This window comes from Streptomyces sp. LHD-70 (assembly GCF_031157275.1).
Taxonomy (GTDB): Bacteria; Actinomycetota; Actinomycetes; order Streptomycetales; family Streptomycetaceae; genus Streptomyces.
This window is the reverse complement of the sequence record NZ_JAVIFW010000031.1, coordinates 1-55,977: the sequence shown is the minus strand read 5'-3', so window position 1 is coordinate 55,977 and position 55,977 is coordinate 1. Positions and strand designations below refer to the sequence as shown.

Genomic DNA, 55,977 nt, shown 5'->3' with positions numbered 1-55,977 from the left:
GCATACGACGAGCGGCGGGCGCGCATTCGACCTGGCTGCGTTCCCGGAAGTCGTTCGCGTGTACCCCACTCAGGCGGCAGCTTCCGCTGACATCCGGCAGCTTGCCGTGTCCGCACATGAGTTGGACGTTCTCGCTGTGCGAGGTCTCGGGCTGATCGGGTTGAAGGACTCCCTCCTTCGTTCGTCACTCAGCCGGCCCGAAGGAGAGAACGTCCCGCGGGTTCGTGTCCTGCTCCTCGATCCTGATTCGCCTGCCCTGGCGGTGCGCGCGGCAGAGATCGGGGAATCGGCCGAGTCACTCGCCGGCGGGGTTCAGCTGGCCGAGGCCCGACTGCGCGAACTGTCGGACGCATGTGACCTGCAGGTCTACCGCTACACGATGCACCCGACGTGGCGCATCATCAGGCTGGACGGCACCATGTTCGTCTCGGCCTTCGACGCCGGCTGGGAAGGGCACGAATCGGCTGCCTACAAAGTCATGGAGACGCCAAGTGGCCCTCTCTATCGAGGGTTTCAGCGGATGTTCGCGTCGATGATCGACACCGGGCGCCGCACCGTCTGAGCGGAGGATCGCGAGTGATTGAGGCGGAACTGAAGGCGCGGGTCCGCGACCCCGAGTACGTGATGGAGCGCCTCGACCGGATGGCGGAGGGGCGGGCCGAGGTGTACCAGGACACCTACTACGACGACCCCTCCCGCAGTCTTGAAGCGAAGGACCAGGAGCTGAGGGTCCGCACGATCCATGGTCCCGATTCGACACGGTCCGTGCTCACTTACAAGGGTGCCCGAGTCGACTCGATGTCCGGGTCGAAGCCTGAGCACGAAACGATCGTGGACGATCCGGAAGCTGTTCACGCCATGCTGCGCGGGCTGGGGTACGTCCCCGCCATCGCCTTCCAGAAGCGCTGCCGGAACTACGAGTTCAGGGCGAGCGAGCGTGACTTGCTGGCGACCTTGGTCCAAGTCCCTGAAATCGACGGCACGTTCCTTGAAGTCGAGACCATGGTTCAGGACCCGAAGGAACTTGCATCGGCACTTGATGACATCCGGTCCGTGATGAGCGAACTACGCATCGACGCCGATGACTTCACCACCGAGCTCTACACGGATGCAGTTGCCGCCCGACGTACTCCTCGGTGAGGAGTCAGCGCCTCCGTGGCCGGAGGCAAGGCCGGTGCTTCGTAGCGCGGCTCCCGGCACCGCGACAGGGGCGGCGCATGCTCTGCGCCGCCCCTGCACCTATTCCAGCCTCACACCCATACGCTTAGAGGCTTTTTCAGTGTCCTTTGTGTGCCACCACTCGAAAAGATGAGTTCGAGCGAGGAGAGCAAGATATTCGACCGTCTCGTCGGCGAGGTCGCCGCTGACGAGGCTCGCCTCCTGCCCCGTATATTTCAGGGAGACACGCCAGACCTCTCCTGAAGCCCTTACATCGACATCAAGGAGCAGGGAAGGAGAGACTTCGGCTACCTGCACCTTCAGGACCTCGATGGGAATTCCGGGTCCTTCTCGCTGAACCCCTCGGAGTTTCACTCCGAGCTTTTCCTGAACTTGCTCTGCGGTGGCCATCGGTCACCTTTCTAGCATGCCGTCTTCGCGCTTCGCGGCGTGTACTCGACGGTGGCCGTGATGATCCCCTGAGGCGTCAGCCCGCCGGGCTTTCCACCGAGCGGCCCCGTGTTGTACACCACCTTGAAGTTCTTCACTGGCCTCGGCGAACACCCGGTGCCGGGCTTGTACCGGTAGATCACCCCGGGCCTCACCTGGTGGCCCTTCCAGAGGGTGTCATTGATCTTGTTCTTGAAGGACGTGCTCCACCTGCCATGGTTGACGACGTGCTTGTACCCCCAAGTCTTGGTGCCGCAACGCAGCGGAATCTTAGAGGGTCCGCGGTGGAACGTGTAGGCGACGTTCGAGTACTTCTGACGCTTACACTTGTCCGCCGCGGCGTCGACGGATTGCGAAAGGTGGCCCGAATCCTGGACCTGCGCGCTGGCCGTCGGCGAGAGCGAAAGACCCGCTACTCCTACTGCGGCCGCGAAGAGCACTGCTAACTTACGGCTGAAACTCACTTGACTTCCCCCTAATTCAGTCAGGTGTTTACGATCTTCCTTCACTCAAGCAGCGGCGGGCAAGCAGTTTAGAAGTGACCGTGATCACGAGGCGCAGTGGAACCGGCACGCTTGGTGACGCATCTTGTAGGAAATGAGTTGGCAATTTCCGCAGGCATTGCAACGGCGGCTTCGAGCAGAACCACGTGGCTGGTGATCCTCACGGTCTCGCAACAGGCAACTACACAAGGATGGTTCGAGGATTCTCGCCCGGCCACCTGCGCCCGTGTGGACGCGATGACTGTTCGCTTAGGCTCCGCCGATGACGACACCGCAGCGTTTCCAAGTGGCCGTAAAAGACGGGGTTTGCAATCTGGCGATCGACGGGCACGACATCACCGACGCCGTCGCCTCCTTCGAGGTCCGAGGTGAACCTGGGGCCCCGCCGTGCGTGGTGCTGCACCTCGTTCCGGGCGATCACCTCCCGGCCGTGCTCGACACCGCGGCCCACGTCGTGGTCGGTGAACAGACCCCGCCGGGACTGACCTCCGCCGAGTTCATCGACGCGTTGGACCCCGTTGAGGTCGAGCGCGCGGCGCTTGCGCGCAGCGACTTGGACAACACCCCAGCCGGAGGCACCGCCGCTGTCCTTCGTCAGCTCTCGGAGTGGGCTCGTGGGGCTTGATCTCTCGTGCGTCCAACGTGTCGTCGAAGGGATGCTGGACGATCGCGTGGAGTTGTGGCGTGACCTGCACGGCGAGGCAGACGACGCGCTGGACGAGTCCACCGGCAAGTTGGTCCCTCAAGCTGGCACCCCGCAACGCTGCTGGGAAGGACTCGCCGCGATCGTTCTCTCCGGTCAGCTAGCGAACACCCGGGCGCTGGACGGCATGCTTGCCGAGGCGCCATCGAGCACGTCGTACACGGGCCTACTTCCCCTGACGGCCCCGAGAACCCGCCCCGGCGATGTCCTGGTGGTGGTCTCCTCCGCGCGGGACTCACATCTCTCCGGGTTCCGCTTCCGGGTCGGGGAGGCCAGCATGGCAAGCAACACAGTGGTGCGTCGGGTCCGACTCCAGATCCTCGGATGACGTGCCCCTTCCTGTGCCATCACGGAGTAGCTGCAAGAAAGTCCAGGCAGGCCCCCGAGCGCGGCTGGAAGCCGGGAGGGACGCGAGAGGGGGCACGTAGGCGCCGCTGTAGAGCTCGCCGGTAACGGTAGACTCAAGGTCTCGGCAGTGACGTGTCCCACGATGACTCACTTGACAGTTCTGGGAAGTCTCACAGCCCCGACTCATTCGTGGACGCCGCTCACCTGCGGTTTCTCTTGCCAGTTTGGCGAACTCTCTTGGTGACCAAGAGGGATTGTTGCAGCCCAGCTTCTGGACATGCGCGCAACAATGCCTGTGGCGCTGACGCTGCGAGCGCGCTGAGTATGAGGCAACGGGGCCGCTCAAGGCGTGCGGCTTCAGCGCAGCTCGCAAGTCAACGAGCTACGGGAGAAGGGAAGATGCCCATGCCAGGGAACAGGATCGTGGAAGCCGAGTGCGTCACCCACGGAACTCCGGAAGCATCCGCGTTCGCACGGACCCATGTGGTCATCGTCGTAGTCGTGGCGATGGTTATCGCTGCTGCTCTTACGGCCCTCGGGCATCCGGTGGCGGACGTACTGCAGGTCATCGGTGGAACCACGGCTATCGCAGCGCTGCTCCCTTTCCAAGGGACGGCCCTTGTTGTCCACCTTGGCCGGGCGTGATTTTACGTGGGTCGAAAGCCCAAGGATCTGCCCGGAGAGTCCAACCCTATTGTGGAGCTGGCTGCTTGGCTGCGTGAACAGCGTGCTCGAACAGGCATGACTTATGCGCAACTTGGCGAGCGTCTCGAATGCAACAAGTCCACTCTGAGCCGGGCTACCAACGGTATCGAGCTTCCATCGCTCGAGCTGGTCGAGAGATTCGCCATGGCCTGTGGTGCCGATGTGAGTGTCGGTCAACGTTTGCATCGCAAGGCCCTAAGGGAGCTCAGAATCCGGCAGTTGCTCGGCAAGGAGGTGCCGATGCGGCCGGACATGGTGGTGACGCCTACCGACCTCTGGAATGCTCTGGTGTCGGTGTACGCACTATCGGGGCTCACCTACCGAAGGGCTGAAGCCAAGGCGAAGCGGCTTGCCGAGCAGGGTGTACTTGAACGTCCGATCAGCCGTGCAACCTTCCACAACTTCGTCACCCGGCGAACCCCTCTGACGCGAAGGATCATGCTTGCCGTTCTAGCCGTAAGCGATGTCCCTCAGGAGGAATGGATGCACTGGGAGTCGGCTTGGCGTTGCGCTCGCATGGATTTCGTTCGCGAGGCAGCACGTGAAGGCTCGCCGGCTGCGCGAGATTACCTGACGCACCAGCGCGAGCACCTTCCGAGACTTTGGGGGGTCTCTTGGAGCAGGGGAGTTCCCTGGAGCGATTGATCTCGCTGCAGTGATGTGGTCCGGCCCGAGCGATCCGATCGCTCGGGCCGGACCATCGTGAGCGTGCCTCGACCTTGGCTGACGCTGCCCCACTCGGCGGCGTGCTGCCATTGGGCGCGGCGGCACAAACTCAATAGGCTCCGCCGGTGACGACCCCGGTGAATCCGCATCCCAACGCCCATCCGGACGCGACCGCGTTCCGGGACCCCGTCGCACTGGCCGCGTCGCTCGCCCGCATGGGGCCGGCCGTACGGTCTCGTACGCGCGCGATCACGCGGCATCACGCGATGCTCTTGCGGGCCCGGATTCAGCGGCACGCTTCCGGACGGCCCGGCCCCAACGTGATCACTGGGCGGTACCGGGCCTCGTGGGACGTGAAGGTTACGGTCAGCGGCGGGCGGGTGACTGCGGTCGTGTTTACGGAGGCACCGCAGTCGCGCCGCTTGGAGTACGGGTTCGTGGGCGTGGACAGCATCGGGCGGTACTACCGTCAGCCGCCGTATCCGCACATCGAGCCGGCGTTTCGGCAGACCGAGCCCGGCTACGTAGGCGCGTTGGAGAGCGGGGTGCTGGGGTGAGCCTGCCGCGGCTGCCGCTCACGCGGGCGCTGCGCAGCTTGCTGGCCGAGGTCACTGGGCGGCCCTGCGGCCTGGGTGTGTTGCCGAGGGCTCCGAACAGTGGGGTGGCTGACTTCCCGTACGTGATTCTCGACAGTCTGCCCGGTGAGTTCTCCGGCCCTGGTTTTGCCGACTGGCACGCCGACGCCTCGTGGACCTACCAGGTGACGAGCGTGGGCGAGCGCGTTGATCAGGTGGAGTGGCTTGCCGACCGCGTCCGGTCAGCGCTCGTGGACCGTGTCGACGGGCGGTGGAAGCATGTCTTGACCCTCCCGGAAATGGCTGTCATAGACCGGGAGTTGAGCATGGACGGCAGCGGTGATCCGGTTGACGGGGCAGCGGGCGATGCCGTTACCTACGTACAGCGGTTCACGATCACCGTGAGCCCTGCCTGAGCTTCAGAGCTGCTTCTTATTCCTCACCGCGGAGGTTCGCGCGGACACCTGGCCGATGAACGGCCTCGTAGTCCCTTGATGCGGATCTCAAGGGGCGGTGACCGCCGGCTCGCCGGGGGCGCCGTCCCGGAAGCGGGAGAACACCCTCCATGTCCCAGCAGCGCTTTATGCGGCGCGGTATCACGAAGATTTTCTGGCTGAAGGAAGTCCGCGCCGCCTCCAAGGCCCCGACGCGCGAAGAGCTCTGCTCACCCAACGCCACCGAACTGACCGAGGCCATCTCCGACGTAGAGGGCTGGGCCCTGACTAACGAGGCCATCGAGACGCCGGACATGTCGTCCACGTTCACCAGTTCAATCCCGGGGGAGGACAAGGCCGAGGACTCGTCGTTCACGTTCTACGAGGATAAAGTCAGCGACGCCGTCGAGCAGCTGCTCCCCAAGGGCGCGAAGGGGTGGGTCGTCTTCTTGCGCAAGGGCGATGTCCCCGGCTCGAAGTCCGTCGACGTCTTCCCCGTGCAGGTGGCCTCACGTTCGGCGCAGTACAACACCGGCAACGAGGCCGCGAAGTTCGAGGTCTCGTACACGATTACCGAGCCGCCGGCGCTCGACGTCGCTGTGCCCCCGGCCGGGCCGAAGCCGCTGCCGATTCCGGCGCACGGTGGCGACGGGAACGACGACGACTCCGTAGAGGTGACCGTCGTCGCGGCCGCGGCCTCGGTGACCACGGGCGACGAGGACTGAGATGTCCGCGCGCGAAGCCCGTGATCACCGTGACGACCGTGAACACCAGGACGCGCAGTGGGCGGCGAAGATGCGGCGCCTGCGCGGTCGGCCACGGCCCGAGCATGTCCTGCGTATCTGTGACGACGAGCAGATCCGCCAGGAAGTCACCCTTGCCGAAGACGTAGCCGACCGGGCCCGGCGCCTCGCCGACTCGGCGCTCGGGGACACGGAGCTCGCCCGGAAAGCCGCTGTGCTCTCCAAGGCCCACGAGTCTGCCCAGCAGAAGCTCAAGGACGTGTCCATCGAGCTGACCTTCCGTGCACTGCCGCGGCCCGCCCTGGAAGAGCTGATCACCCGGCACCCTGCGACCGAGGAGCAGGCAGCCGAGGGGGCGGCCTTCAACCCGGACACCTTCCCCGCCGCTCTGGTCTCCGCCGCCTCCGTGGACGGCATGAGCGAGGCGGAGGCACAGGAGCTGCTCGGCTCGTGGTCCGCTCCCGATGCGAACAGCCTGTGGGAGGCGGCCTGGCAGGTGCAGCAGGTCAGCCGTACCGACGTGGACACGGTGAGCGTGGGAAAAGACTGAGCGCGGATCCCCAACTGCGCATCGAGCTGGAGCTGTGCGATCGCTGGGGCATCCCGCACAGCCAGTTCCTCGGCGGGACCGGGCGATGGACGGATCTTGACCGCGCGAAGGCCCTCGCCTGGCAGGTGTGGCAGCGCAGCATCTGCCCGGACTGCCGGACCCGGCTTGCCGAGTGGGACGCCACGCAAGGAGGCGATCCGCACGCGTACGTCCCCGATACGGTCCGCTGCCCCGGCTGCGAGGTGATCGAGCAGGAGCGCGACCAGGTCCCCGATGGACGTCCCGGATATGGCGTGAAGATCCAGCTGCTGCCGCGCGCCGAATACAGGCGCCTGCACGCCAGCGAATGAGCCGCCGACCGCCTTGGGCCGCAGCGGCTCTCCGGCCAGCTTGGCCGACGAACGACATGACGTAGGGAGGTGAGCCAGCAGCGGTGGCCGGCTACACCATGACGGTCCAGATGCGAGCCGAGGCCAACAGCCTCATCCGCGGACTGCGGGCTGCCTCACGGGAGGCGCGGACGCTCGCGGACCGGACCGCTGCCGCCAACCGCGCCCTGGCACAACTCGCCACGACCGGCACCCGCACATCCCGCCAGTTCACCGCCCTGGGGACCGGGGCACGGCGGGCCGCCGCCGGTCTGAACGCCATCTCCACCAGGGCGACTTCAGTACGCGGACACCTGCGTGCCGCAAGCCGTGACGGCCTCACCTCGATCCGGCAACTCGACCGAGCCATGGCCACCCTGGGGCGAGGTTCCTCCGGCCTGACCGGCACCGCCGCCATGACCGGTCTCGTGCTCGGTGTCGGGCAGGCGGCCGAGGACGGCAATCGCTACCAGCGGCAGATGAACGTCTTCCGGGCCGTCACCGGCGCCACTGCCGCTCAGATGCAACGAGCCTCGTACACGGCGCAGCAGCTCGGCAACGACTTGCAGTTGCCGGGGTCGACGGCCGCTGACGCCGCCGAGGGCATGGTCGAGCTGGCGAAGGCAGGGTTCCGTACGGACCAGGCGGTAGACGCCGCCCGCGCCTCGCTGCAATTGTCGGCGGCAGCCGGCACGAACGCCGCCGACTCGGCGAAGTATCTCGGCGACATCATGGACCAGTTCGGTCTCGGCGCCGACCAGGCCGGACGCTCCGCCGACATCCTCGCCGCCACCGCGAACAACGCCTCCGGCGGCATCATCGACATCTACTACGCGATGCGGTACGCGGGGCCGGTCGCAGCTGGTCTCGGCGTCTCCATGGAGGATGCGGCGAGCGCGGTCGGCATGCTCGGCAAGGCGGGCATCCTCGGCCAGACCGCTGGTACGTCGCTGCGCGGCATGATGGCGAACCTGGCCGCCCCTACCCCGCAGATGATCGCCGCGCTCAAGCGCCTGGGCATCGAGGCGTGGGACGCGCAGGGCAACTTCCGCGGCCTTCGGGTCGTGATCGACGGGCTCTCCAAGGCCCAACATGACATGTCTCAGCAGGACTTCACAGGCGCCGTGAAGGAGGCGTTTGGCAAGCCCGCCATGTCGGGTGCGATCGCGCTCGCCCACCAGGGCACGGAGTCCTTCGACGCGCTCTCGCTCGCCGTACGGCAGACCGGCGCCGCCGCTGACATCACCTCGGCCCGCGGCCAGGGCCTCTCCGGCGCCATGGTGCAGCTGAACACTCAGGCCCGGCAGACCGGCATCGCACTGTACGAGGGCATGGCTCCGGGGCTGGAGTACGTCGTACGGCTGCTCACGAGCGGGCTCGCCGGGGCGACGCCGCATCTGTCCGCGGCTCTGGAGTACGGCAATGACCTCGCGACGCTCTTCGGGCCCGACCTGAAGGAGATGGCGGCAGGCGGCATCGGCGCGCTGGTCGAGGAGGCTCGCGAGCTAGCGGGCCCGCTCCGGGAGATCGGCGAGGACGCCCTGGCCACCGGATTGAGCCTGCTGGTCAACTCCGCCGAGGCGTTGGGCGACGTGCTGTCGAACGCCGCTGATGGGGCCGAGCCGCTGTTCGACGCGCTCGGCGGACTCGGGGAAGGCGGGGGAGCTGCCGCCGGCACGCTCGACATCATCGCCACCGTCGCGAGCGCGGCCATGGACGCGGTCTCGGGCCTGTCCCTTGTGCTCGTGCCCATCGGCCAGGTCGTGGGTGGGCTCGTCAGCGCCTTCGGCGCGCTGCCTGCGCCGATCCAGTCGGCGGCCTTGGCGATGCTCCTGTTCCGCCGAGTCCAGCCGGGCTTGACCAACCTGGCGAACACGGTCACCGGTCCGGTACGCAGTGGCTTCCAGAACTTCGCACAGCAAATGCGAATCCAGCAGGTCCTTGCGGCCAGCGCCGGAGTATCGCTGTCCCGGTACGGCGCCGCATGGGCCGCCGTGCAGGCCCGCGTTGGATTCCTGGGCAGCATGACGGCAGCGTTCCGTTCGGCCAACGGAGCCGGAGTGACGTTCATGGGCACGCTTAACGGCGTAGGCCGAGCTGCGGGTTCGGGGCTGCGCTCGGCTATGTCCGGCATCACGGGTGCACTCGGCGGTCCGTTCGGTCTCGCCATGGCCGGGGTGTCCGTCGGGCTGGGGCTGCTCGCCTCCCATCAGCAGAAGGCGGCGCAGGCAGCGGCCGAGCATCAGCAGCGGATCTCGTCGTTGACCTCGGCGCTCCGCGAGTCCGGCGGGCAGATCAACAGCAACGTGCGTACCCAGGCTGCGCAGTTGCTGCTGGACACCAAGACGGAGCAGGGCCAGCTGACCAAGGTCATGGAGGAGGCGGGCGTCCCGCTCACCTCCCTGACAGACGCCTACCTCGGGCAAGGCACTTCGCTGGAGAGACTTCAACAGCGCCTCAACAACGCCGCGAACGCCCACCGCGAGTACAAGACCGTCGGCAAGTCCACCGTCCTCGACTACACCGACGAGGGCCAGCAGCACAAGGACGCCGCCGACGCACTCGGCTCGGTCAAGGGCGAGATGGCCGGGGCGGTGAAGAACGCCAAGGATCTGGCCGAAGTCAGCAAGGGAGCGAGGAACGGCACCACCGCGTACGACCGGCTCAAGGCCGCCGTCGGCGGTCTTGCGGACGAGACCGCCGACGCCGACCAGCGCACCCGCGCCCTCAAGAGCGCCCTCGACTTGCTCTCCGGTGGGCAGATCTCTCTGCAAGCCGCGAAGGCGAAGGTCAACTCCGCCGCCCTCGACCTGAAGGAGGGCGGCAGGAACGTCAACCGCGAGCAGGGATACGGCGGTGGGCAGCTCGTCAACGAGGACAAGACGCTCAACACCACCACGCGCAACGGCCAGCAGCTCTACAACCAGCTCACCGCCCTGTCCGATGCAGCGGCCGACGCCTCCCTGGCGACCTACGACCTGGCTAAACGCAACGGAGAGTCGCTGCCGGTCGCACTGTCCCGGGCCCGCGGCGAGATGAGCCGGGCCCGCGCCGAGGCAGTCAGGGCCGCGCGCAGCTACGGACTGACCAAGGCCCAGGCCGAAGCCGTTGCCGACAGCCTGGGCCTGCTGCCGTCCAAGGTGTCTCTGCTGCTCCAGACCAAAGGCATGGACAGCACGATCGCCAACCTCATCGCCGTGCAGGCTGAGTTCCGCCGCGTACCGAACGCGAAGACGATCAAGGTGGACTCGCTGAGCGAGGGCGCGCAGAAGAAGCTGCGCGCTCTCGGCTTCACGGTGAAGACGGTGCCGGGCACCCGGCAGATCAAGGTCACCGCGCCGACCGCGGGCGCGCGGAAGAACCTGGACATCCTGATCGGCAAACTCAGCCAGACCCCGAACTCGAAGAACGTCCGCGTCTCCGCGCCGACCGCAGCCGCCATCAGGAGCCTGGAGGCTGTCCAGGCCAAGCTCAGAGCAACCCCGGGCGCGAAATCGGTGGTCGTGCGCGCACCCACGGCCGAGGCCCGCAAGCAGCTCCAGGAATTGGGCTTCCGGATCGAGAAGGTCCCTGGATCGAAGAACGTCCGCGTCACCGTCCCGACGGGCGGCCCCCGCAAGGCCGCGGACTCCATCCAGCAGCGCATCAACGCGCTGCGCGGCAAGTCGGTGACCGTCACGACCCGCCATGTGACGATCTTCGACGTTCTCCGCAACCAGGCTGGCGATACGGCCGACGCCGTACGTCGACAGGCCGAGAACATCCGCAAGCAGGCCAATAAGCAGGCCGACGGTGGTGTCGTCGACTACTTCGCCGACGGTGGGGTCACGGGCCTGGGCCCGCGTCCCCGCGAGCGGCATGTGGCGCAGATCGCCCCCGCCGGTAGTTGGCGGATCTGGGCAGAGCCCGAGACACAGGGCGAGGCGTACATCCCGCTGGCCCCCTCAAAGCGCGACCGGAGCAAGGCCGTTGTCGAGGAGGTCACCCGTCGCTTCGGCGGGAACGTCGAGTGGTTCGCCGACGGCGGTGTTACCCGACGCGCCTCCACAAGCCCCGGTGCCCGGCTTACCGCCGCTGCGCGCGGTGCCGCAGCGACCCGAACCCTCGCCGATGTCGTACGCCGCTTCGAAGTCCGCCCCGCCACGGACGCTCGAGGAGCCGCAACCCGCGTCGACGCGCGCGGTGGACGCTCAGTGCGGGTCGTCGTCGTACGGGAGCAGCAGCCGCTGATCGGCACCATGCCGGTCACCGTCCAGGACAGCAGTGCCAGCCCTCAGCAGATCGGCACGGAGATGATGCGCCGCCTGCGCAATGCCCAACGCGGCGGGAGAATCCGATGAACCCGAAAGCCCCTGCCTCACCCCTGACTTCAACCGAGACCGAGACCGAGCTCAGCGAGTGGCAGATCGAGATCGGCGCCGCAGTCCTTCTCGGCCCCGGGACATCGATCCTCATCGGGGAGATCGAAGGACTCGGAGCACCCGAAGTCCGTCCACAGGATGTGGACAACCCCGTCGGGGACGGCGCTCTCCCCGGAGCCGATCACTACGGCCCCCGAATCGTGCGCATCGAGGCCGGCATCAAGACACCAGGCGACCCGGCAGCGGCGACCAAGATCCTCGCACGACTGCAGCAAGCGGCCCGCGCAGAGGGCGTACGCACCAGCACCGGCAAGATGAGTGTCCTGCGGGCGCGTTGGCCGGGTAGCGAGACGCGTCGCCTCTACGGCCGCATCCGCCGCATGGAGGCCACCAGCATCGCCAGCTCGGTGCACGGCTGGATCCCCCTGGACATCGAGTTCGTCGCGATGGACCCGCTCTTCCACGCCGACACCCCCACGCACCTGACATTGAGCCTGGACCAGGCCGCCCGCCCCGGCCGGATCACCAACACCGGGGACGCCCCGGCCTGGCCGACACTGCGGATCACCGGACCCATCTCACAACCGAAGGTCTGGAATGCGGTCACCGGCCAAACTCTCGAACTCGACATGTCCCTGCGCGCCGGCGAGTACGTCGACCTCGCGACCCGCCCCGGCACCCGCTGGGCCCTGCGTAACGGCACCATCAACGCCGCCGGTTCCCTGTCTCCGCGCTCCCGCCTCGATCACTTCACCGTGCCGCCCGGCTCCTCGGAGATCGCATGGAGCGGCGACGACTCTACGGCCACCAGCAGCCTCACCGTGTCGTGGCGCTCGGCCCACACCACCTTGTGAACCGTGACATGCATGAACTCCTCAAGAAGGAGCGGGAATTGACCCTCGTCCAGCCCCCGTTCATCACCCACGGCGCCCGCCACCAGGCCCGAGCGACTCGCCTGCTGCTACGCGGCCTGGTCCACGGTGGACAGGGAATCGCCGAGGCCACCGACCTGAAGGTCTCGCCCCTGCAGAGCCCGGCCTGCGGAGTACGCGTAGCCGACGGATCGGCCATCGTGCATGGCGCCCGCCCCTGGCAGGGCGCCTACGGGCAGATCAACATCGGTGACGCCCTGGTCGACATCGAACCGACCGGCCCGTTCGCGCGCACCGACCTGCTGGTGCTGCGCGTCGAGGATCCCGAGTACGAAGGCGACCGCGACCCCGCCTGTGGCGACATCGGCTACTTCCATGTCATCCAGGGCGTGGCCCCGGAGACCGTCGAGGTTCCGGAGGGGATGTCGGCGATCCCCCTCGCCCGTATCTCCCTGCCTCGCGACACCGCCACCGTCACCGCGGGCATGATCACGGATCTACGGCGGCTCGCGAACGCCCGATACCAGCACCGCGTCCTCACCGCCTGGCCCACCACGAGGCAACGACTCCCCGGCGAGCTGGGCCGGTGGACCGCCTGGCCCACCGAGGCGGCCTGGGACGTGGAGGTCCCGGCCTGGGCGAGCCAGGCGACCATCACGGTGACGATCTCCGGCCTGAGTGTCGAGGACGGCAGCCTGCGCGCCAGAATGCGCACCACCCTGGGGGAGGCGAAGGGCAAGAGTGCGTTGATCGACAGCGAGCAGGGCCCGGCTTCCCACTTGTTCACCGCACTCGCCCACACCTACGTCCTCCCGCCAGGCCAGCGCGGAAGGACCCAACGCCTGGCCGTACAGACGAACCAGCACGCAGACAGCGGCCAGGGCGGCTTGTACGTAGACCGCTACGCGGCAATCGTCGCCACCATCGACTTCGCGGAAAGCCCCGAGTGACGCCGATGCCCGACTACCGATACATCGCCGCCCACGCTCTGACCGGCGACATCCTGCACGGCTACCTCCCGCTGACCGGTGTCGAGTGCGGCCCCGAGCTCAACGGCCCCGGCAGCCTCTCCGCAACCCTTGAGCCCGGCCTCATGCGCCCCGTCACCGAGTTCCTGGATCCCGGAAACACGCTGCTCTACGTCGAGCGGGACGGAAAGCTCGCGTGGGGCGGAATCATCTGGCGGGCCGAGCCCCAAGGGGCCTCCTTCCCGATCGAGGCCGCCGGCTTCGGCTCGTACCTGCACCGCCGCTACGACCTCCACGGCAACCTGGACGGTCGCGGACCGTACATCGAGGCCGACCCCTGCCAGGTCATCCGCGACGTATGGGCGTACGCGCAGGAACAGCCCGACGGCGACCTGAACGTCGCCGTGGACGACACGAAGGCGAAGGCCACCACCGGAACGTCCAAGTCGCCCTACTCCCTGCCCAAGACCGAGGCGCAGAACCTCGGCGAGGTCATCGACGAAATGGCCGAGATTGAGGACGGCCTGGAGTGGAGCGAAAGCGTCAACTGGTCAGGTCGCCTGGGTCGCTTCAGTCGCTGGGCCACGCATCGCATTCATCTCGGCGCTCCCCGACTGGGCCGCCGCCGCGAGGACATCTCCTTCACCTCGGGCATCAACATCGCCTCCACCCCGCAGGTGGTCCGGGATGCCGACGAGTACGCGCAGATCGTCGTCGCCCTCGGCGCCGGGCAGGGGCGCAAACGCCCGCATGCTGTCGACACGGTCCGGGACGGTCGTCTCCGCCTGGAGCACCGGCTGGAGACGAACGAGAAGAACGTCGCCCAGCTCCGAGATCGTGCACACCAACAGCGCCTCCGCCGACAGGTCTTGACCGACATCACCGAACTCGACGTGCTGGACCACCCTGCCGCCCCATTCGGCGCGTGGAACATCGGCGACGACGTCCTGGTACGGCTGCGGGAGCAGCACACCTCGTACGAGGGCTGGCATCGCATCACGGGCTGGACCCTGCGGCCTCCGAGCGGCGAGGAGGCCGAGCGCATCACCCTCAGTCTGGAGCGGACGGCGAAGCCCGAAGACGCCGAGGACTCAGAGGAGACGTAGAGAACATGCCGGACACCATCGCCACGCTCGCGAAACGGCTGGCACAACTGGACCGCCGCGTCCGGACCTTGGAGCGCGTCCGACGCCCTCAACCGCCCGTCTGGCGTGACCTGCCGCTGACCGGGAACACCGCAGTCGTTGAGGACGCACCGGTGCCGCAGATGCGAATTACCGAGCAGGACATGCTGGAGCTCAGCGGCCAGATCAGCATCCCTGGCGGCAGGGTCCGCGACGAGGCGGTGGTGGCCCTGCTGCCGGAGGACTATCAGCCGGCTGCCCCTCGCCACCTTCCCATCGCCTCCGATGTGGAACGCCGCCCTCTGCATATCGAGATCCGCCCCGACGGACAGGTTCTCCTGCGTCTGCCGGCCACCGGCACGGTCAGGGTTGGTGTGCTGAGCCTCGACGGTTGCGCGTGCCGCCTCGACGGCGCCGAACTGTCCTGAACTCGCCGACTCTTCATAGACTTTCCATCGCGGCACGCGACCCTCCGCCTACCGCGAGCTCACTTCTTTACCGAGGGACCGGCCCGGTCACGCCACGGGACGGCCAACCGCCCCGAGGGCACTCTGGTGAAGGTGAAGCGAGGATGGCCAGCCCCCTGTCCGCGGACAAGTTCCTGTCCGTACTGAAGAACGCCCATCTCGGCGTCGTCGAGCACGGCACGTGGCGGACTCACAACCGCAACCAGCACGGCAACTGGGGTCCCGTGAACGGGGTGATGATCCACCACACCGGCGGTTACTCCTCCGAGGAGGACATGGTCGACCTGTGCCGCCGGGGCTACAACGACCTCCCCGGGCCGCTCTGTCACGGCGTGATCGACCGGTCCGGCACCGTGCACCTCGTCGGATACGGCCGGACTAATCACGCCGGCATGGGCGATACGGACGTCCTGCTCTCCGTCATGGCCGAGGAGGACAAGCTGCCGGAAGGCAACGAGCCCGACACCGACGGCAACCGGCACTTCTACGGCTTCGAGTGCATCAACACGGGCCGCGGCCAGAGTTGGCCGGCGGCACAGTTCGACGCGATGGCTCGCGCCGCAGCCGCCGTATGCGCAGCACACGGCTGGAACGAGCACAGCGTCCTCGGCCACAAGGAGTGGAAGCCCGGCAAGTCCGACCCGTACGGCATCGACATGGACGACTTCCGGGCCCGGGTCGCCAAGGAGCTCAACGCAGGGGCAGGGGAGCCACGCGACCCGGACAAGCCAGACCCGAAGCCGAAGCCGAAGCCGAGCAAGCCGAAGCTGAAGCCGGAACGCGAGAAGCCGAAGGAACCGGCCGACGGCGCGGAGCCCAAGTACGCGCCCTTCCCCGAAGCCAGCTACTTCCGCAACGGCCGCCCCTCGGAGCTCATCACAGCCGCGGGCAAGCGCCTGGTCGCCGAGGGCTGCGACACCTTCCCGCACGGCCCCGGCTCGACATGGAGTGACGATCACCGCCGGGCGTACGCCGCCTGGCAACTCAAGTGCGGCCACCGCGGTTCCGGTGCCGACGGCCTTCCCGAGGAGCGCAGTTGGGCCAAGCTCCGCGTCCCTAACCCCAAGCACCGCTCCGCCTCGAACTCCGGTTCAAGTACACGGAAGGACCAGCCCGACACCATGCCCCAGACCCTCGCGGACGTCGCGGAGCGAACCCTCGCCACCTACGTGGAGGCGTTCATCGGCCTGATCGCCGCCTCTCACACCACCGACCTTGTGCACCTGTCCACCTGGCAGTCGGCCGCAGTCGCCGCCATGCCGGCTGCCCTTGCCGCCTTCAAGTCGTCACTCGGAACCGTGCTCGGCCGCTGGGGTACTGGCTCCTGGTTGTCCAAGAAGGCCGACCCGGCGAGCGCCGCGGAGTAGTTGTCGGCAACTGGAAGGAGACGCTGTGCCGGACGGAGAGGTCGCTCTGGCCCTGGCCGAGTTGCGTCGGTCCCTGGAGCTCGGACTGACCCGTATCGACGGGCAGCTCGCACTTCTTGTGCAGCGCTCGGATCAGACTGACGAGAAGCTGGCAGACCTCGAGCGCCGGGTGGCCTCCCTGGAGAAGAACCGTTGGCCGCTGCCGACGATCGCCGCCCTGGCCGCGGTTGCCTCGGTGGTCATCGCCTTGGCGCGAGGCATTGGGGCGTAGGCCCGAGCAACGAAAACCGGCGGGGCTGACGCGCACCGATCTGGATTCAAACCGAGTGCGAGCGCCCCGCACCGGGGGCGCCTCTGCGGCTGATCGATCACATCAGCCTTCGAGCTCGCGCGGTGCGGGGCGTCCGGCATGCCCCGCTGGCAGGAAGCTCGAGCCCTGCTAAGCCGTACTCGTCACCATCCAGTGCCAAGCCCTGCCATTCACCGCGGAACCGAACTCCCCGGCTACTGACCAGTTGGCCATCCATCGTCCTCCACCATGGTGTTTCGCCTGGCAGGAACACGTACACAACGGCCCTCGGGCGTTCTTGCAGCTCGCCGTGCACTTCTCGCGGGGGTTGTACTCACGCCCTACCAGGATCATCTTGTGGGTCCGCATCAGTGACTTCGCGACGGCCAGGAAGTGTTGGTTATTGACCGTCCAGCACTCCATGCGCGCGTCCCAGGCTGACGTCACGTTGCGCTGCGTCAGGTTCTGCACTCGGATTGCCTGCGTCGGGCTCGAGAGGCCGGGAATCCACACACCGAGCCATCCAGAGGCGGGGAGTACCACCGACGCCAGGCTTCCACCCTTCCACTTCGGCAGCCATGTCGGTGCCGGCATAGCGTCGGGATCGGCAGTAGGACGGCGCGGCGGACCGCCAGACGCGGCGGCCCGCCGCGGTGCCAACGGCCGCATGCGGTCCTGACTCACAGGGTGAGCCCTTAGAGCACTAGCGGCCACGATGTCCGCCACGCGGCCGCTCAGCAGACCGGAAGACTCGCAAGAACGTTCACCATAGGGGTCACTGCTGTGGGTCTCGACGCTTCCGTCCTTCGCGATCCTGACGATCTGACAACAGTCCTGGCAAACGGGTATCTCGGCCATGCGAGCCGCCCTTCAACTAATCGCCCTGGAGGCTACATCCGGGGTAATCGGCTTCGGTACGTATTTCGCCAGTTGAGCCCCTGTCAGAGGAGCGGGCCGAGTGCCCCACAGGCGGACCCTTCGCTGTGACGCCCCGCGCGTGGCTTGGCGGCCTGCGGCCGGGGTATCAGGGTGAGCAGGTCTGCCCCATCTTGAGCACAGGCAGGGGAAATTCAGAGAACGTCGTCAGAGCGCGGCCATGGAGTCCTCGCGTATCGCCACACAGCGTCGGGGAGCAAGCCGTGACATGACGACGCCCCGGGTCAGAGTGCGAGTCAGAATCCCGGGGCGCCGCTTCCACAAAGGAAAGAGGAGGCCAGAGTAGAAGAGCGCTGCGGGATTCATCAACCGACCGGACGGCCGCGCCTGCGGAGCCGCGGCGTTCCACCTCAGCGCCGCCGGCCCACGGGCAGCCAATTAGACTTGACGCGTCAAGCATTCTGTATACGCAGTGTCTGGAGACGACGCTATGACGGCGGGAACGTTCCCCTACCTTCTCGGGCACGCGGAGATCGCGTTTCTCTATGGCGTGGAGCGGCAGACCTCCCAGCTGTGGAGGACTCGCGAGATCCTGCCCGAGCCCGACTTCGTCGTTTCCGGCAACCCCTACTGGTTTCTGCCTACGGTCCTCGGGCTGGCCGAACCGCACGTACGGGAGGCCAACAAGGAACGCCTCAAGACGTTCAAGGCCGAGCGGCGCGGCTGGTACGTCGTGGACAAGCCCGAGGACCTGCCCTCCGTCATCGGGTTGAAGGAGATCCCCTGGCTCTTCGGGAAGAAGTACGGCGACATCTATCAGTGGCGGACCCGCAACAGCTTCGTCAAGGAGGACGCCGTTGTCTCCGGTTCTCCGCTGTGGCTGCTCGACACGGTCCTGGCTGATGCCGTGGATCGTGGCCGCACCGTACTGCCGGAGGCCATCAAGCGGATCCAGGCCGGTGAGCGCGAAGGGCTGAAGCCGCGCGGTCGTAAGAAGAGCACCGAGTCGAAGCCGAAGCCGCCGGAGCTGCCGCCCACCCGGACTTACAAGCCGGGCGAAGCGGACCTGGACGAGGTCACCGCCTTCATCAAGGAGATCTGGGCGGCCGGCCTGACCGTCTCGGTCCGCGCGAAGCGCTAAGTCCAAGCGCGGGGTTGGTACAAGATCCGCAACGCTGTCGGCCACCTGACTGCGTGGATCTACCGCTGACGGCCGTCCACGGGGGGGGCCTGCCCAGCACAGGCCCCCCTTTCGCATGTCCTGAACACGCCGCCCTTCAGTGGCAGGCCCGCGTCGTCCGAGGAGGCGGCGCTCTATCTCCGACGTACGGGGAGCACTTGAGCGAACGCTCGTAAGACTGCAGGGCGTTCTTCCGGTGCGGTGCCCCGTACGACGATGGCGAGGGCGAGCAGAAACGTGATGGCGAGCACGATGACGACTGCGAGCAGGGTCTGAGGCAGGGCGGTGGCGAACCGCACAAAGGTGATGGTCATGGTGGTCCTCCGATGACGAGCCAGATGTGCCAGGACAACGTCCGAGAGGCCGAAGCCAGAGCCGGGTTGCCAACGGAGATGGGCGGCCGTCGTCCGGTCGATCAGAAGACGGAGAGGTCGGAGCTCGGGCTGAGCCCGCTACCGCGTTCCGCACAGGGTGAGTCCGTGGCTGTCCCCGGCTAGCCTCGGCTAGTTGTCGGGGGAGCAGGCGCTCATGTGCTGTCGATACGCAGCCATGTTCACCACCCCTGGAGTCGGGTTCCCATCACGGACCACTGCGGCACTTGATGGTGCCGCGCGCTTCCACCATGCCCCGGCGTCGCCCTGGGTCGCTAGTAGTAACTGAGCCGCAAAGCAGGGAAGTTGAGCCACCGTGCTGTTCAGCTGGCAGATCCACCGCGCCGGCATCCGGGCGGGCCCCGCCCTGGCCGCGTCTATGATCACGACTTACAGTGTGAGCCCGTCATACGTAGAGACAGTTCTATGTGCAGGGGGTAGGCGTGCGCCGCCAAGAGGAGCTCCCGCTCGACATGTCCACCGCTGGCGTCCCGCCGCCGACGCCGCGAAACCGCCCGTCGATCGATGAACGATTCGAAGCCTTCCATGCATCACACCCCTGGGTCCTCGAGGTCCTGGAGGAACTCGTCGGAGAGTGGGTCGAGCGCGGCGGCGGCCGCATCAGCGTCAAAGCGCTGTTCGAGCAGCTTCGCTGGTCGCATTTCCGGCGAGACATCCCGCAGATCCGCCTGAATAACGTCTTCACCTCGCGCTACGCGCGCCTCCTCTGTCGGGAGCATCCCGAGTGGGCGGACGCCTTCGAGCTGCGCCGTCTTCGCGCCGAGCGGGTCGGAGATAGAGACTCATTGACGGTAAAAGTTGTCGTGAAATAGAATAATGTCAATGCCATTTGCTCTGCTCATGCGTGGAGACAGTGGCGGGCTGATTGGGGAAATCGTTGATAGGAGGGGATGTGGCCGACGCTCCGGTCACCTGGCTCGCGATCCGCGAGGACCAGAAGGCGTTCGAGGAACAGCAGCTGCGCGCACTGCGCTCGGCGTTCCCGGACCTGGCGGAAGCAGCTCCCGCGCAGTTGGGGATCTTCTTCCACTACTGCAAGGCGTCTGGACTCGATCCGTTCGGGCGCCAGATCTACATGATCAAGCGGCGGTCCCGCGGGGAGGTGCGGTGGACGATCCAGACCGGTATCGACGGCTACCGGCTCATCGCCCGCCGCGCCGCCGACAGAGCCGGACAGCCACTCGCCTACGAGGACTTCGTCTGGTACGACGCCGAAGGCGGTGAACACACCGTGTGGCTGCGGGACGAACCGCCAGCCGCGTGCAGGGCGGTGCTGTGGCGCGGCGAGTCCCGGTTCCCTGCCGTCGCGCACTGGCGGGAGTACGCGCCCAAGGTGTGGGACTACGAGTCGCAGGACTACAAGCTCGGTGGTCTTTGGCCACAGATGCCGGCGAGCCAACTGGGGAAGGTCGCCGAGGCCCTGGCGCTGCGACGCGCTTGCCCCGCAGACCTGTCCGGGCTCCAGGTGGACGAGGAGATGCACGCGGCGGACGCTGTCGAATCGCGGGAGCGCGTCGAGGCTGCGGCTTCCCGGCTGCGCCGCTCCACTGCTTCGGCGCCTGCTGACCCCTCGCGGCACTCCACCGAGGAGGCCTCGACCGAGCGCGAGTCACAAGAGGCCGACGTGGTCGACGCGGAAGTTGTCGATCAATCTGGCGCGCCTGCGGCTCAGAAGGAAGCGAGTGAAGAGCCGAACGGCGTCACCAGCAGGCCCGCCACAACTGATGTGGCGGACGGGCGCACGGCGGACCCGTTGCTCCTGGCGCGACAAGAGGTCGAGCGCACCGCCGACTTCCTGGAGGTCACGTTCGGCGAGGTCAACGACATCTGCTTCGAGCTCAACGACGTGTCCTACCAAGACGCCGATGCAGAGCAGTTGAACGATCTCGCCCGCCTGCTGGCCGGCTCCGATGAACACCTCGGCACGCCTCGAATGACCGCCCGCATCGCGGCCTTCCGCAAGCAGCGGGAGGAGTCGAAGGAGGGCGACGCGGGCCGGAAGACCGCCAGGCGGACGGCGGCGAAGACCTCGGCCTCCAAGACCACCGCCACGAAGACGTCATCCCGTCCAGCCTCGGCGGCCGCTTCCAAGGGGGCCGGTCGTCGGAGTGCGGCGAAGAAGACCGCCGCGCGCAAGAAGCCGTAACCATCACCCGTCCCGCCGACCGGCGGGGCACCCTCACCAGCCAGCAGAGTGCGAGGACCCTGCATGCCCAGCGACACCCTTACCAACACCGTTCCCATCCCCGACCTGTGGAAGGCAGCACACCGCGACGACCGCGCACGACCACGCGCCCGCCAGCAGCTCCTGGGCCCCTCCTCTATCGGTCTGTGCAGGCGACGGGCCGCTTACGAGGTGCACGGCACCTGGCCCACCGATCTCGCCGACAACATGCACGCCGCGATTCTCGGCACCTGGCTCCACGAAGGCATCCTGCGCGTTCTGCAGCAGCAGTACGGAGCGTTCACGGAGCTCGAACTCACCAACGGCACGCTCCTCGGGCACGCGGACGCCTACTGGGCGCCCGCGGAACTGACCGGACACACGAGCCCGTACGACGGCGAGGCCGGTGTGGTGGAGGACCTCAAGACGAAGTCCACTCGCGCCTTGGACATGGTGGTGCGCCAAGGCCCGGGGCGACACGAATGGTTCCAAGTCCACCTGTACGCCCACCTGTTGCGTACGGGCGGCTTGGCCTCGCATCCGGATCTCCCTTCCGGTGAACCGCTCCCCGTCGATGTCGTACGACTCAGGTACGTAGGCCGCGAGTACGGCCAGGTCGTCGTCCATCAACGCCCCTACGACCAGGAGGTCGCGGATCAGGCTCTCGCCTGGGCGGAGGACGTGCTCGACAGCCCAGAACCAGAAGCCATGCCCCGGGATCTCGACGGCCCCGGCCTGTCGATCATCTGCGACAACTGCCCTTTCAAGACCGCCTGTTGGAACCTCGACGCCCTGACCGGGGACCGGGCTCCTCAGACCATTCTGATCGAGGACAGCGAGGACATCACCGCAGCCCTGGGCGCCTACGCGGAGTCTGCCGAGATCGAGAGCGCCGCGAAGAAGCGCAAGGCAAAGGCCCGAAAGGTGCTCGACGCGGCGGATGCCGGCACCTACGGCGCTTTCAAGCTCTCTTGGTCCGGGGGTAGCCCGCGGCCGCCGGTGCCGGACCCCGAGGCGATGATCCGAATCCTCGAAGACCTCGCCCTTGACGTGCCGCTGAAATCGGGCGGCCGTTCCTCGCGCACCATCAACGTCTCCCGCGTCCCCGACGCCTCCTGACCACCAAACCGCTGGTCACCGGGGCCCGAGTCTCGCGGCCCCGGTGACTGGCCTGCCCCGACACCCACGCCAACCACCGGAAGGTCTTCCATGGACACCACGGTCTTCAGCGAGCCCGTCAGGGTCTCGCACCTCGATACACCCGAGGCCCGAATCGACGCCGCACTGGAACTGCTCACCCTCCAGCAGGGCGACGGCACCGACGACCTCGCTCCCGCGCTCCTCGCCATCCTCGGCCCGTTGACTGACGCGCTGGGCACCGACGCCATGCCCGTCAGCCCTCCGCCCGCGGTACTGCAGGAGCGCATCGCGGACCAACTCGCCTCCTCCTGGCCTCGCTTCGGGTACGCAGACTTCTCGACCGAACTGGCCAGTGACGCAATGAAGGTCGTCGCTCCGGTCGTCGACCAGCTACAGCGTGCGGCCCGTTCGTGGCGCCGGCGAGCCGTCGCGGGCGTCATCGAACGGGACCAGGCCCGCGACATCGCGGTCGCCCTGGAGCAGGCCAACGCCGAAGCGGTCCGCCTGCTCCGATCTGGCCAGTACGAGGGTGCCATCGCCGTCCTCGAAGGCGACTGCAGGGCACCCGAAGCTCGGGCCGGCCTGGCGGCGCCAACGGTCGAGCATGAGGGTGCGCGCGACGACGTGCACGACTCAGCCCATGACCGGGCCCTCGACGACGCACGGTGAGGTGACCATGCCCACCACCTACGTTTCGCGGCCGCGCAACCCCGGCTCCTCGTATGCCGTGGAGGCTACCGCCCCCTCCCGCCAGGCCCGTCACATCCACGTCAGCACCACGAACACCGGAACGCACGGCATTGACTTCCTGGCTGTCGAACGGGCTGTCAATGACGACCTGCCGAAGCCCGAGCTCAACCCCGCCGAGCAGCACCTAGCCGCACGCCTCATGACGAACGAGGGATACACCATCGCTGTCATCGCCGACCGCCTCGGTACTGAGCAGCGCACGGTCTCGCGCTGGCGCGCTGCCTGGAAAAGGGAGCAGAGGGAGGGCACTTGAGCATCGAGGCAATGGCGTGGGCCTTCCGCCAGAAGATCACCAACCCTGGCGCCAAGCTCGTCCTGCTGGCGCTGTGCGACTTCGCCGATGAGTCCTGGTCGTGCTTTCCCGGACAAGAGACTCTCGCGGCCAAGACCAGTCAGGGCGAGCGCACGGTCCGCCGACACCTCGAGTGGCTGGAACGAGAGGGCTTCATCGTCTCCAGAGCCCGGTTCGCTCACGGCCGTCGCACCAGTAACCGCTACACCATCCGTAACCCTCGACCGAGCGCGCCTCCCCCCGTCACGCGCAGCGCTTGGCCCAGATTGCCGTCACCGAAACCAGATGATGAAGGGGCGAAACAGGCGGCCAGATTGACCGGAGGCCAGATTGACCAGCGGACAGATCATGCAGAGCAACCGGCCAATCTGGCCGGGGAACCGTCAGAGAACCACCAGCAGAAGAACCCCCTCCCCCAGCCCGAGGACGATCAAGCGGATCCGGGCCGGCGAAACCGCTGCGCCGCACACCCAGAGGCCCCAGGCTTGAACTGCCGTGGCTGCGGCACGAATCCGCGGGCGCAGCGCGAGACGGCCGACATCGCCGCTCGCCAAGAGGTCGCGGAGCACGAGCGCCTGAGTACCCAACGGTGGTTGCAGGGGCTACGCGCACGCCGAGGGCAGGTTGCCCAGCAGGAGCGCGACGGCACGCTCGCCGAAGCCCGTCGAGCGGCTCGCGACGCGGTGCAGCGCCACAGAGACGGCCGCGCCCCTGACCCCGGCAGCGATAGAGAGATCTTGACGGAGAGTGATCAAGATTGATAAAGTTATATCAGTTCAATCAATCAACACCCCATCGCCCAACGGAGGTTGCAGCCAGTGTTCCACCCCGTCACCCCACAAATGCAGCAAGCGCTCGAAGCGAGCCTCACCCGCCAAGGCGTCACCTCGGAGCAGTTCACGCAGGCGCAGCAACTGGCCAAGAAGGCGGGTGAACGGATGGCGGCCGTGTATGGCGAGACGGTCGGCCGCGAGGTCGCCCCGAGCGAGTTCGCTCGCGACGTCATCGGCGTCGAAGGTTCCGGACGCCTGTTGGTCGCCGTCTTGCGAGAGGTCAGCGGGCGTGCCGACCTCTACCGGGACCTGGTCTGACCGGCAGGCGCATTCCTGTGACTTCTTCATCCGTGGAGACAGTTAATAGCTAGCTCTGACCCGTGCTGGGTCGGGCACCACCAGAGTGCGAGGAACCTCGATGAACATCACCAACATCGCCGCGATAGTCCTTGCGGCCCGCACCGTCGGCACCCCCACCAAGCGCCATGTGGACGGCGTCACCGTCCACCAGCTGTCCCTGCACGGCCAGAGCCCGGGACAAACGGTCGACTTCACCCTCCGTGAGGGCCACCGCCGGTGGTGTCTGGCTGCCGTCACCGACGACCAGGGCACGGCCCTTCCAGCGCGCACCCTCGGCAGGCGCCTCTCGGCCCGCCTCACCGATCTCCACGCCCAGGCCGTAGACCGCCCCACATCGCTGTGACCTCGCCGCTCCCGCAGACGGCGGGAGCGGCTCACCGAAGCAAAGGAGAGAGACCGTGGACCAGTTCACACGCGAGCAGTTGCTGTACGCGGAAGCCGCCAAGCACGGTGTCGGCCCGGCTCAGATCCACGAGGCCGTCCGCCTCGTCGCTCACGCCGTGCAGCACGACGTCGCAGTTCACGAGCAGGCCATCGGGCGAGCACTGACTCCCGACGAGTGGCTGGACCGGCACTCACCGGAGGTCTTCCGCACGATGTGCCGCCGAGCCGCACACCAGGTCGGACTCGGGGCAGAGCAGGAGGACCTCGTCTACACCATCGTCGAGGCCGTCGCCCCGTTCGAGGCAGAACCCCGGGACGACGAGAGGCCCTGGCAGTTCCAGGCTCGCCCGCTCACCCATCCCTCTGAGGCCAACTTCCCGGCATACGCGGTCACGTACCAGGAGCCGTGCGCCTTGCCCGGCTCCCGTCCGCGCTCCGTGATCCGCTCGGGCGGTCGCGTGCGCGTCGCGCTCGTCCGCGCCCTCCGGGCCGAACTCGGGGCGGCCAGCCTGGAGGAGATCACCGGGGTGGTGTGCTTCACCTACGGCGGGCTGCCCGGCGTCTTCGTCGCGACGCCGGTCCCCGATCCCGGCTACCCGAAGTGCTCGGGATGCGGCCAGTGGGGCAGCGAGCACGGACAGCCGGACGGCGACGCCTGCGGACTGTTCCAGAGCTCCGTCACGGACGCCGCTCAGGCAGCCGTGCCGGTCTAGCCACCAATGATCACCGTCCGGGGCCATGCCGGTGCGAGCGGCCGGCCCCGGACGGCTCACCCCCTCCGGCGTGCCATCAGCGCGCCGCGCATCACCCCCACAAAAGAGAGAGCAGGAGCTCACCCATGCCCAGCCACCAGTGGCTGACCGGCTCTGCCCAGAGCAAGGGCCGCAGAGAGATCCAAGCTGACGCGTACGCGATCAACCGTGACGACGCCACAGGCCGTATCGCCGCCGCCGTCACGGACGGGATCGGAGACACCGACGACGCCGCCACCGTCGCCCAGCTCGCCGCCGCGGCGGCGTCGAAAGCCACGCTCGTTCACGACCCCGGCCATGGCTGCCAGGCAGCGCGCGCCCGCCGCGCCGCCCACTACGGGCCCACCGAGCACTACAGCGTCGCCGACCAGGCGGACGCCTCCATCGTCACCGCACTGCTCGCCAGCGACCACAGCCGACTGCTGATCTCGTGGGCCGGACTCTGCCGCGCATACGTGCTGTACGAGTCGGGAGCACTGGAACGCGCCACCTTCGACCACTGCCTTGGCACGCCAATCCGCGAGGCAACTCAGCGCGGCGGATCCACCGCTGCGTACCGGCGAGAAGTCACCCGCACCGTCGGCCGCAACGAGTTCGTCACCGCCCATCTGCCCGTACGGCACGTCAGCCGCCTGCTGCTGTGCAGCGACGGCGTGCACCGACACCTGTCCGACCGAGCTATCGCCACGGTCCTGTGCGACCCCAGTAACGACGCCACCGAGGCGGCCAACATCCTCGCCCGCGCCGGTGGACTCACCGGCTCCGACAACGCCACCGCCGTCGTCATCCAGCGCGTCAACTGACAAGGACCCGGAACAGCCATGAACGAACAGTCACGCGACACCGAGGGGCCGCTCGTGCGGCTCTCCCTCGACTACGTACGAGCCGGACGCGCCCTCAACCTCGCTCTGCTCGACGACATCGCCGCCCGAGTCCGCTCCGCCGGTCACCGGGACGCCCGGTACCTCGAAGTCACGATCGACCCGGAGACCGACGACGTCACACTGCACAGCATCTGGAGCGAGCAGACGAGCGCATCCCGCAGCCGGCGCCTGCTGCGCGACCTGGACACCAGCTCCGAGCGCTGGTCCGACGACCCCCTGGCCCTGCACCAACTCGTGCAGGATCGCGAAGACGCCCTGGTGACGGGATACCTCCAGCTGTGGGGACTGGTCCTGCCTTGCCCGAACTACGCCTATCGCAACCGTAGTTGGGTTGAGCTCCCGTCGGCATGCCGCGTCGAAGCGGTCGCCGACTTGGTGCGTGAGTACGTACCGGACGCCGAAGGGCTCGTCTGCAGCTTCCGATGGAAGGGACACCAGGTCGGTGTCTGCCTGATCGCAGTCATCCACAAAGGCGGCGAGACCACCAGCATCCCGTGCGCCAGGTGCGCCCAGTTCGAGGTGCAGGACACCACAGACCCGTGGCCTCTCCGGGTCAGTCACACGCTCGCCCATCTGCTCGCCCAGATCCACGCACTTCCTCACCTGCGCGAGAAGCACCTGCGCCAGTTCGGGGAACCGGGCTGCGACGACGCGGTAGCGCCGCAGCTCCTGCCCCTGTCCTCCGCCACCCCCACCGTCGGCGCGGAGGAAAAGCTGTCATGAGCCTGACCATCCAGCGCACCGCGGCGCCAGTGGTTCCCGCCCAGCACGCGCAGGCCCTCGCATCCACCGTGCTCAGCACCTGGCCGACCGCGATCGGCCTCACCATCGAACACGTCGCGCACCACGAGCAGGGCCCCTATGGCTCCGTCACCCTGGCCGTCGTACGCACAACGGCACCCACCCCCAGCGAGTCCCTCATCCGGTGCGACGGCTACGGCCACGTCACCCGCGGCTGCGAACACATCCACCCCGACGGCGCCTTGTGCTGGAGACCGTCCGCCTCACACCTCTCGCTCCGGGACCCGGGGCTGTGCGACCGGCATCTGCCCCCGCTCTCCCGAGGCAACTGGGTTCGCCACCCCGAACAGCCCGCGTACGGGCGCGTCACCTCCGTCGACGCCGAACAGGGCACCGTCACAGCCGACTTCAGCCAGGGAGAGGTCGTCCTGGTCGCCGTCCGCGTACCCCGAGTCCCTCCCCACATCGCGGACGAACTCGACCACGGCCCTCTCAGCGCCCCCGTCACCGTCCTCGACGAGTAGCCCTCAGGCAGGCACAGGCAAGGAAAGAGAATCCATGACCACCAGCGGAAACGCACTGATCACCATCAGTTTCGACCGCCCTGTCGAAGCCAGGGAGCTGCGCCCCGGCGACGTGTTCAGCCTCGACACGGCACCCAAGACACCTCTTGTCGTGCGCTGGATCGAAGACCTCGAGGTCGCCCCCGACGTACATCTCGTGGACATCGCGCTCCCCGGCGCCGGACCCCGTCTCCACCTGCCCCGGCAGACGAACGTACGGATGCACCGCATGGTCCGCACCATCACCATGAACTGCCTGCTGTGCGGCGCCCCGGAGAGCGTCGACATCGATCTGCCCGAGGACGGCGAGCCGATCACTCTCGTCTGCGAGCGCCACGTCCCGCCCGAGCTCACCAACGGCGCTGAGGTGGGTGAAGCGTGACCCTCACCTACCTCAGCGCCGTCCAACTCCTGCGCCGGGCCGACGAAGACAGGGCGCGCTCCCTCTACGCGGACGTGATCGCGGCCCTCGAAGAACACTGCACGGACGTCGGCGTGGACTGGTGCGGCAACGAACTGAACATCACGGTCCAACTCACCAGCGACGCAGAGCAGTACGTCGCCATCGCAGGCCGCCACTCCCTTCCCTGGCACGAGGACCGGTCGCAGCTCGGCGGCTGGAGCGCCGTCCACATCGACAACACCTACGGCACGTCGAAGGTCATCTACGACACGACCACGCCTGAAGGCGACCCGCCAGGCGACCTCGCCGTGACACCGCTCGCCGAAGAGGTCAGCGCCTACGTGACCAGCTGGAAGACCGAGCACGCGTAACGACCCCCTGACTCCCCGGGGCCGCGCCAGTGCGAGCGGCTCGGCCCCGGGGCTCCCACCCATGCCACAAAGCAGAAAGAGACCCCTCATGCTCACCTTCACCGTCGGCTCGGGACCGGCTCTCGAAGTCGCCGAGTTCGCCGACTTCACCACCGGCTGCGCCCTCTACCGCGTCGACCGCGTCGGCACCTTCACCCTCGACTGGGACTCCGGCCACCACAACGACCCCGAAGACCCTGACGCTGTCGAACTCCTCCGAGTCACCTACGGCGCCGGCACCGACTTCCGCTGGCACCCGCCGATGCCCGACGCCCCCGTGCTCTTCGGCATCACCCTCGCCGGACAGGAGCCCTTCACCCGCGGCGCACTCGGACGAAACCCCATGAACCTGCGCCCGCACCGCATGATCTCCACCGCACCCGCATACGCACCCGTCGGCGTCCGCCGCCGTACCAACGCGATCGTCCACACCCTCGTCGACCACTGGCTCGACCAGCCCTGGACCCCCGACCTGCGCCGCGCCCACGCACACCACCACGCACCGCACACCCTGGCCACCTACAGCACGCGCCTGGCCAACACCGAACAGCGCTTCCAAGACCTCGAACGCGAGCAAGCCTTCTGCCGCGACGTCATCGACCGCGCCTCCACCATCCTCAAGAACGGCCCCGTCCCCGCCCCGGACAACGCCCCACCCTCACCCGACACCACCGCGGCCACCACGAGCACCGCGACGAACGGCCGGTGACGGCCGTGACGCAGTACGACCTCTTCGGCGAGGTGGAACAGAAGCTCGAGGAACGTGCGCAGCAGCGCGCGACCCAAGCGGCCCAACCGAAGCCCAACAGACCTCGCCCCAGCTACCGAAGTCCCTTCATCGCCGGCGACCCCAACCGCTTCGCCCACGAAATCGCAGACAACGTCATCGCCGCCTGGTACAGCCACCACGGCGGCAGCCGCATGGAGATCCCGATCGGCACGCTCGCGGCACTCTCCTTCTTCCGGGAACCCCTCATCAGCGACTGGCTCCTGACCCTGGAACCGAAGCAACTCCCGGCGCTCCTCCGGGAGATCTGGGGCGTCCAATGGCTACACCGGCCGGACCTCATCGAGGTCGCCCGACCGCTCCACGACTGGGTAGAGGAAGAGCCCGACGAACAGCAACTCCGCGCCGTACAAGCGGTGATCCACACCTCGATCTACAACGGGTTGTTCGACCTCACCGCCCAGGAGGACGCATCAGCCCGATCCGCAGCCGACGTACTCGGACCCCTGCTCACAGGACTCCGCCACAAGACCGACAAGAAGTGGAACGGCGAATACCACACACCGGCCTGCGTCTCCGACCTGATGGCACGCATCGTCCTCGACAAGCAGAACTGCAGACCGGACATGGTGATCTGGGAGCCGGCCATCGGCAGCGGCGGCATGTTCCGCTCAGCAGTCGAGCACCTTCGCGAACTCGGCCTGAACCCACACGACTTCCGCTGGTACGGCAACGACATCGACCGCCTCGCCGCCGCCTGCGCCGCAGTGAACGCGATCCAGTGGGACCTCGGCCCCAAGACAGCCATCTGGTGCGGCAACACCCTCGCCTCGTCCGACAGCGGGATCACCAAGGCCCTCGAGGAACGCGCGGCAGTGATCCGACACCGCAACGCGGTCGTCGAGGAAGCCCGCTTCAAGCACAAAGCCCAGCGCATGCTCAACGCCCTCGACGAGCTCTTCGAAGGGACGGCCGCAGCATGAAGGTCGTCTCCTATGGAGGTGGCGTCCAATCCACCGCCCTCCTCGTCCTCGCAGCACAAGAGCGCATCTCCTACCGCACTTTCCTGTTCGCCAACGTCGGCGACGACAGCGAGCACCCAGCGACGCTCCGCTACGTCCACGAGGTAGCAAAACCCTACGCAGCAGCCCACGGACTCCGGCTTGAAGTGCTTGAGCGGCGACGCCGAGACGGCCGAACCGAGACACTCCGCCAACAGCTCCTCCGGCCAGAGTCCCGCTCGATCCCCATCCCCGTACGCATGAGCAACGGAGCCCCGGGACGACGCTCCTGCACAGCCAACTTCAAGATCAAAGTGATCGGCCGGTGGCTCCGAGAGCACGGAGCAACCTCCACTCACCCCGCCACCGTGGCCATCGGCATCTCGGTCGACGAACTGCACCGGGCCAACCGCCGACGCAGCGAACCACACGAATCGATCGAATACCCCCTGCTCGACCTCGGCCTACGGCGAACGGACTGCGTCCAGATGATCGAGGACACCGGTCTCCCAGTCCCGCCCAAGAGCGCCTGCTACTTCTGCCCCTTCAAGACGATCAAAGCCTGGCAAGAACTACGCCGCAACGAACCAGACCTCTTCGCCCAGGCCGCGGACCTCGAAGCCGCGCTCATCGAACGCCGCCTCTCCCTCGGCAAGGACCCCGCCTACCTCACCCGGCGAGGAGTTCCGCTCGGCCAGGCCATCCCGGAGACCGCCGCCCCACTCCCGCTCGCAGACGACAGAGACGCGGACTGCGACTCCGGCTGGTGCATGACCTGACCCCAGCACACCACAGCGAACAACAAGGACAACCATGAGCACCAAGAGCCCCGACAACAACAAGAACAATCAGACCATCGAGCTCGCCCACTTCTGCCAGTTCGCCGAGAACACCGCCGCACAGCTCGGCAGCGGCTGGACCGTCGACCCCGACAGCGCGGCCGGACCCGTCGCCTTCCTCACCCACCCCGATGGCCACCGCATCGGCCTGCGCCAACTCTGGCGGGGACAAGCCGTCCAGACCTGGGCCACTGACGTCCCGCCCCGCGAGTACGCCAACGAGAACGACGCCAAGGTCATGACCGCCAACGCTGCCCACCTCACAGGGGGCAGCCGCTACAACGCCGGCGTCACCTTCACCCACACCTCACCCGCCACGACCACCGCCAAGAAGATCCGCACCCGCCTCCTGCCCGCCTACGACGGCAAGCGCCCGACCCTGCGCGCCTTCCCCGCTAAACGCTCCCGCGCCAAGACCGCCGCACGGAGCGAATCCACCACCTCCGCCCCCGAGCCCCAGACGAAGCAGAGCCCGCGAAAGCGTCGGACGGCAGCTCCAGCCACCAGAGGCAAGAGCACCGGAACGCCCCGCGTCCGGCGCACCCAGAATCCCGAGACCCCCACGAAGAAGCCGAAGAACACCACCGCTGCGCCTACTCAGTCCCGCAGCGGAAGCACCCCGACCAAGGCAGCTGGCACGAAGCCGCGCACCACCGAACCCACACCGTCCGCACCCGCTGACGCGACCTGAGCCGGCCCACCACCCCGGGGTGCGGGCCACTCCGCCGGACACCCGCACCCCGCCCATCCAGAACAGACAGACCATCACCATGACGCATCCCGCGCAAGACGGCGAGGACACCGTGAACGCGCACGTCTCCCGCACCGAACGCACCTTCAAGGTCGGCAAACTCGATGTTCTCCTGCGCACCTCAACACGGCGCACCAAGGACGTCGGCATCACCGCCCGCGGCCAGGTCGTCGTCCGAGCCCCACACGGCACCACCACCATGGAAGCCGCCAACCTCGTACGACGCCGACGCGAATGGATCTACCTGCAACTCCTCCGACTCGAGCGCAGTCGCGCAGCGCCGATCACCAAAGTGCTCGCGGAAGGAGAGGAGTTCCACGTCTTCGGCACGCCCCACCGCCTCCACCTGGCCGACATCACTGACGCCGAACAACCCGTCACCACACACCACGACCCCGAAACCGGCCCGCGGCTCCACCTCGACCGGCGCCTCGCGAACCGCCCCGACCACGCCCGCCACACCCTGATCCACTGGTACGCCCAGCAAGCCCAAAATTGGCTCGATGAGAACGGTGGACAACTCGTGTGGAACCCGGGTAAAAACACCACCCGCCTCCGCGCCTCAGTGCGGCTGTCGACCGCACTCATCGCCCACCGCCCCCGCCACGAACTCATCCTGAGCTGGGCGGCCGCCCAGCTCACCGATGCCAACCTCCGCGTCCTCGTCGCCGACACCCTCGGCCGGGCACCGGCCGACGCACTGCACCGACTCCACGGCACCTACCGAATCGTCTGGCTCGGCGACGTACGCACCCCGGCCACCAGTTGCGCCGTCCCGCACAACGCGACGAGCGCGAACGAGGTGAGCGCCCCGACCTCCAAGTAGCGACCGTGCCCGGGTGGCGGCAGCGCGCCGCACTCGGGCACACTGCTGTCGAGGCTTCGTGGAGGAGTGGAGAAGGCGTACGTGCCCGAACGGCACTGCGTAGGCCCCGAGTTCGCCGCCCACCGCGTCACCTGCGACGTCAGGATTGACCTTCCTCCCACGGGCCTGGCAGCCCTCACCCAGACGAGAATGTTCGGCCCGCGTTGGGCCGGAGGAGCTCCGTTTGGCCGTCGTTGGGGCGGACTGCCCGAGAGTGATCTTCGCGGCGCGGGACGCCGAGGGACAGGAGGGGACTGGATAACACCAGGTCAGGCGCACCGAAATGTCATCTGTACTGGAAAGCGGCAGGTCAGACCTTGATCGAAGATCTCGACGCTTGATCGCTCGTAATGCGTAGGTCTCGGGTTCGAATCCCGAAGGCGGCTCCAGGAAAGGCCGGGTCACGTTGCTTGTGACCCGGCCTTCTGCGTTTCCTTGCGTACGGCCGGGCCCCGAGCGGTGGGTGCTCGGGGCCCGGTGTGGTGGCCGCTCTTCCGGGGCGGCCTGCCCGGCCCATCGGCGCGACTGAGTACGGACCGGGAGGTCGAAGCGGTGCGGGGAGCCCTCCCGCTGGCTGGAGTGATCAGGCGCCGAGTGCGTCGACGAGGGCCTTCGTGACCTCTTCGGTGGTGGCGGTGCCGCCGACGTCACGGGTGAGGATGCCGGACTCGGACGTCACCTGGATCGCCTTGTGGAGCCGGGCCGCCTGGTCCGGCAGGCCGAAGTGCTCCAGCATCAGCGCGGCGCTGCCGACCGCGCCGACCGGGTTGGCGAGCCCCTGCCCGGCGATGTCCGGGGCCGAGCCGTGCACCGGCTCGAACATGCTGGGGAAGCGGCGCTCGGGGTTGAGGTTGGCGCTGGCGGCGAGGCCGAGGCTGCCGGCCAGGGCGCTGCCCAGGTCGGAGAGGATGTCGGCGTTGAGGTTGGAGGCCACCACGACGGACAGGTCCTCGGGGTGCAGGACGAACTTCGCGGCCATGGCGTCGACGAGGACGCTCTCGGTCTCCACGTCGGGGTATTCGGCGGCCACCCGCTTGAACACGTCGTCCCACAGGACCATGCCGTACTGCTGGGCGTTGCTCTTGGTGACCGAGGAGACCTTGCGGCGGCTGCGCGTACGGGCGAGGTCGAAGGCGAACCGCATGATGCGCTCGCAGCCCACCTCGGTGAACAGGGCGGACTGGACGGCGACTTCACCGCCGGGACCGCGTCCGGAGAGGTTGCGGCCGCCGAGGCCCGCGTATTCGCCCTCGCTGTTCTCGCGGACCACGACCCAGTCGAGTTCGGTGTCGTCGGCCTTGCGCAGCGGGCTGGTGACGCCGGGCAGGAAGTGCACGGGACGGACGTTGGCCCACTGGTCGAAGCTCTGGCAGATCTTCAGGCGCAGGCCCCACAGGCTGATGTGGTCGGGGACGTTGGGCCAGCCCACGGCGCCGAAGTAGATCGCGTCGAAGTCCTTCAGCTGGTCGAGGCCGTCCTCGTCCATCATCGTGCCGGTGCGCTCGTAGTAGCCGCAGCCCCAGGGGAACTCCTGCCAGTCGAAGGCGAAGGCGCCGTTCGAGTCGGCGGCCAGCGCGTCGAGGACGGTGCGGCCCGCGGCGACGACCTCGGTGCCGACACCGTCGGCGGGTATGGCGGCGATACGGAAGGTGCGGGTTGCGGGCACGGGAGCCTCCGGTCGTGCGGTCCTCTGCTCGGGCGGAGCCGGCGGGGACGGGCGATTGGATCGACGCCTTCGAGTGAACCCAGTGGTGCCCGACCCCGTCCAAGACGTGCTTCCGATACAACCCATAGGCCCCGCCGATGAGTTCAGGCGTCGCGCTGTACGGCCGGGCGGGAGGAGGAACGGCGCAGGTCCGCCGCTGCTACGTCGTCAGGGTGCCCTTGCGGAGTGCGTACGAGCGAGCCAGGTCCAGGAAAGCGCGGGCGCCCGGAGTGAGGTGCCCGGGCAGGCTGACCATCGCGACGTGCAGCTGCGCGGTCGGCTCGATGGCGGCGACGGACGCGCCGCAGCGGCGGGCGAGTCGGGTCCAGGAGGCGGGCAGCACCGAGATGCCTACGCCGGTCAGGACCAGGGGCAGGATCGACGTGCGGTGGTCGACGACCGCGACGATCTCGGTGCCCTCGGTCTGCGCGGTGATGTCGTCGACGATCGAGCGCATCAGGCTGCCGCCCCGGGAGGCGATCAGCTTGTGGCCGCCGAGATCGCCGGGGTGCAGGGTCGCGCCGTCCGGTAGGTCGCTGTCGGGCCCGGCGACGACGACGAACGGCTGTTGTTCGAGGGGGAGTACGTCGAGGCCGGACAGGGCGACCGGCTTGGCCGCCCCGAGGAGTCCCAGCTCGCAGGCGCCACTGCGCACCAGATCTGCGGCCTCTTCGGGGGTGAACGCGGCACGGCTGCTGACGGTCATTGACGGGTGAAGCTCGGTGAAGCGGCGGGTCAGGGTGGTCAGCGGCTCGATGCCGGGTGACGGCATGGCGGCCACCTCGACGGTGCCGGCGTTCAGGCCGGTCAGGGCGGCGGCCCGGTCGCGTACGGCGGTCAGATCGCGCAGCACGCGGCGGCTCGGTTCGAGCAGTTCCGCACCGGCGTCGCTCAGCACGACGCCACGGCCCATCCGGTGGAACAGCGAGACACCGAGGTCGGCCTCCAGGTTCGCCATGGCCTGCGACAACGACGGCTGCGCCACGTGGAGCGCGGCGGCGGCCCTGCTGAAGCCGCCGTGCTCCACGATGGCGAGGAAGTACTCGAGCTGCCGTGCGTCCACCGTGCCTCCCACCGCCGCGACCTGCGGACATGGGGCGGACCTTATCGGTTGACCGCGACCGCTTCGCCGTCCGTGGTCGGCCGCGGATCCGGTTCGGTCTCGTCGGAGTCGGAGTCGGAGTCGGAGTCGGAGTCGGAGTCGGGGCCGGGGCTGGGGGGAGGTACGTCCTCCCGGATCTTCCCGGACAGTACGAGGCGTGCCCGCTCCAGGTCGAGGCCGTTCTCCCAGCGGGCGACGAAGAGGGTCGCCACCGCGTTGCCGTAGAAGTTGACCAGGGCTCGGCACTCCGACATGAACTTGTCGATGCCGAAGATCAGCATGATCCCGGCGGCCGGCACGTGCCCGACGGTCGACAGGGTGGCCGTGAGCGCGATGAACCCGCCGCCCGCGACCCCCGCGGCGCCCTTGGAGGTCAGCAACATCACGGCGAGCAGGCCGAGTTGCTGCCCGATGGAGAGCGGGGTGTCCGTGGCCTGGGCGATGTACAGCGTGGCGAGGGACAGATAGATCGCCGCGCCGTCGAGGTTGAAGCTGTAGCCCGTCGGAACGACCAGTCCGACCGTGGACCGTTCCGCGCCCATGAACTGGAGCTTGCGCATCAGCCCCGGAAGCGCGGGCTCGGCCGTGGACGTGCCCAGGACCAGGAAGAACTCCTCCTTGAAGTAGCGGAAGAGCTGGAAGATGTTCAGCCGTACGTAGGCCGCGAGGACCGCGCCGAGCACCACCACGACAAACAGGATCGAGGTCACGTAGAAGAGCAGGATCAGCGAGCCCAGGCTCGTCAGGGTGGAGAGGCCGAACTTCCCGATGGCGTACGACATCGCGCCGAAGGCGCCGAGCGGAGCTGCCTTCATCACGAACGACAGGACCTTGAACACCACTTGGGTCAGTCGGTTCACCGCGCCGATGATCGGCTCTCCGACCTTGCCCACGGACTTCAGGGCGATGCCGAAGATCACCGCGAGGAAGATGACCTGGAGGATGTCGCCCTCGACGAACGCGCCGAAGACACTGTCCGGCACGATGTGGGTCAGGAACTCCCACCAGTGCTGCTTCTCGCCGGAGTCGATGTACTGCCCGGCGTCGCCGGACACGTCGAGGCGGGAGGGGTCCGCGTGGACGCCGTCACCGAGCCGGAAGACGTTGATGGCGACAAGGCCGGTGAGCAGCGCGACGATCGTGCCCACCTGGAAGTAGGTCAGCGCTTTCAGCCCTGTACGGCCCACCTTCTTGAGGTCGGCGACGCCGGATATCCCGCCGATGATCGTGAGGAACACGATCGGACCGATCAGCATCTTCATCGCGGTGATGAACGTGGTGCCGATCGGCTCCATCGACGTGGCCAGATCCGGCCACCGCCAACCGAGCACGATGCCGACGACGATCGCCACGAGAACCTGCACATAAAGCTGCCGGTACCACGGCTTGCTCCTCGCGGGGGCAGGGCCTGCGGCTTCGTTCGGGGCATGCGACATTGCAACCTCCATCCAGGCACGGCAAGGTCTGCGGGCGCACTCCGCGCAGAGGTCACAGCGCTGGGCGGATGCCGTCGCGCGTCGAGTGCGGCTCGGGAGACCCGTGCGACGCCGGGTCCCGGCCGGCCGTCGCACCATCTACCGGCACAGTGAAGCCCGTCACACGTGAGCGGGTCCACGACCAAAAACCGATCCCCCGTATAGGTCGCGCCTATACGGGAGCCCGCTTGGCGGGCGGTCGCGCCCTGGTCGACCAGGGGCAGGCCCGTGCCTCAGGAACTGACCGCCCGCAGCAGCAGCGCGTGCAAGCGGTCCTGTTCCTGTTGGGTCAGGGGGGCAACGGGGAGTCCTCGGCGAAGAGTTCGAGGAGGCGTTCGCGTAGGTCCGTGCCCTTGTCGGTGAGGACGAGTTGCTTGGCGCGGCGGTCCTGCGGGTGCGGGCGGCGGTCGACGAGGCCCTGGTCCTCCAGGCGGTCGGAGACGAACGTGGCGTTGGACGGCTCGCAGCCCATGCGCGTGGAGAGTTCGCGCAGCGTCAGCGGGCCGGTCAGTTCGCGCAGCGCGATGGCCTGCGGTGCGGTCAGGCCGAGGGAGGAGGCGCGCTCGCGCACATGCGCCTCGATCTGCCGGGCCAAGCCGGTGACCAGTGACCAGTGACCAGTGACCAGTGACCAGGGCGAGCGCGAGCGCCTGCGCCGCCCCTCCCGGACCCGTACCCTCCGCCTCGGCGATCTGCGCATCAGTCATGTCGCCGACGGGGCCGTGCAGTTGAAGCCGCGCGGCTGGTTCCCCGCGTCCACCGACGAGGACTGGGTGCGGTACGCGGACCACCTCGACGGCGAGGGGGCGCTCGTCGCCGGAATAGGCGGACTGCTCGTCGAGTACGGGGAGCGGGCCCTGCTCATCGACGCCGGGTTCGGGCCCGACGCCGCGCCGGACGACCCGGAGAACGGCTGGATCGGCGCCATCCACGGCGGCCGACTCCTCGACAGCCTCGCCGAGTTGGGCCGCTCACCGGCCGACATCGAGGCCGTCGCCGTGACGCATCTGCACACCGACCACATCGGCTGGGCCTGGAACCCGCGCCGGGCAGCGACCGGCCGGCGTTCACCGGCGCCGCGTACCTCATCGGCGCCGACGAGTGGAACGGCCGCCACCGCATCCCCGGGGGCACGGCATCACCGAGGAGATCCTCGCTGCCCTCGAACCCAGGGCCCGTACGGTCGCCGAGGGCGAGGAGATCTTCCCCGGCGTACGGGTCCTCGCGACCCCCGGCCACACCGTCGGGCACACGGCGTACGTGATCGAGTCCGGTGGGCAGCGGCTGATCGCGTTCGGGGACGCGCTGCACTCGCCCGTGCAGATCAGCCACCCCGAGTGGTCCGCCGCCCCGGACGTGGACGCCGACCGCTCCGCCGACCACCGCCGCCGCCTGGTCGCCGAACTCTCCGCCCCCGGCACCCTCGGCTACGGCATCCACTTCGCCGACGTCGTCTTCGGCCGGGTCGAGCGGCGGGCCGGGGCGGACGCGGGTACCGGGCGGGATGTGTGGGTGCCGGTCGAGGGGGCGTAGTCGGGGGCCGTGGCGTGGCGAGTACGCTCGGCCGCAGGTCGGCCCAGTGGGCAGCCGTGCCGGGGCCGCGGCCCGCGGTCGTACGGAACTGCCCTCTGGGGCACGCGTGTCGAGAGGCGAGGTGGCTGAGGTGTCCGAGGCGGAGGTCGTCCGGGAGGTGCGCGGAAGCGCCGGGTGGCTCACCCTGAACCGGCCACGCGCTCTGAACGCCTTGACCCATGACATGGTCCGCCTGATCGACGCGGCCCTCGCGCGCTGGGAGCAGGACGAGCGGATCGCGTACGTCGTGCTCGACGGCGCGGGGGAGCGCGGCCTGTGCGCGGGCGGCGACATCCGCGCCATCCGGGACTCCGCGCTGACGGACGAGGGGGCGGCGGCGCGCGCGTTCTGGCGGGACGAGTACCGGCTGAACGCCCGCATCGCCCGCTTCCCCAAGCCGTACGTCGCGCTCATGGACGGGATCGTCATGGGCGGCGGCGTCGGGCTCTCCGCGCACGGCGGCGTGCGGATCGTCACCGAGCGCTCGCGCGTCGCGATGCCGGAGGTGGGCATCGGGTTCGTGCCGGACGTCGGCGGCACGCATCTGCTCGGGCGCGCGCCCGGCGAACTCGGCACGCATCTCGCGCTCACCGCCGACGCCATGACCGGTGCGGACGCCGTGCACTGCGGGTTCGCCGACCACTTCGTGCCCGCCGCGCGGCTGCCCGAGCTGCGCACCGCGCTCGACGGGCGTCAACTCGCCGATGTGCTGGCCGAGTTCGAGGTCCCGGCGCCGCCGTCCCCGCTCGCGGAGCAGCGGTCGTGGATCGACGCGTGCTACGCGGACGGGAGCGCCGAGGTGATCGTCGACCGGCTCGGCGACAGCGGGGAGCCCGCCGCGAAGGAGGCGGCCACACGCATCCTCGGCCACTCGCCGACCGCGGTGCAGGTCACCCTGGAGGCCGTCCGCCGGGCCCGCGCGCTCGGCACGCTCGACGCGGTGCTCGACCAGGAGTACCGCGTCTCCTGCGCGGCACTCGCCGGACCCGACTTCGTCGAGGGCGTACGCGCCAAGCTGGTGGACAAGGACGGCGAACCGCGCTGGGCGCCGGGCACGCTCGGTGGGGTCACGTGGGCTGAGGTGGAGCGGCACTTCAACATCAGCCCGTCCGGCTGAATCAGCCCGTCCTGGGGGCACCTCCCAGCGGTAGCTGGGGGAGTTTGAGGACGAGCCCGCAGGGCGATCGAGGGCACCCGAGCCGACGGTGCCCGGGCCGACCGCGTAAGCCCTCTCACTTCGCATCCGCATAGCACTCCACCACCGCCGTGCTGAACGGAAACCGCACCGCTGTCTCGCCGAAGACGATCCGGGCCGCTTCGAGCGAAGCCGCGCCGATGGCCTCGACGACCGCCTCGGCCTCCTCCTGCGGGCAGTGCACGATCACCTCGTCGTGCTGGAAGAAGACCAGCTCGGCCGCCATCTCCGCGGTGGCCCGGCGGAGCGCGGCGAGCAGCACGAGCGCCCAGTCGGACGCGCTGCCCTGGACGACGAAGTTCCGCGTGAAGCGGCCGCGGGCACGGGAGTTGGTCGAGGCGTAACCGGGCACCCACTCGTCCGCGCCCGCCTCCCCGCCCCCGAGATCCGTGGCCGCCGCGCCTCTCGCCCCCTCGGTCGCCCCCTCCTCGGGCAGCATCGGAATCCCCGCCTCCCCCTGCTCCTCGGCCCCGGCCGCGGGCGGGCTCGTCCGGCCCAGCCAGGTGCGGACGAGACGGCCCTCCTCGCCTTCGCGGGCCGCGTCGTCCACGTACGCCACCGCGCGCGGGAAGCGGCGGCGGAGCAGGGCGAGGTTCTTCAGGCCGTCACCGGACGTCTGGCCGTAGACCGCGCCCAGGACGGCGAGCTTGGCCGCGTCCCGGTCGCCGGAGAAGGCCCGGTCGGAGACCGCCTGGTAGAGGTCGTCCGGGCGGCCCGCCACCTCCGTCAGGCCCGGGTCCCCGGAGATCGCCGCGAGCACCCGTGGCTCCAGCTGGTCGGCGTCGGCCACGACGAGGCGCCAGCCCGGGTCGGCGACCACCGCCCGCCGGATGACCTTCGGGATCTGCAGGGCACCGCCGCCGTTGGTCACCCAGCGCCCGGTGACCGTGCCGCCCGGCAGGTACTCGGGGCGGAAGCGGCCGTCCCGCACCCAGTCCTGCAGCCAGGACCAGCCGTGCGCGACCCAGATGCGGTACAGCTTCTTGTACTCGACCAGGGGGCGCACGGCCGGGTGGTCGAGGGTCTCGATCTCCCATCTGCGGGTCGACCTGATCCGGATGCCGGCCTGCGCGAACGCCTTGATCACGTCCGCCGGGAGGTCGGGCCGCACGCGTCGCCCGAACGCCGCCGACACCTCGTCCGCCAGCTCGGCCAGGCGGCGCGGCTCGCCCCCGCCCGCGTACCTCCCGCCGAGGAGTTCGTGCAGCACCTGCTTGTGGACGGCCGCACTCCACGGCAGCCCGGCGGCGTTCATCTCGGCGGCGATCAGCATGCCCGCCGACTCGGCCGCTGTGAGCAGCCGCATCCGGCCCGGGTGCAGCGCGCCCGCGTGCCGGCGCAGCTGGTCCGCGTACACCTCCAGAAGCCCCTCCAGTGGTACGTGCACCGGGCCCGGCTCGAAGAGGGAGGACTGCGAGCCCGGTTCGGCGGCGCGCTGTGGCGGGTCGGGCGGCACCGGGCGCTGCTGCAGCCGGGCCCAGGCGGCGGCCGCGGAGCGGGGTTCGCCGAGGCGGCCCTCGTGGGCGAGGAGGAGCTGCTCGGCGTCCTCGATGTCGTAGCACCGCTCCACCCGGACCCCGGCCGCGAGCAGCCGTGGGTACACCTCGGCCGTCGAGCGCCACACCCAGCGGTAGACCTCCGGGCGCTCGCGGACGGCCGCGACGAGGTCCGGCTCCCGCACGGCGTCACCGAGCGGCCGCCCGGCCCCGTCCACGGGAACGAGCAGCGCTCCGCGGCCGTCGTCGGCCAGGGCCAGGACCCAGCGTTCGCTCACAGGTGCGAGTCTTGCAGCCGCCACTGACAACGGCCCGGACCTGCACCGCTCGGCCCTCGCCGGACTCCTGCTCGGCCCGCTCGGCTCGCGCTGCCGGGCCTCGCCTGGCCCTTGCCTGGCGCCGGGAGGTCCGCTGCCCCCGCCCGCGTGGCCCGCTTCCGGCGCGTACGACCAACCCGACGACCGTACGGTGGACAAGGGGGCGTACGCGGACAGACCCGTACGGAGCGACGCCAGACCGGAGGAGACCGGATGCGTGTGGCCCTGGCCCAGACGGACTGTGAGCTCGGCGAGGTCGACGCGAACCTCGCGACGGCCCGCGACCAGGTCGAGCAGGCCGTGGCCCAGGGCGCCGACCTGGTTGTCTTCCCGGAGCTGAGCCTGCACGGCTACCACCTCGGCGGCCTGGAGCGGGACGCCTCCGTCGAGGCACGCGACCCGCGCCTGCTCGAACTGTCCACCCTCGGCGCGGGTGTCCTCGTCGGCCTGCACGAGCACACCAGCCTGCGCGCGTACAACACCTCCGCCTACTACAGCGAGGGCGCGCTCCTGCACGCGCACCGCAAGCTCTACCTGCCCAACTACCTTGCCTGGGAGGAGCGCAAGCACGTCAGCCCCGGCCAGTCCCTGCGCGCGTACGACCTGCCGGGCGGGCACGGGCGGGCGGCCACGCTGGTCTGCAACGACGCCTGGCAGCCGGTGCTTCCGTGGCTCGCCGTGCAGGACGGCGCCGAAGTCGTCGTGGTCCCCACCAACAGTGCCGCGAGCCTCGACCCGGAGGCCATGGACACCGGCCTCTACTGGGACACCCTGCTCTCGTACACCGCGAAGATGCTGCAGTGCTGGGTGGTGTTCGTGAACCGCGTGGGCAACGAGAACGGCGCCACCTTCTGGGGCGGTTCACGGGTGGTCGACCCGCGCGGCACCGTCGTCGCGCAGGCCCCGAAGTGGGAGCCCGCCCTTGTCACCGTCGACATCGACGTGCACGAGGCCCGCCGCCAGCGGCGCGCGGTCCCACTGGTCGCCGAGGCCCGACTCGGCCTCGTGGACCGCGAGGTGCGGCGGCTGATCGACGAGGGCGGCGACAGCTGACGGAGGACGCCTCCCGGCCGACGACGGCGACAGCTCCCGGAGGACGCGGGCGCCGATGACGGCGACGCCAGGGGTGCCGGAGCGCGACTATCGTGGACGGCTGCGCACGCGCGCGTGGGGAGGGGCAGACGCGCGTGAGGAGGGATTCGGGAGGGACTCATGTCGGACGCGACGGACGCGACGGGCGCCGTCGAGCGCGCTTTCGCCGCCGCCCTGTACGCGGAGGGCGACGAGGGCGTGGACACCGGCGCCGCGCTCCTCACCGCGGACCCGGCACACGTGGGCGAGGCGCTGCGCCGCGGCGAGGAGTTCGTCCGCAGCGCCTGGCAGCGCGGCTGGCAGCCCGCCGACGTGATCCGGATCGTCCGCCGCGAACTGGCCGACCACCATGCGACGATCGCAGCCGAGCTCATCCGCCAGGAAAACCGGCGCTATAAGAACCAGGGCCTGCCCCCGCGCTGGCAGGAGCAGCTGGACGAGCTGCCGAAAACCGCACCGCGCGGTGACCGATTCCTTTACGCCAGTGCCCTGTTGGAGCTGTACCGGCTGCTGCTGCGCCTGCCCGCCCTGGAGCCGGTCGCCCCCGCCCCCGGAACCCCGGTGCACGCGCGCGTGGCGCATGCCGAACCGCGGATGCTGGTCCGGATCCGCGCGCTGCTCGCCAAGGCCGAGGCGACCGGCTACCCCGAGGAGGCGGAGGCGCTCACCGCGAAGGCCCAGGAGCTGATGGCCCGCCAGGGCGTCGACGAGGCACTCCTGGCCCACCGCACGCACGCGCCGGACACCCCGGCCGCCCGTCGCATCGGCGTCGACGCCCCGTACGAGGCGGCCAAGGCGATCCTCCTGGACGCGGTGGCCACGGCGAACCGCTGCCGCGCGGTGTGGAACGAGGCGTTCGGCTTCTCGACGGTGGTCGGCTTCGACACCGACCTGGACTCGGTCGAGCTGCTGCACACCTCGCTGCTCGTGCAGGCCACGGCCGCGATGACCAAGGCGGAGGCGGCCCAGCGCGCGGGTGGCCGCAGGCGTACGAAGACGTTCCGCCAAGCCTTCCTGCTCGCCTACGCCCACCGCATAGCCGCCCGCCTCGACGAGGCCGCCGACCACGGCACGGCGGCGGCCAGGGACGAGGCGGGCGCGGCCGCGGCCGACCTGCTGCCGGTCCTCGCGGCCCGCGACGTGGCCGTCACCGACCGGACCGACGAGATGTTCCCGGAGACCACCAGCACCCGCGTCCGCTCGGCCCAGGACGCGGCGGGCTGGCACGAGGGCACGGCGGCGGCGGACCGAGCGGGCATGTGAGCCGCCCCGCCACGAGGGCACGGCGGCGGCGGACCGAGCGGGCATGTGAGCCGCCCCGCCACGAGGGCACGGCGGCGGACCGAGCGGGCATGTGAGCCGCCCCGCGCGGAGCTCTTCCCACACCCCGCCAAGCCCCCCGCCCACGCCCCGAATCCGGTACGGACAAAGATCACCCCCGCCCCCTCCCAACCCCCGTGATCCGACGTATCCTCGCGACGTGAGCTGGCTGCGAGCGCTGAAGGAGACCGCCCGCTCGGGCCTCAAGGTCGAGCGGCGCCGCCTGGAGCCCCTGATCACCGTCCGGGCCGGCGCGGGCCTCGCGATCGTCGTCGGCGTCAGCCTCTGGCTGTTCGGCCCGGCCGTCGCCGCCAGCTCCGCGTTCGGCGCGTTCCAGGCCGCGATCGCGACGTTCCAGCGCAGTTGGCGCCCGCGCCCGGTGCTCGCGCTCGCCTCCGGCGTGAGCCTCGGCATCAGCACGTTCCTCGGCTATCTCACCGGCACCCATGTGGTGCTGTTCCTCGCGCTGCTCGCCCTGTGGACCTTCCTCGCGGGCCTGAGCTGGTCGGTCGGGCCGACGGTCGGCATCATCGCGGCCTCGAACGTGGCGATGATGCTGGTCACGATCACGCTGCCGACCAGCCTCCTGGCGGCCGCGGGCCACGCCGCGATGATCGCCGCGGGCGGCCTGGTGCAGGCGCTGCTCATTGTGTTCTTCCCGGTACGCCGCTGGGGCGCCCAGCGGGACGCGCTCGCCGACGCCCTCGCCGCCGAGGCCGACTACGCCCGCCGCCTGCGCCAGGACCCGGTCGCGCCCTTCGACCCGGCCCCGCTGATGGCGGCCAGGGACGCGGCCACGGTCACCCCGCGCCAGGCCCGCCGCCGCCCCGCCGAACTGCACGGTGCCCGCGGCCTCGCCGAACGCATCCGCCCGGTCCTGGCCTCGCTCGCCGACCCGGCCGTGGGCGTACCTGCCGAGGGCGTGGAGCGCGACCGCGTACGGGAACTCCTCGCTGCGGCCGGTGAGGTGCTCGACGCGGCGGCCCGCGCGATCCGGCACGGCGTACCGGCCGAGCTGCCGCCCGCGGCGCTCGCGGCCCTGCGCACCCCGGACACCGGCGCGATCCTGACGGGCCCGCCGCGCAGGGCGGCCACGCGCCTCGCGGCGCTGCTCGACGACGTGGTCGAGACGGCCGACCCGCCGAGCTCGATCGCCGGGCGCCGCTCCCTGCGCTCGATGCTGTCGACGATGGCCGGCCACCTCCCGCCCACGGTCACCAACCACCTCCCACCCGCCGTTACCGAACCCCCGAAGGCCGGGACGACGACAGGGCCGACAGCCGGGACGACAGCCGGGACGACGACAGGGCCGACAGCCGGGACGACAGCCGAGACGACGACAGGGCCGACAGGGACGACAGCCGGGACGACGACAGCCGCGGACACCCCGGCGCCCACCCAGGGCCCGGCGGTCACCGGCACCACCCCCCTCCCCGCCACCCCCAGCTCCTCCGACACCCAGCCCATCACCCTCTCCCGCCCCACCGTCCCCGAGCTGGCCCCGGTAGCCGCCCGCAAGATGCGCCGCGAACTGGCGCAGAGCACAAGGGAGTCGGCGGTCAAGCGGCACGCGTTCCGCGTCACGGTCGTGGCCGTCGTCGGCTATCTGATCGGCCAGGCCCTTCCCCTCGGCCACGGCTACTGGGCGCCGATGGCCTCCGTGATGGTGATGCGCCCGGACTTCTCGCAGACGTACGGCCGCGCCGTCGCCCGCTTCGGCGGCACCCTCGTCGGCGTCGCCGTGGCCACCGGGGTCGTCCAGCTCACCGACCCGGGCCCGGTCCTCTCCGGCGCCCTGGCCGTGATCTGCGCGGCCCTGACGTACCTCCTGATGAGCACCGGGTACGCGGTCTCGCAGGTGACGATTTCCGCGTACGTCGTGTTCCTGCTCGGCATGGGCGGCACCGAGTGGACCCAGACCGTGCCCGAGCGCGTCGTGCTCACGCTGGTCGGCGGCGTCCTCGCGATGCTGTCGTACGCGGTCTACCCGGCCTGGGAGACCCCGCGCCTGCGCACCCGGCTCGCGGACTGGCTGGTCGCGGGCGGGAGTTACGCCGCGACGGTCGTCCACCACTACGCCGAGCCCGCCGGCCGGCACGCCACCGATGTGCGCGAGACCCTGCTGACCATGCGGGACGCCAGGATCGCCTGGCAGGACGCGGTCGAACGGGCCGAGGACGAACCCGTACGGCACCGCGGTCTCTCCCGTACGGCCACCGAGGACGCCGGGCACGCGCTCGCCGAGATGGTCCGCGTCGCGATGCTGATGGAGGCCCACCTTCCGGAGCGCGGCACCACCCCCGTACCGCCCGCCGCCCGGCTCGCCGACGCCCTGCGCGAGTCCACCGAGCGCGCCGCGAAGGACCTGCGGGAACGGCGCGTGCCCGACTGGGAGCCCGTACGCGCGGTGCTGCGCGACTGGAACGGCGACGGCCTGCCCGACCGGGTCGTACGCCGCGGCGGCCGGTTGCTCCTCGAATCCCTCGACGAGCTCTCCGAGTGCCTGGACACGACCGCCCCGCGCGAGAGCCGGAACGCAGCCCGGAACGCAGCCGGGAACGCCGCCGGGACCGCAGCCGGGAACGACGGCGGGCCGCGGCCCCCGGAGGGAACCGCGGCCCGCTGAAGGCTCGTCGGGACGAAGAGGTCAGCCCTGCGGCAGGTCCGTGGGCATGCCCGTCGGCAGCCCCTGCGGCAGCTCGCTCTCGTCCGTCTTCTTGAACTCGTCGGTGCCGACACCGTCCCAGGCGACCGTCATCGAGGTGGCGTCGACGGACTCGATCTTGCCCGTCTCGCGCTCGCCGCCGCCCTGGCACTTCAGCGCGATCGCCGTGCCGGTGGCGGTGCCGACGCACGTGGTGCCGGTCTTCTCGCCCACGCCCATCTCGGCGAGCACCGCGACCTTGCCGCCCTGCTGGACGGAGAGCGCCACGGACTTGCCGTTGTTCACCGAGACCCACAGGCCCTCGGAGCTGCCCTCGGCACCCGAGCCGGAGTTGTCGACTCCGTCCGAGCCGCCGCCCGTGCTGTCCTTGGCGCCTTCCTCGGCCGCGGAGCTGTCGCCCTTGCGCTTGCCCCCGCCGTCGTCGCTGCTGCATCCGGTCAGGGCAAGGGCGGCGACGACCGCAGCGGCGGCGGCGCAGACGCGTACGTGCTTGATCATGTGAAGTCCCCCTGGACGGCTCGCTGTTCGGTTCGGTACGGCTCGACGGAGCCGGGCCAAGCTACCAGGAGGACTTCCGGACGCCCGGCAGATATCCGGCGTGCGCTTGCTCACGCAGGTTCACCCGGGACAGTCCGAACGTACGCAGATAGCCGCGCGGGCGGCCGTCGACGCGGTCACCGGCGTCCTCACCGCCGTCGACCCCGCGCTGCTCCTGCCCTGCCTCGGCAACGGCGACGACCTGATGGAGGCGGGCCTCGCGGCCGCCGCCACCGACCAGCGCACCGTCGCCGACACCTGGGCCCGTCAGCTGGAGTACGCCCCCGTCCTCGCCCTCGTCGACAGCGCGGAGGCCGACGACGAGGACCGCGCCCTGCTCGCCCAGCTGCATCCGACCGCACGCCAAGTCTCCGTGGAGCACGGCGACCTGGCTCAGGCCGCGCTCGCCGGGTTCGACGTGGAGGCGGCCGCCGCGGCCCAGCATCCGGCGTGCGCACTGCTGCCGCAGGAGGCGGACGAGGCAGGCGTCGGTACGTACGTCTGGCACGCCCGCAGGCCCTTCCACCCCGAGCGGCTGTACCAGGCCCTGGAGGATCTGACCTGTGCGGCGGCGCGCAGCCGCGGCCGGTTCTGGCTCGCCGACCGGCCGGACTCGCTGCTCGCCTGGGACGCGGCCGGGGGAGCGCTCTGCGTGGAGAACGCGGGGCCCTGGCTGGCCTCGTTGCCGGACGCCGCCTGGGAGCTGGTGCCGCCGGTGCGCCGCGCCGCCGCCGCCCTCGACTGGCACCCCGAGCACGGGGACTGCTGCCAGCGCCTGGTCTTCACCTCGCCCGGCCTGGACCGGGAGGGGCTTCAACAGGTCCTGGACTCCTGCCTGTTGACCGACGCCGAGTACGCCGCGGGCCGCGAGGCCTGGAAGCGGCTGCCGCCCGCCTTCGAGCACCTCCTGGAGGTCTGAACCCCCATGTCTCCCCGGTCTCCCCGCAAGCTCGACCGCAAGCCCGTCAAGAGCCGCCCGAACCCGCTGGACCAGGCGGGCATCACGTACATCGACTACAAGGACACCGGCCTGCTGCGGAAGTTCATCTCCGACCGCGGCAAGATCCGCTCGCGCCGCGTCACCCGCGTCACGGCCCAGCAGCAGCGGCAGCTGGCGCGCGCGATCAAGAACGCCCGCGAGATGGGACTGCTTCCCTACGCGACGCGGTGAGCCGCTGCCGCCCGCCTGATGGGTAGGGAATCTCCTACGTTTGGCGCGTAGGAGATTCCCTGGTGGCTGATGCCCGGCGACTTCCGCCTGGAGGTCGGGCACCGTGACACCCTCACCGCCCTGCCGCGCCCCCGCACCGGCTTCTCCGGCACGGTTCTCGCCGAGGTCCTCGCGTACGAGACGGGGCGGATGCTCAAGCTGCGCTGGCGGGATGCCGAGCCGGGCGACTCGGCGGGCTGGACGATCACATGGACCCTGGAGCCGGAAGGGCGCGGCATGCGTCTCTTCCTCGTGCACGAGGGGTTCGATCCGGACGATCCGGCGCAGCTGATGGCGCACAAGATCATGGGTCAGGGCTGGCGCTCGGCCGTGCTCCAGGGCCTTGAGCGGGTTCTCGCGTCGCTGTGAGGCAGGGCTGATTCCGCCGCGAGTGGGCACGCGTACCGCTGTGAGCGGATCGTGGGCTGCGCTGTAACCGGCCAGCCACCCCGCGTGCACGTGCATCTGCCCATGCATCCGCATGTGAACAGGGATATGATCCGGGGCAGTTGACGGCTTGGCTAACACGAGTCACGGCACCACCGGGGAGCGACCTGTGCACCACGTGTACAACGGCATGGCGGCCACGGAGCTTGACGGTGTGGCCTGGCAGAAGAGCATGCACAGCAATTCGCAGGGCTCCTGCGTGGAGTTCGCGAAGCTGGCCGACGGCAGCGTGGCGGTACGCAACTCGCGCCACCCCGAAGGGCCGGCGCTCGTCTACACGCGGGCCGAGATAGAGGCGATGCTCCTCGGCGTCAAGGACGGGGAGTTCGACCACCTCGTGGCGGGCTGACGCCGCACCGCGGTCCTCGTATCGGACCGTTCCACCCGAAAAGGCCCTGCGCCCGCGAGAGGTGGGCAACAGGGCCGCCTTTCTCAGCTCTCCTCCGGCGCCAGCCGGAACAGCGCCCACACCACCTTGCCGCCGAGCGCGCCGGACAGCGGATGCCAGCCCCAGCTGTCCGCGAACGACTCCACCAGGAAGAGCCCGCGCCCCGACTCGGCCGAGAAGTCCGACAGTTGGGCGTCGTCACCCGCGATCGGGGACTCCGGGCTGGGGTCGCGCACCGCGCAGATGAGCCGGGAGGTCCAGCGCATCAGGTGCAGCCGGACCGGAGAGGTCTCGTCGCGCGGGGTGTCGGCGGGCAGGCCGTGCCGGAGCGCGTTCGTGACGAGTTCGGAGACGATCAGCGCGACGTCGTCGAAGCGGTCGTCGAGCGACCAGTCGCCGAGCGTGCGGAGGGTGAACTGCCGGGCCGCGCGCACCGCTTCGTAGCGGGCCGGCAGGGCGCAGGACGCCGCATTCGACACCGCTGAGGGGTCGATGGGGGGAAGCCCCTGCCGTAACGGCTCGAGCATGGTCGATCCATTCGTCCCCATGCGAGGCACTCCCCGGTTTCGCGGCCAGTCAGCCAGTAGCGATGTTGCGGTGGTGCGCGGGGCCCATCGTTCCGAATGCGCAGGGCGGATGCAAGGGCAGATGCACGTGCACGCGCCGGAGTTGGACGTTCCCGTACCGGTTCTTGCTCATTTCTTCCTGCGACCGGTTTCGTAGCTGTTCTGTGAGAGGACTGTTTCTGTAATCGATCGAGTACGGGGCGAAGCGTTTTAATGGCAGACTGCGGCTCTTGGCGGCGAGGGAGCGCGGCTCCGCGGCCGCCGCGAGGTTCCGGTTCATGACGATGCTGAAGACGGGGAGAGTGGGGAGGGTTGTCCACGTGACCGCTGGAGAGTCATGGGGGTCCCCCCAAGCGGGCGAGCCCGGGGGTGGCTCAGTCGTGCGACGCATCCTGCTGGGCTCCCAGCTGCGGCGGCTGCGCGAGGCACGTGGCATAACGCGTGAGCAGGCGGGCTACTCGATCCGGGCGTCCGAATCGAAGATCAGCCGCATGGAGTTGGGACGGGTGAGCTTCAAGGCGAGGGACGTCGAGGATCTCCTCACGCTCTACGGCGTCTCGGCGGACGCCGAGCGCGGTCCGCTCCTCGACCTCGCGAAAGAGGCCAACGTCGCGGGCTGGTGGCACAGTTACTCCGACGTCCTACCCGGCTGGTTCCAGACCTATGTCGGCCTCGAGGGCGCCGCTTCCCTCATTCGTGTCTACGAAGTCCAGTTCGTGCACGGCCTGCTGCAGACCGAGGGCTACGCCCGCGCGGTCGTCGAGCGCGGCGCCCCGAACCTCGGCAGCGCCGAGACCGAGCGCCGCGTCGCCCTGCGCCTGGAGCGCCAGAAGGTCCTCGTCTCCGAGCGCGCCACCCGCTTCCACTGCGTGCTCGACGAGGCCGCGCTGCGCCGCCCGTACGGCGACCGGGCCGTGATGCGCGGGCAGTTGGAGCATCTGATCGAGGTCTCGCAGCGGCCCAACGTCACCCTCCAGGTCATGCCGTTCAGCTTCGGCGGCCACGCGGGCGAGTCCGGCTCCTTCGCGCTGCTCCGCTTCCCGGAGTCCGACCTCTCCGACATCGCGTATCTGGAACAGCTCACGAGCGCCCTGTACCTCGACAAGCGCGAAGAGGTCAGTCAGTACGAAAAGGTCATGGAGCGGCTCCAGTCGGACAGCCCGAGCCCCGAGGCGACCCGAGATCTCCTCCGTGGTCTCCTCCAACTCTCGTAAAACACAAGTACGATGACGTGTCATCAGTCGGCACCGACCATGCCGATGACACTCCCGAACCCGCGGTAAGGGGTCGCATGTCCTTCTTCACCGACCTTGGCCGGCAGTACATCGACGGCAAGTGGCGGACCGGCAGCGGTTCGTGGGACATCATCGACTTCAACCCGTACAACGGCGAGAAGCTGGCCGCCGTGACCGTGGCCACCCGCTTCGAGGTCGACGAGGCCTATCGCGCCGCCGAGCGCACGCAGAAGTCCTGGGCCGCCCAGAGCCCGTACCTCCGCCGTGCCGTCATCGAGCGGGCGCTGCGCATCACCGAGGAGCGGCAGGACGAGATCGTCGACGCGATCATCGACGAGCTCGGTGGCACCCGCCTCAAGGCGGAGTACGAGGTCCACCTCGGCAAGGAATTCCTGCGTGAGGCGAGCGAGTTGGCGGTGCGCCCCGAGGGCCGGATCTTCCCGTCCACCACGGACGGCAAGGAGAACCGGGTCTACCGCCTGCCGGTCGGTGTGGTCGGGGTCATCAGCCCGTTCAACTTCCCGTTCCTCGTCACGCTCAAGTCGGTCGCGCCCGCCCTCGCGCTCGGCAACGGCGTGGTGATCAAGCCGAACCAGAACACCCCGGTGGTCGGCGGCGGGCTGATCGCGAAGATCTTCGAGGAGGCGGGGCTGCCGCCCGGGCTCCTGAACGTCGTGGTGACGGACATCGCCGAGATCGGTGACGCGCTCATAGAGCACCCGGTGCCGAAGGTGATCTCCTTCGCCGGCTCGGACCGCGTGGGCCGCCACGTCGGAGCGGTGACGGCCAGTCACTTCAAGCGCGCCATCCTGGAGTTGAGCGGCAACAGCGCCCTCGTCGTCCTGGAGGACGCGGATGTGGACTACGCCGTGGACGCGGCCGTGTTCAGCCGGTACGTCTACCAGGGCCAGGTCTGCATGGCCGCCAACCGGATCCTGGTGGACCGGGCCGTCCTCGAGGAGTTCACCGCCAAGTTCGTGGCCCGGGTCAAGGCGCTGAAGGCCGGTGACCCGCGCGACCCGGACACGCAGATCGGCCCGGTCATCAACGCCTTCCAGGCCGACGCGCTCGGCGCACTCGTCGACGACGCCCTGGCCGAGGGCGCCACGGCCCTGGTGCGGGGGCGCACGATCGGCAACCTGGTCGAGCCGACCGTCCTCACCGGTCTGCCCGAGGACTCCCCGATCCTGCGCCAGGAGATCTTCGGCCCGGTGGCGCTGCTCGTGCCGTTCGACGGCGAGGACCACGCGGTCCGCCTCGCCAACGACACCCCGTACGGCCTCAGCGGCGCCGTGCACACCGCCGACGTGGAGCGCGGCGTCCGCTTCGCCCGCCGGATCGAGACGGGCATGATCCACGTCAACGACGGCACCGTGCACGACGAGCCGTACGTCGCGTTCGGCGGCGAGAAGCAGTCCGGGCTCGGGCGGCTCAACGGCGACTCGACGGTCGACGCGTTCACCACCCAGAAGTGGATCTCCGTGCAGCACGGCCGCAGCCGCTTCCCGCTGTAACTCCTCGATTGCGGCAGGCAGTTCAGGCCTCGTCCCCCGGGTGCTTCTCGCCGGTGGCGTACGGGTTCTCCTGCTCCTCGGCGAGTACGCCCACGAACGGCTCGCCCTCGCCGGAGAAGACGTACGCTCCCTCCTCGATGCGCCGGATCAAGCCGCGCGTCCACTCCGCGCCCGCGTCCGCCGAGTGCACCCAGAAGTTCATGATCTCCCCGATGTGGCCCAGCTGTTCGGGCCCTTCCTCCGGGGTGTAGTACTCGGTGACCGACGTGCGCCACTGCCGCAGGTTCTCGACCCGCTTCTTGAGCAGCTCGACGGCCTCCGCGCGCGGCAGGTCCACGATGAAGCCGATGCCCGCGGACAGCACGTCCAGCTTCTGGTCGTACGAGGTGAGTGCCTCGCGCAGCAGCTTCAGATACTCCTCGGTGCCCTGCTCGGTGATCTCGTACTCGGTGCGCGGCGGGCCGCCCGCGGTGGACGGGGCGACCTCGTGGGCCTTGAGCAGCCCTTGCTTCGCCATCTGCTTCAGGGCGTGGTAGATCGAGCCGGGCTTGGCGTTCGACCACTCGTGCGCGCCCCAGAACTCCAGGTCGTTGCGCACCTGGTAGCCGTGTGCGCGGCCGTGCATGCGGACGGCGCCGAGGACCAGGAGCCGGATGACGGACATGGGCGCAGCCCTCCCTCTCGTACTGAGCTTTGCAGCCTATTCAACTTTGACTAGGCTACCCGGAGGGCTGTCCGCCATGCCGCCCGGCCTCAGTTGCCGCCCTGCGCCTCGTCGATGAGCTCGAAGGCGGTCTTCCCGTCCAGGGACTCGCGGATGATGTCCGCGTGCCCGGCGTGCCGGTCCACCTCGCTGATCAGCCGGAGCAGCAGCCAGCGCAGCGACACCCGCTCCTTCGGGAACCACGGCGCCTCCGGCAGCGCGAACGTCGTGTTCATGTCGGGCGCGCTCCGGATGAACTCCTCGGTCTCCTCCTGCACCTGGTCCCAGTAGGCCAGCTGCGACTTGACCGTCTCCTCGCCCACGAGCACGAAGCACTCGTGCCAGTTGGACTCGTCGCGGGCCACGGCCGGATCCACGCCCTTGGCGCGGGCCACCCAGCCCTGCTCGACCTCGGCCACGTGCTTGACCAGGCCCGCGAGGGAGAGCTCGCTCGCGCTCGGTCGGCTCGACGCCTGCTCGTCGGTCAGGCCGAGGACAGTGCGGCGGAGGCCGCCGCGGGCCTCGTCCAGGAAGGCGAGCAGCGCCCCGCGCTCGTCGCCGTGGGCCTCTGCGGGAACGTGCATGACCATGATCGGCCGCCTCTCGGTCGTCGTCACCCGGCGGTGCCGGATTGCTTGAGTACGACGTTACGGAGACTTGCGGTCAGGTGCTGTCCGCAACGCAGGGCGTTCTGGGGAGCGTTCGGGGGCGTCCTGGGGGAGTTTGGGGGGGGCGCCCATTAATCAACTTTGACTAATCCTCCCGAGCCCGGTTACCTTCGACCTTCCGCTAGGTAGTCAAGTTTGACCAAGGAGTGCGATGAGCGATCCGACGACCGAGGCGATCGTCCTGGAGGACGTCCACAAGAGGTACGGCGAGCAGCGCGCCCTCGACGGCCTCGACCTGACCGTGCGCCGCGGCACCGTGCACGCCGTCCTCGGCCCGAACGGCGCGGGCAAGACCACCGCCGTACGCGTCATGGCCACGCTGCTGCGCCCGGACGCGGGCCGGGTGCGGGTGGCCGGCTGCGACGTACGCACCCAGGCGCAGCGGGTCCGGCACCGCATAGGCCTCCTCGGCCAGCACGCGGCGGTCGACGAGCAGCTCAGCGGACGGCAGAACCTCGACATGTTCGGCCGCCTTCACCACCTCGGGGCGCGCGGGGCGGCGGCCCGGGCGGACGAGCTGCTCGACCGGTTCGGGCTCGGGGACACCGGCCGCAAGGCGGTCAAGCAGTACAGCGGAGGTATGCGGCGCCGGCTCGACCTGGCGGCGTCCCTGGTCACGGACCCGGAGGTGCTTTTCCTCGACGAGCCGACCACCGGCCTGGACCCGCGCGGCCGCACCGAGGTGTGGAACGCGGTGCGCTCCCTCGTCGTCGGCGGGACGACCGTGCTGCTCACCACCCAGTACCTGGAGGAGGCCGATCAGCTCGCCGACCGGATCTCCGTGATCGACTCCGGCCGCGTCGTCGCCGACGGCACCGCCGACGAGCTGAAGGCCAGGACCGGCGGCGACCGGATCGACGTCGTCCTGCACGACGCGGCCCAACTCGACGCCGCGGCGGGCATGTTGCGCACCGCGGCCGCCGGAGAGGTGGTCGTGGACGCGGACCGGCGCCTGATCAGCGCACCGGTCACCGACCGGATGGCGGCGCTCAACCGCGTCGTACGAGCCCTGGAGGACGCCGCGATCTCCGCCGAGGACATCGCCCTGCGGCGGCCCACGCTCGACGAGGTGTTCCTGCATCTGACCGGCGGCGAGCAGCGGCCCGACGGCGACCGGTCCGACGACCCGAAGGAGGTCTCCGTATGACTACGGCGCTGGGCACCACGCCGAGCAGGACACTCACCTGGGCGGTCACCGACTCCTGGACCATGACCCGGCGCGAACTCGCCCACTGGGCACGGCAGCCCGTGCAGATCGTGGTCGGCCTCGCCTTCCCGGTGATGCTGCTCCTGATGTTCGGCTATCTGATCGGCGGCGGCGCGGGGGTCGAGGGCGACTACCGGGAGTACCTCGTGCCCGGCATGTTCGCCCTGACCATGGCGTTCGGCCTGGACGCCACGATGGTCGCGGTCACCCAGGACCTGGAGAAGGGCGTCATCGACCGCTTCCGGTCCATGCCGATGTTCGACGGGGCGGTCCTGGTGGGGCGTGCGGCGGCCGACATGCTGCAGTCCGCGCTCTCCCTGGCCGTGCTCATCGGGGTCGGGCTCGCGGTCGGCTGGCGCTGGCACGGCTCGTTCGCGGCGTTCCGAGGGCGGCGTGACGTCGGCGTCCTGGGCGTACGAGCACGCCCAACTCCTCGCCGTTCTCTGGCCGTTGCTGCTGATCGCGGTGTTCTTCCCGCTGGCGGTGCGGAGGTTTGCCCGCTTGAGCCGGTGAGGTGTCCCCGCGGGCCGAGCCCCCGAAGCACCGCCTAGATGTGTGAGTCCGAAGTTCTCAGTGGTCGTAGGCGATCAGGGATCGTTTGATTGCGGCTCCGGTGGTCCAGTTGTGCCAGATGGCGGTGGCGAGGGCGAGGAGGCGTTGGCCGG

At 69.3% G+C, this 55,977-nt stretch carries 58 protein-coding genes and 7 pseudogenes (1 of these 65 only partly in view); 51 read left to right on the top strand and 14 right to left on the bottom strand.

The window, feature by feature from the left end; genetic code table 11:
• Together RCO28_RS36225 and cyaB are read left to right on the top strand one after the other, a co-directional pair.
• On the top strand, window positions 1–562 hold the 3' portion of the coding sequence (locus tag RCO28_RS36225) for a helix-turn-helix domain-containing protein (RefSeq protein WP_308945626.1). 290 nt of this gene lie to the left of the window's left edge; 562 of the gene's 852 nt are visible here — the last part of the coding sequence; the start codon falls outside the window, past its left edge; it ends in the stop codon at window positions 560–562.
• A 14-nt stretch (window positions 563–576) separates the two neighbouring features.
• Entirely contained in the window at window positions 577–1,140 is a 564-nt protein-coding gene (cyaB, locus tag RCO28_RS36220) for a class IV adenylate cyclase (RefSeq protein ID WP_308945625.1), read from the top strand.
• 99 nt (window positions 1,141–1,239) lie between these two features.
• Here cyaB and RCO28_RS36215 read toward each other — a convergent pair whose 3' ends face one another.
• Both RCO28_RS36215 and RCO28_RS36210 read right to left on the bottom strand, forming a co-directional pair.
• Complete coding sequence (locus RCO28_RS36215; RefSeq protein ID WP_308945624.1) at window positions 1,240–1,569, bottom strand: hypothetical protein; 330 nt, start codon at window positions 1,567–1,569, stop codon at window positions 1,240–1,242.
• Window positions 1,570–1,580: 11 nt separating this feature from the next.
• Window positions 1,581–2,072, bottom strand: a complete 492-nt coding sequence (locus RCO28_RS36210) for a hypothetical protein (RefSeq protein WP_308945623.1) — start codon at window positions 2,070–2,072, stop codon at window positions 1,581–1,583.
• 301 nt (window positions 2,073–2,373) lie between these two features.
• Here RCO28_RS36210 and RCO28_RS36205 point away from each other — a divergent pair, with 301 nt between their 5' ends.
• The 16 genes and pseudogenes from RCO28_RS36205 (at window position 2,374) to RCO28_RS36130 (ending at window position 18,668) form a co-directional block, all read left to right on the top strand.
• Complete coding sequence (locus RCO28_RS36205) at window positions 2,374–2,736, top strand: hypothetical protein (RefSeq protein ID WP_308945622.1); 363 nt, start codon at window positions 2,374–2,376, stop codon at window positions 2,734–2,736.
• Window positions 2,726–3,142: a DUF6093 family protein gene (locus tag RCO28_RS36200; protein ID WP_308945621.1), complete on the top strand. Its 417-nt coding sequence runs from the start codon at window positions 2,726–2,728 to the stop codon at window positions 3,140–3,142. Before RCO28_RS36205 ends, RCO28_RS36200 begins: the two co-directional genes overlap by 11 nt.
• Before the next feature lie 671 nt (window positions 3,143–3,813).
• On the top strand, window positions 3,814–4,512 hold the full coding sequence (locus RCO28_RS36195) for a helix-turn-helix transcriptional regulator (RefSeq protein ID WP_308945620.1): 699 nt from the start codon (window positions 3,814–3,816) through the stop codon (window positions 4,510–4,512).
• Window positions 4,513–4,658: 146 nt separating this feature from the next.
• The gene (locus RCO28_RS36190; protein WP_308945619.1) at window positions 4,659–5,090 is read left to right on the top strand and encodes an HK97 gp10 family phage protein; all 432 of its coding nucleotides are present in this window, start codon (window positions 4,659–4,661) and stop codon (window positions 5,088–5,090) included.
• A complete protein-coding gene (locus tag RCO28_RS36185) occupies window positions 5,087–5,524 on the top strand; it encodes a hypothetical protein (RefSeq protein ID WP_308945618.1) in 438 nt (145 codons plus the stop codon). The genes RCO28_RS36190 and RCO28_RS36185 overlap by 4 nt, the downstream gene beginning before the upstream one ends.
• Window positions 5,525–5,673: 149 nt before the next feature.
• Window positions 5,674–6,267, top strand: coding sequence for a hypothetical protein (locus RCO28_RS36180; RefSeq protein ID WP_308945617.1), 594 nt, complete (start codon window positions 5,674–5,676; stop codon window positions 6,265–6,267).
• A 1-nt stretch (window position 6,268) separates the two neighbouring features.
• Entirely contained in the window at window positions 6,269–6,835 is a 567-nt protein-coding gene (locus RCO28_RS36175) for a hypothetical protein (RefSeq protein WP_308945616.1), read from the top strand.
• A gap of 125 nt (window positions 6,836–6,960) precedes the next feature.
• A complete protein-coding gene (locus RCO28_RS36170) occupies window positions 6,961–7,185 on the top strand; it encodes a hypothetical protein (protein ID WP_308945615.1) in 225 nt (74 codons plus the stop codon).
• 83 nt (window positions 7,186–7,268) lie between these two features.
• Window positions 7,269–11,543: a phage tail tape measure protein gene (locus RCO28_RS36165; RefSeq protein ID WP_308945614.1), complete on the top strand. Its 4,275-nt coding sequence runs from the start codon at window positions 7,269–7,271 to the stop codon at window positions 11,541–11,543.
• Complete coding sequence (locus RCO28_RS36160; protein ID WP_308945613.1) at window positions 11,540–12,418, top strand: phage tail domain-containing protein; 879 nt, start codon at window positions 11,540–11,542, stop codon at window positions 12,416–12,418. The genes RCO28_RS36165 and RCO28_RS36160 overlap by 4 nt, the downstream gene beginning before the upstream one ends.
• A gap of 8 nt (window positions 12,419–12,426) precedes the next feature.
• Window positions 12,427–13,386: a hypothetical protein gene (locus RCO28_RS36155; RefSeq protein ID WP_308945612.1), complete on the top strand. Its 960-nt coding sequence runs from the start codon at window positions 12,427–12,429 to the stop codon at window positions 13,384–13,386.
• Between the two features lie 5 nt (window positions 13,387–13,391).
• Window positions 13,392–14,510, top strand: coding sequence for a hypothetical protein (locus tag RCO28_RS36150; RefSeq protein WP_308945611.1), 1,119 nt, complete (start codon window positions 13,392–13,394; stop codon window positions 14,508–14,510).
• Window positions 14,511–14,515: 5 nt separating this feature from the next.
• Window positions 14,516–14,956 carry a hypothetical protein gene (locus RCO28_RS36145; RefSeq protein WP_308945610.1) on the top strand — a complete coding sequence of 147 codons (441 nt, stop codon included), beginning with the start codon at window positions 14,516–14,518 and terminating at the stop codon, window positions 14,954–14,956.
• A 143-nt stretch (window positions 14,957–15,099) separates the two neighbouring features.
• Window positions 15,100–16,056, top strand: a pseudogene (locus tag RCO28_RS36140) (peptidoglycan-binding protein); the annotation flags it as partial.
• 331 nt (window positions 16,057–16,387) lie between these two features.
• The gene (locus RCO28_RS36135; RefSeq protein WP_308945609.1) at window positions 16,388–16,633 is read left to right on the top strand and encodes a hypothetical protein; all 246 of its coding nucleotides are present in this window, start codon (window positions 16,388–16,390) and stop codon (window positions 16,631–16,633) included.
• 1,384 nt (window positions 16,634–18,017) lie between these two features.
• The gene (locus RCO28_RS36130) at window positions 18,018–18,668 is read left to right on the top strand and encodes a hypothetical protein (protein ID WP_308945608.1); all 651 of its coding nucleotides are present in this window, start codon (window positions 18,018–18,020) and stop codon (window positions 18,666–18,668) included.
• A gap of 173 nt (window positions 18,669–18,841) precedes the next feature.
• Here the strand turns inward: RCO28_RS36130 and RCO28_RS36125 are convergent, their stop codons facing one another.
• Window positions 18,842–19,021, bottom strand: coding sequence for a hypothetical protein (locus RCO28_RS36125; RefSeq protein ID WP_308945607.1), 180 nt, complete (start codon window positions 19,019–19,021; stop codon window positions 18,842–18,844).
• 530 nt (window positions 19,022–19,551) lie between these two features.
• On the opposite strand from RCO28_RS36125, the gene RCO28_RS36120 reads away from it, so the two are divergent.
• The 19 genes from RCO28_RS36120 (at window position 19,552) to RCO28_RS36030 (ending at window position 32,859) form a co-directional block, all read left to right on the top strand.
• Window positions 19,552–19,911 (top strand): hypothetical protein, encoded by a 360-nt coding sequence (locus tag RCO28_RS36120; RefSeq protein ID WP_308945606.1) that lies wholly within the window; start codon window positions 19,552–19,554, stop codon window positions 19,909–19,911.
• Between the two features lie 80 nt (window positions 19,912–19,991).
• Window positions 19,992–21,245 carry a recombinase RecT gene (locus RCO28_RS36115; RefSeq protein WP_308945605.1) on the top strand — a complete coding sequence of 418 codons (1,254 nt, stop codon included), beginning with the start codon at window positions 19,992–19,994 and terminating at the stop codon, window positions 21,243–21,245.
• Between the two features lie 63 nt (window positions 21,246–21,308).
• Window positions 21,309–22,382 (top strand): PD-(D/E)XK nuclease family protein, encoded by a 1,074-nt coding sequence (locus tag RCO28_RS36110; RefSeq protein ID WP_308945604.1) that lies wholly within the window; start codon window positions 21,309–21,311, stop codon window positions 22,380–22,382.
• A gap of 90 nt (window positions 22,383–22,472) precedes the next feature.
• Window positions 22,473–23,072, top strand: coding sequence for a hypothetical protein (locus RCO28_RS36105; protein WP_308945603.1), 600 nt, complete (start codon window positions 22,473–22,475; stop codon window positions 23,070–23,072).
• Between the two features lie 7 nt (window positions 23,073–23,079).
• Window positions 23,080–23,406 (top strand): helix-turn-helix domain-containing protein, encoded by a 327-nt coding sequence (locus RCO28_RS36100; RefSeq protein ID WP_308945602.1) that lies wholly within the window; start codon window positions 23,080–23,082, stop codon window positions 23,404–23,406.
• Entirely contained in the window at window positions 23,403–24,206 is an 804-nt protein-coding gene (locus RCO28_RS36095) for a helix-turn-helix domain-containing protein (protein ID WP_308945601.1), read from the top strand. The genes RCO28_RS36100 and RCO28_RS36095 overlap by 4 nt, the downstream gene beginning before the upstream one ends.
• 57 nt (window positions 24,207–24,263) lie before the next feature.
• Window positions 24,264–24,536 carry a hypothetical protein gene (locus RCO28_RS36090; protein ID WP_308945600.1) on the top strand — a complete coding sequence of 91 codons (273 nt, stop codon included), beginning with the start codon at window positions 24,264–24,266 and terminating at the stop codon, window positions 24,534–24,536.
• 100 nt (window positions 24,537–24,636) lie between these two features.
• A complete protein-coding gene (locus tag RCO28_RS36085) occupies window positions 24,637–24,921 on the top strand; it encodes a hypothetical protein (RefSeq protein ID WP_308945599.1) in 285 nt (94 codons plus the stop codon).
• 55 nt (window positions 24,922–24,976) lie between these two features.
• Window positions 24,977–25,675 (top strand): hypothetical protein, encoded by a 699-nt coding sequence (locus RCO28_RS36080; RefSeq protein ID WP_308945598.1) that lies wholly within the window; start codon window positions 24,977–24,979, stop codon window positions 25,673–25,675.
• 125 nt (window positions 25,676–25,800) lie between these two features.
• Window positions 25,801–26,517: a hypothetical protein gene (locus RCO28_RS36075; RefSeq protein ID WP_308945597.1), complete on the top strand. Its 717-nt coding sequence runs from the start codon at window positions 25,801–25,803 to the stop codon at window positions 26,515–26,517.
• Window positions 26,518–26,535: 18 nt separating this feature from the next.
• Window positions 26,536–27,321, top strand: a complete 786-nt coding sequence (locus tag RCO28_RS36070; protein WP_308945596.1) for a hypothetical protein — start codon at window positions 26,536–26,538, stop codon at window positions 27,319–27,321.
• Entirely contained in the window at window positions 27,318–27,863 is a 546-nt protein-coding gene (locus RCO28_RS36065) for a hypothetical protein (protein WP_308945595.1), read from the top strand. The genes RCO28_RS36070 and RCO28_RS36065 overlap by 4 nt, the downstream gene beginning before the upstream one ends.
• A gap of 34 nt (window positions 27,864–27,897) precedes the next feature.
• Window positions 27,898–28,284, top strand: a complete 387-nt coding sequence (locus RCO28_RS36060) for a hypothetical protein (RefSeq protein WP_308945594.1) — start codon at window positions 27,898–27,900, stop codon at window positions 28,282–28,284.
• Window positions 28,281–28,676 carry a hypothetical protein gene (locus tag RCO28_RS36055; protein ID WP_308945593.1) on the top strand — a complete coding sequence of 132 codons (396 nt, stop codon included), beginning with the start codon at window positions 28,281–28,283 and terminating at the stop codon, window positions 28,674–28,676. The genes RCO28_RS36060 and RCO28_RS36055 overlap by 4 nt, the downstream gene beginning before the upstream one ends.
• Window positions 28,677–28,764: 88 nt before the next feature.
• The gene (locus tag RCO28_RS36050; RefSeq protein ID WP_308945592.1) at window positions 28,765–29,424 is read left to right on the top strand and encodes a hypothetical protein; all 660 of its coding nucleotides are present in this window, start codon (window positions 28,765–28,767) and stop codon (window positions 29,422–29,424) included.
• On the top strand, window positions 29,421–30,425 hold the full coding sequence (locus RCO28_RS36045; RefSeq protein ID WP_308945591.1) for an N-6 DNA methylase: 1,005 nt from the start codon (window positions 29,421–29,423) through the stop codon (window positions 30,423–30,425). Before RCO28_RS36050 ends, RCO28_RS36045 begins: the two co-directional genes overlap by 4 nt.
• Window positions 30,422–31,222: a phosphoadenosine phosphosulfate reductase family protein gene (locus tag RCO28_RS36040; protein ID WP_308945590.1), complete on the top strand. Its 801-nt coding sequence runs from the start codon at window positions 30,422–30,424 to the stop codon at window positions 31,220–31,222. The genes RCO28_RS36045 and RCO28_RS36040 overlap by 4 nt, the downstream gene beginning before the upstream one ends.
• Window positions 31,223–31,256: 34 nt before the next feature.
• Window positions 31,257–31,973 carry a hypothetical protein gene (locus RCO28_RS36035; RefSeq protein WP_308945589.1) on the top strand — a complete coding sequence of 239 codons (717 nt, stop codon included), beginning with the start codon at window positions 31,257–31,259 and terminating at the stop codon, window positions 31,971–31,973.
• 79 nt (window positions 31,974–32,052) lie between these two features.
• On the top strand, window positions 32,053–32,859 hold the full coding sequence (locus RCO28_RS36030; RefSeq protein ID WP_308945588.1) for a YgjP-like metallopeptidase domain-containing protein: 807 nt from the start codon (window positions 32,053–32,055) through the stop codon (window positions 32,857–32,859).
• A 622-nt stretch (window positions 32,860–33,481) separates the two neighbouring features.
• Here the strand turns inward: RCO28_RS36030 and RCO28_RS36025 are convergent.
• The 4 genes from RCO28_RS36025 to RCO28_RS36010 all read right to left on the bottom strand — a co-directional run bounded on the left by RCO28_RS36025 (window position 33,482) and on the right by RCO28_RS36010 (window position 37,775).
• Entirely contained in the window at window positions 33,482–34,564 is a 1,083-nt protein-coding gene (locus RCO28_RS36025) for a tartrate dehydrogenase (RefSeq protein ID WP_308945587.1), read from the bottom strand.
• 199 nt (window positions 34,565–34,763) lie between these two features.
• The gene (locus RCO28_RS36020) at window positions 34,764–35,666 is read right to left on the bottom strand and encodes a LysR family transcriptional regulator (protein ID WP_308945586.1); all 903 of its coding nucleotides are present in this window, start codon (window positions 35,664–35,666) and stop codon (window positions 34,764–34,766) included.
• 41 nt (window positions 35,667–35,707) lie between these two features.
• Window positions 35,708–37,141 (bottom strand): C4-dicarboxylate transporter DctA, encoded by a 1,434-nt coding sequence (dctA, locus tag RCO28_RS36015; RefSeq protein ID WP_308945585.1) that lies wholly within the window; start codon window positions 37,139–37,141, stop codon window positions 35,708–35,710.
• A 328-nt stretch (window positions 37,142–37,469) separates the two neighbouring features.
• Window positions 37,470–37,775 (bottom strand): MarR family winged helix-turn-helix transcriptional regulator, encoded by a 306-nt coding sequence (locus RCO28_RS36010; RefSeq protein ID WP_374991317.1) that lies wholly within the window; start codon window positions 37,773–37,775, stop codon window positions 37,470–37,472.
• Between the two features lie 268 nt (window positions 37,776–38,043).
• Between RCO28_RS36010 and RCO28_RS39545 the strand changes: the two are divergent.
• The 3 genes and pseudogenes from RCO28_RS39545 to RCO28_RS35995 all read left to right on the top strand — a co-directional run.
• Window positions 38,044–38,157 (top strand): annotated as a pseudogene (locus RCO28_RS39545) (MBL fold metallo-hydrolase); the annotation flags it as partial.
• A gap of 124 nt (window positions 38,158–38,281) precedes the next feature.
• A complete protein-coding gene (locus tag RCO28_RS36000) occupies window positions 38,282–38,713 on the top strand; it encodes an MBL fold metallo-hydrolase (protein ID WP_308945584.1) in 432 nt (143 codons plus the stop codon).
• 130 nt (window positions 38,714–38,843) lie between these two features.
• Entirely contained in the window at window positions 38,844–39,869 is a 1,026-nt protein-coding gene (locus RCO28_RS35995; protein WP_308945583.1) for an enoyl-CoA hydratase/isomerase family protein, read from the top strand.
• A 115-nt stretch (window positions 39,870–39,984) separates the two neighbouring features.
• Here the strand turns inward: RCO28_RS35995 and RCO28_RS35990 are convergent, their stop codons facing one another.
• Window positions 39,985–41,721 carry a bifunctional 3'-5' exonuclease/DNA polymerase gene (locus tag RCO28_RS35990; RefSeq protein WP_308945582.1) on the bottom strand — a complete coding sequence of 579 codons (1,737 nt, stop codon included), beginning with the start codon at window positions 41,719–41,721 and terminating at the stop codon, window positions 39,985–39,987.
• 252 nt (window positions 41,722–41,973) lie between these two features.
• Here RCO28_RS35990 and RCO28_RS35985 point away from each other — a divergent pair, with 252 nt between their 5' ends.
• The 3 genes from RCO28_RS35985 (at window position 41,974) to RCO28_RS35975 (ending at window position 46,798) form a co-directional block, all read left to right on the top strand.
• Window positions 41,974–42,813, top strand: a complete 840-nt coding sequence (locus RCO28_RS35985) for a nitrilase-related carbon-nitrogen hydrolase (protein ID WP_308945581.1) — start codon at window positions 41,974–41,976, stop codon at window positions 42,811–42,813.
• A 159-nt stretch (window positions 42,814–42,972) separates the two neighbouring features.
• A complete protein-coding gene (locus tag RCO28_RS35980; RefSeq protein ID WP_308945580.1) occupies window positions 42,973–44,115 on the top strand; it encodes a DUF2786 domain-containing protein in 1,143 nt (380 codons plus the stop codon).
• Between the two features lie 217 nt (window positions 44,116–44,332).
• On the top strand, window positions 44,333–46,798 hold the full coding sequence (locus RCO28_RS35975; protein ID WP_308945579.1) for an FUSC family protein: 2,466 nt from the start codon (window positions 44,333–44,335) through the stop codon (window positions 46,796–46,798).
• A gap of 21 nt (window positions 46,799–46,819) precedes the next feature.
• Here the strand turns inward: RCO28_RS35975 and RCO28_RS35970 are convergent, their stop codons facing one another.
• Window positions 46,820–47,335 carry a hypothetical protein gene (locus tag RCO28_RS35970; protein ID WP_308945578.1) on the bottom strand — a complete coding sequence of 172 codons (516 nt, stop codon included), beginning with the start codon at window positions 47,333–47,335 and terminating at the stop codon, window positions 46,820–46,822.
• A 61-nt stretch (window positions 47,336–47,396) separates the two neighbouring features.
• A pseudogene (locus tag RCO28_RS35965) lies at window positions 47,397–47,513 on the bottom strand (30S ribosomal protein S14); the annotation flags it as partial.
• On the opposite strand from RCO28_RS35965, the pseudogene RCO28_RS35960 reads away from it, so the two are divergent.
• The 4 genes and pseudogenes from RCO28_RS35960 to RCO28_RS35945 form a co-directional block, all read left to right on the top strand.
• Window positions 47,511–48,293 (top strand): annotated as a pseudogene (locus tag RCO28_RS35960) (GTP-binding protein); the annotation flags it as partial. The pseudogenes RCO28_RS35965 and RCO28_RS35960 overlap by 3 nt on opposite strands.
• A 6-nt stretch (window positions 48,294–48,299) precedes the next feature.
• Complete coding sequence (gene rpsR, locus RCO28_RS35955) at window positions 48,300–48,545, top strand: 30S ribosomal protein S18 (protein WP_308945577.1); 246 nt, start codon at window positions 48,300–48,302, stop codon at window positions 48,543–48,545.
• 63 nt (window positions 48,546–48,608) lie between these two features.
• Window positions 48,609–48,953, top strand: a pseudogene (locus RCO28_RS35950) (SRPBCC domain-containing protein); the annotation flags it as partial.
• 187 nt (window positions 48,954–49,140) lie between these two features.
• Window positions 49,141–49,380, top strand: a complete 240-nt coding sequence (locus RCO28_RS35945) for a DUF397 domain-containing protein (protein ID WP_308945576.1) — start codon at window positions 49,141–49,143, stop codon at window positions 49,378–49,380.
• Between the two features lie 83 nt (window positions 49,381–49,463).
• On the opposite strand, the gene RCO28_RS35940 is transcribed toward RCO28_RS35945, so the two are convergent.
• Window positions 49,464–49,967: an ATP-binding protein gene (locus RCO28_RS35940; protein WP_308945575.1), complete on the bottom strand. Its 504-nt coding sequence runs from the start codon at window positions 49,965–49,967 to the stop codon at window positions 49,464–49,466.
• Between the two features lie 338 nt (window positions 49,968–50,305).
• On the opposite strand from RCO28_RS35940, the gene RCO28_RS35935 reads away from it, so the two are divergent.
• Together RCO28_RS35935 and RCO28_RS35930 are read left to right on the top strand one after the other, a co-directional pair.
• The gene (locus RCO28_RS35935; RefSeq protein WP_374991316.1) at window positions 50,306–51,199 is read left to right on the top strand and encodes a helix-turn-helix domain-containing protein; all 894 of its coding nucleotides are present in this window, start codon (window positions 50,306–50,308) and stop codon (window positions 51,197–51,199) included.
• Between the two features lie 77 nt (window positions 51,200–51,276).
• Complete coding sequence (locus RCO28_RS35930; protein WP_308945574.1) at window positions 51,277–52,734, top strand: aldehyde dehydrogenase family protein; 1,458 nt, start codon at window positions 51,277–51,279, stop codon at window positions 52,732–52,734.
• Window positions 52,735–52,756: 22 nt separating this feature from the next.
• On the opposite strand, the gene RCO28_RS35925 is transcribed toward RCO28_RS35930, so the two are convergent.
• Window positions 52,757–53,398: a PadR family transcriptional regulator gene (locus RCO28_RS35925; protein ID WP_308945573.1), complete on the bottom strand. Its 642-nt coding sequence runs from the start codon at window positions 53,396–53,398 to the stop codon at window positions 52,757–52,759.
• A gap of 89 nt (window positions 53,399–53,487) precedes the next feature.
• Window positions 53,488–54,027: a DinB family protein gene (locus RCO28_RS35920; protein WP_308945572.1), complete on the bottom strand. Its 540-nt coding sequence runs from the start codon at window positions 54,025–54,027 to the stop codon at window positions 53,488–53,490.
• A 229-nt stretch (window positions 54,028–54,256) separates the two neighbouring features.
• Between RCO28_RS35920 and RCO28_RS35915 the strand changes: the two genes are divergently transcribed.
• Together RCO28_RS35915 and RCO28_RS35910 are read left to right on the top strand one after the other, a co-directional pair.
• Window positions 54,257–55,252, top strand: a complete 996-nt coding sequence (locus RCO28_RS35915) for an ATP-binding cassette domain-containing protein (RefSeq protein WP_308945571.1) — start codon at window positions 54,257–54,259, stop codon at window positions 55,250–55,252.
• A pseudogene (locus RCO28_RS35910) lies at window positions 55,249–55,825 on the top strand (ABC transporter permease). Before RCO28_RS35915 ends, RCO28_RS35910 begins: the two are co-directional and overlap by 4 nt.
• Before the next feature lie 57 nt (window positions 55,826–55,882).
• Here RCO28_RS35910 and RCO28_RS35905 read toward each other — a convergent pair.
• Window positions 55,883–55,977: pseudogene (locus RCO28_RS35905) on the bottom strand (IS982 family transposase); the annotation flags it as partial.

Coding starts and splice junctions, on each gene's coding strand:
- RCO28_RS36215 (WP_308945624.1), bottom strand. CDS start 1,569: ATGGCCACCGCAGAGCAAGTTCAGGAAAAGCTCGGAGTGAAACTCCGA.
- RCO28_RS36205 (WP_308945622.1), top strand. CDS start 2,374: ATGACGACACCGCAGCGTTTCCAAGTGGCCGTAAAAGACGGGGTTTGC.
- RCO28_RS36180 (WP_308945617.1), top strand. CDS start 5,674: ATGTCCCAGCAGCGCTTTATGCGGCGCGGTATCACGAAGATTTTCTGG.
- RCO28_RS36175 (WP_308945616.1), top strand. CDS start 6,269: ATGTCCGCGCGCGAAGCCCGTGATCACCGTGACGACCGTGAACACCAG.
- RCO28_RS36160 (WP_308945613.1), top strand. CDS start 11,540: ATGAACCCGAAAGCCCCTGCCTCACCCCTGACTTCAACCGAGACCGAG.
- RCO28_RS36155 (WP_308945612.1), top strand. CDS start 12,427: ATGCATGAACTCCTCAAGAAGGAGCGGGAATTGACCCTCGTCCAGCCC.
- RCO28_RS36150 (WP_308945611.1), top strand. CDS start 13,392: ATGCCCGACTACCGATACATCGCCGCCCACGCTCTGACCGGCGACATC.
- RCO28_RS36145 (WP_308945610.1), top strand. CDS start 14,516: ATGCCGGACACCATCGCCACGCTCGCGAAACGGCTGGCACAACTGGAC.
- RCO28_RS36130 (WP_308945608.1), top strand. CDS start 18,018: ATGACGGCGGGAACGTTCCCCTACCTTCTCGGGCACGCGGAGATCGCG.
- RCO28_RS36125 (WP_308945607.1), bottom strand. CDS start 19,021: ATGACCATCACCTTTGTGCGGTTCGCCACCGCCCTGCCTCAGACCCTG.
- RCO28_RS36120 (WP_308945606.1), top strand. CDS start 19,552: ATGTCCACCGCTGGCGTCCCGCCGCCGACGCCGCGAAACCGCCCGTCG.
- RCO28_RS36110 (WP_308945604.1), top strand. CDS start 21,309: ATGCCCAGCGACACCCTTACCAACACCGTTCCCATCCCCGACCTGTGG.
- RCO28_RS36105 (WP_308945603.1), top strand. CDS start 22,473: ATGGACACCACGGTCTTCAGCGAGCCCGTCAGGGTCTCGCACCTCGAT.
- RCO28_RS36100 (WP_308945602.1), top strand. CDS start 23,080: ATGCCCACCACCTACGTTTCGCGGCCGCGCAACCCCGGCTCCTCGTAT.
- RCO28_RS36085 (WP_308945599.1), top strand. CDS start 24,637: ATGAACATCACCAACATCGCCGCGATAGTCCTTGCGGCCCGCACCGTC.
- RCO28_RS36075 (WP_308945597.1), top strand. CDS start 25,801: ATGCCCAGCCACCAGTGGCTGACCGGCTCTGCCCAGAGCAAGGGCCGC.
- RCO28_RS36070 (WP_308945596.1), top strand. CDS start 26,536: ATGAACGAACAGTCACGCGACACCGAGGGGCCGCTCGTGCGGCTCTCC.
- RCO28_RS36065 (WP_308945595.1), top strand. CDS start 27,318: ATGAGCCTGACCATCCAGCGCACCGCGGCGCCAGTGGTTCCCGCCCAG.
- RCO28_RS36060 (WP_308945594.1), top strand. CDS start 27,898: ATGACCACCAGCGGAAACGCACTGATCACCATCAGTTTCGACCGCCCT.
- RCO28_RS36050 (WP_308945592.1), top strand. CDS start 28,765: ATGCTCACCTTCACCGTCGGCTCGGGACCGGCTCTCGAAGTCGCCGAG.
- RCO28_RS36040 (WP_308945590.1), top strand. CDS start 30,422: ATGAAGGTCGTCTCCTATGGAGGTGGCGTCCAATCCACCGCCCTCCTC.
- RCO28_RS36035 (WP_308945589.1), top strand. CDS start 31,257: ATGAGCACCAAGAGCCCCGACAACAACAAGAACAATCAGACCATCGAG.
- RCO28_RS36030 (WP_308945588.1), top strand. CDS start 32,053: ATGACGCATCCCGCGCAAGACGGCGAGGACACCGTGAACGCGCACGTC.
- dctA (WP_308945585.1), bottom strand. CDS start 37,141: ATGTCGCATGCCCCGAACGAAGCCGCAGGCCCTGCCCCCGCGAGGAGC.
- RCO28_RS35985 (WP_308945581.1), top strand. CDS start 41,974: ATGCGTGTGGCCCTGGCCCAGACGGACTGTGAGCTCGGCGAGGTCGAC.
- RCO28_RS35980 (WP_308945580.1), top strand. CDS start 42,973: ATGTCGGACGCGACGGACGCGACGGGCGCCGTCGAGCGCGCTTTCGCC.
- RCO28_RS35970 (WP_308945578.1), bottom strand. CDS start 47,335: ATGATCAAGCACGTACGCGTCTGCGCCGCCGCCGCTGCGGTCGTCGCC.
- rpsR (WP_308945577.1), top strand. CDS start 48,300: ATGTCTCCCCGGTCTCCCCGCAAGCTCGACCGCAAGCCCGTCAAGAGC.
- RCO28_RS35940 (WP_308945575.1), bottom strand. CDS start 49,967: ATGGGGACGAATGGATCGACCATGCTCGAGCCGTTACGGCAGGGGCTT.
- RCO28_RS35930 (WP_308945574.1), top strand. CDS start 51,277: ATGTCCTTCTTCACCGACCTTGGCCGGCAGTACATCGACGGCAAGTGG.
- RCO28_RS35925 (WP_308945573.1), bottom strand. CDS start 53,398: ATGTCCGTCATCCGGCTCCTGGTCCTCGGCGCCGTCCGCATGCACGGC.
- RCO28_RS35920 (WP_308945572.1), bottom strand. CDS start 54,027: ATGGTCATGCACGTTCCCGCAGAGGCCCACGGCGACGAGCGCGGGGCG.
- RCO28_RS35915 (WP_308945571.1), top strand. CDS start 54,257: ATGAGCGATCCGACGACCGAGGCGATCGTCCTGGAGGACGTCCACAAG.